The sequence below is a fragment of the Skermanella sp. TT6 genome (assembly GCF_016653635.2).
Lineage (GTDB): Bacteria > Pseudomonadota > Alphaproteobacteria > Azospirillales > Azospirillaceae > Skermanella > Skermanella cutis.
The window spans coordinates 4,661,203-4,716,670 of the sequence record NZ_CP067420.1 but is presented as its reverse complement, the minus strand read 5'-3'; the positions used below and the strand labels follow the sequence as shown (position 1 = coordinate 4,716,670).

The window sequence follows — 55,468 nt, the reverse complement described above, 5'->3', positions numbered from 1 at the left end:
GTCCGACAGGGTGCGGATGAAGCGCAGCCATTCCCGCCGGTAGTCGTACGTGAAGCTGAAGAAGTTGCGCGCGATCGCCATGCGGGCGCGGGCGCGCAACTCGCCCGACAGCAGCAGCACCGCCAGGACCATGACCGCGCCCATGAAGAACAGCATCTGGACCAGCGGCCCCAGGGTCATGCTGGTCTCGCGCAGCAGGTAGCCGATCGCCGCCACGCCCAGCAGGTAGACGCCGCTGCCGACCAGCGCCGTGGTGTGCAGCACCGTCTCGCGCGAGATCGTGACGTCGAACGACAGGGTCCGGATGCGCGCCGCCGACACCAGCAGGAACGGCACCGCCAGCACCTGGACCAGGGGCCGGGCGGCCAGCGCCAGGGGATCGGTCCGGCCCAGCAGCAGCGCCCCGCTGTGCAGGAACAGGTCGAAGGCGAACAGGCCGCCCAGGCCGATCAGCAGATGCTTGAAAGTCCAGCGGGCGCTGTCGCGGGTGAACAGGAACAGGTTCTCCACCATCAGCAGCCCCAGCACCGCAAGCGCCAGCCCGGCCACCAGCGAGATGTCGGCGAAACCGCCGGCCGGCAGGGGAACCGCCGCGTCGGCGAGGGCGAGCGCCGTCACCGCGCCGGCGATGGCGGCGAGAGGGTTCCGCCAGAACCCGGCGGCGGGACCGTGGGTCACCTCGCGCAACACCACCAGGAGGAACAGCAGCCAGCCGGCCGAGCGGAGCACCAGAAGCGATTCCGGGACGGCCGGGGGCAGGGCGGCGATCCGCGCGAAGGCTTCCGCGCCCGCCCACGCCGCGGTCAGGACGGCGGCGGCGATCAGCGCCACGCCGTGGGCCCCGCCTCGGCGGTTCCGCCGCCAGGTCCCGGCCAGCAGAGCCGTCAGGATCAGATATGTGAGCGCCGCGACCCCGTGGGTCGCCGCACCGATCATCGTCTGGTCGAGCTGCATTCTCTGTCCGCACTGTGCGTGGGGACAGTAGCGCCGGGGACGGCCCGCGTCTGCGGGGCCAATCGGCTAATCCCAATGTGTCAGCCCCTTTGACACCGCCTCCGCCGGATCGGCCGGGATCGCGCGTTTCCGGTCAGGGACTTGGCGGCGCCATCGTCGGGATTCCTTACGGTCGCCGTCGGTCAGGGCCGCCGGCGGGGAAGCGGGGAGAGCGCCCGGAACAGGGCTTCGGGGTCGATCGGCTTGGCGATCTTGCCGTAGCCGGCCAGCTCGATCTCGCGTTCCCGCACGGCGCCGTCGTCCCCGGACAGGATGAAGCCGCGCAGGGGCGCCTTCGGGGGGTGGCCCCGGCCGCCGATCAGCGTGTGCATGGTGAAGATGCCGCCGGCTCCGCCGGACTGCCCGCCCAGCCGGAAGTCGGCGACGATCGCGTCGGGCGGCAAGGACGCGCCGGCCAGGAGACTTTCCGCCTCCGCCGCCGTCCGCGCGGTTTCGACCGTCCCGCCCCATTCCTCCACCAGCAACCGGATCGCGTTGGCGGCGGCCGCTTCCTCGGTCAGGACCAGAAGCCTCAGTCCGTCGAGCGGCCGTGCCGCGGCCGTGCCGCCGCCCGGCGTCGGCGAGGCCGCGCGATGGCTCAGCGGCAGGGAGATGGTGAAGCAGGAGCCGCGGCCGGGGGTGGTCGAGACTTCCACCGTGTGTCCGAGCCGCTCCGCCAGGCGCTTCACCACCGGCAGGCCGAGCCCGAAGCCGCCGGGGTAGGAGCGGACGCTCTGGGAACTGCGGAAGAAATCCTGCCAGATCAGCCCCAGCTCCTCCGCGGCGATGCCGCGGCCGGTGTCCAGCACCTGGATACGGAGCCAGTCGCCCCGGCGGCGGCATCCGACCACGACGCGGCCCTCGGCCGTGTAGCGGAGCGCGTTGCAGACCAGGTTCTTCAGCATGGTGTCGAGCAGCGCCGGATCGGTCCGCACGGTGGCGGAGCTGGGGTGGAGCGTGAAGCCCAATCCCTTGCGCTCGGCCATCGGGCTGAACCCGTTCGCCAGCGTCACCAGCGAGGCGTTGACGGGATGGTCGGTGAGGTTGAGCTGGACCTGCCCCGAATCCACCTGGTCGAAATAGAGCTGACCGTCGACCACCGTCTGCATGGACTGGATCGCCCGGCCCATGGCGGCCAGCAGATCCTGGGAGATCGGGTCGTGCAGGCGCTTGGCGAGGGAATTCGACAGGAAGGACAGAGCGCTCAGCGGTCGCCGCAGGTCGTGGTCGGCCGAGGCGACCATCCGGGTGCGCACGCGCGCCATGATCTCCGACGGCTTCTCGCTTCCGTGGAACAGGGCCGCGGAGTCCGCCGGGACGACGGTGTTGATTCCGTGCCAGTTGAGGATCTCGCCGTCACCGCCGGTCAGCGGTTGCGCCTGCACGACGAAGACGGGCGCCGAGCCGTCGGCCGCCAGCAGCCGGACCTCGGCGGTCAGCGGGGTGCCGGACCGGCAGGACTCCCGCCAGTCCGCCAGGAAGCCCGGCAGGTCGTCGGGATGGACGAGCCGCTGCCAGCCGTCGCCGAGCATGTCCGGGGCGGAGCGGCCGGCGAAGCGGCGCCAAGCGCCGTTGACATAATCCAGGCTGCCGTCCGGACGCGCGATCCAGAGATGCGTCGACTGCTGGCCGACTGCGGCGTTCCGGGGCAGGTCCGGCTTGTCAACGTTCATGGCATCCAACCAATGTCCTGTCGGGTACTATCCCGCCCGCGGCATCGTCTTCCGGGCGCTGAGCTCCGCCTCGTGCTCGATCATCCAGAGGGCGCCCTGGATGCGGTTCTTCACGTTCATCTTGCGGAAAGCGTTGTTGATATGAAGGCGGACCGTTATGTCCGCAATTCCCAGCGTCCGTGCGATCTGCTTGTTGCTGTAGCCCAGCTTGACGTACTGCATGACCTCCAGCTCCTTCGCGGTCAGGGCGCGGCGGCGTTCGGCCAGGCCGGGGTCCAGGTCATGCGGGGTCTTCTCGATCAGGAGGTCGGCGAGTTGGGCGGGGAAGACCTTCTCGCCCAGGATCACCAGCATCAGCGATTCGAACAGCGCGTCGTGGGAAATCGACTTGACCAGATAGCCCATCGCCCCGGCCTCGAAGCTGGCGCCCAGGCTATCCAGGGAGAGGCGCTCGGCCAGGATGACGATCGGCTTGGTCGGCGCGGCGGCCTTGAGCGCCGCGATGCCCGCTCCCGCCTGATCCGCGGCGGCGCCGCTCAGGATGACCATGTCGCATCCGGACAGCCCCCGGTGGTCTCCGATCGCCTCCGCAACGCCGGCATGGGACGCCGTGACGGTGAAGGCGCCGGCCGGAGCGATGGCGGCCAGCAGCGATCGATAGGAATCACTGGCGTCGATATGCAGGAGTTTGATCATCGCGCTTCCATTCTTCTTATGCCGATCGTTCGCATCCGGTCCGCCCGATCCCTTCGGAGCGGGACCGGATCCAGGGTCGCCGGCTGCTGCCCAGGCTATAACGGTTCGAAGCCCCGGTTAAGTCAGCCGATGCGCCTAAGCTGCACACGGACGAGACCGCGCCGGATCACGTGCCACCATAGCCCGGAGTCCGGGCCGCCATTCCGATCAAATTGTTTTAATCCGCAAGATCGGGAAGTGGCCGGCCGGGGAGCGTTCAGGCCAGCATGCCGTCGGCGGTGCCCGTGATGAAGACGGCCAGGACCATGTCGAGCAGGACCACCCCGGCCGCGGCGCCGCCGCTGATATCGAGGGTCGTCCGGGCGATGAACCACTGGTAGATCAGCACCAGCAGCGTCACGATCAGTACCATTCCCTCGCCCAGGCTTCCCGGCACCAGGCCGGAATCCGAGACGGCGACGACCGGCAGGTAGACGCCCATCTGGATCACCGAAGACCAGTTGTAGGCGCTCAGGAAGTCGAAATACCGGCTGGAGCGGTCGAGCAGCCCGCTGATGTGGAACATGGCGAGCGGGAAGGCGCTCCAGCTTATGACATAGGCCAGGCCTTCCACCGTGATGAAGCGCAGGAGCGATACCTGGGGCAGCACGTCCCACAGGCGCAGCGCGACCAGCACGGCATAGGCCGGCAGGACGATCAGGGCGGCGTAGAAGGACCGCAGGGCGCCTTCCGGCGTGCGGTCGAGATAGCTGAGGCCGGTCTTGTCGAGCAGGGCCAGCCGATAGGCCCCGAAGATCGAATAGACCGCTTCCCGTGCCGTCAGCGTCATGCCGCGCCGCCTTCCTTGGCCGGGGAAGGGGCGGGGGCGAAGAAACCGTCGATGACGGCTTCGTAGATGCCGGTCAGTCGTTCCACGTCGTCGACGGCGACATGCTCGTCCACCTTGTGCATGGTCTGCCCGACGATCCCGAACTCGACCACCGGGCAGTGCGACTTGATGAACCGGGCGTCGGACGTGCCGCCGGTGGTGCTCAGTTCCGGCCGGTGGCCGGTCACCCGCTCGACCGCATCCGCGACCAGGTCGCTCAGGCGGCCGGGCGGCGTCAGGAAGCTCTCGCCGCTGACCCGGAATCTCAGCTCGTAATCGCCGCCGACGGCGTCGCAGGTCCGCCTGATCCAGTCCTTCAGCCCATCCGACGTATGCTCGTCGTTGAACCGGATATTGAAGCTGGCCGAGCCCCTGGCCGGGATCACATTGTCCGCCGGATTGCCGACGTCGATCGTGGTGATCGCCAGGGTGGAAGGCTGGAAATGGGCGTTGCCCCGGTCGAGCGGCTCCGCCGTCAGGGCCGCCAGCATCCGCACCAGGCGGGGCAGGGGATTGTCGGCCAGATGGGGATAGGCGACGTGGCCCTGGGTTCCGTACACGGTCAGGTAGCCGGTGATGCTGCCGCGCCGGCCGACCTTGATCATCTCGCCCAGGTAGTTGGGATTGGTCGGCTCGCCGACGATGCAGGCGTCCAGCACCTCGCCCCGGTCGGCCAGCCAGTCCAGCACCTTGCGGGTGCCGTTGACGGCGGGGCCTTCCTCGTCCCCGGTGATCAGCAGGCTGATCGAGCCGGGCGGCGGACCCGCGCGGCGGAGCCGCCGGGCGACCGCCGCCGCGAAGGCGGCGACGGCGGCCTTCATGTCGGAGGCGCCCCGGCCGTAGAGCCTGCCGTCGACGATCGCGCCGGCGAATGGATCGGCGGCCCAGGCGGCGGGGTCGCCCGGCGGCACCACGTCGGTATGGCCGGCGAAGCAGAGGTTCGGACCCCTGGTGCCGAGGCGGGCGTACAGGTTGTCGACCGGGGCCGTCCCCTCCTCCTCGAAGCGGAGGCGGTGGCAGACGAAGCCCAGCGGCTCCAGCGCGTCCCGCAGGACGTCGAGCGCGCCGGCGTCGGCCGGCGTGACGCTGGGGCAGCGCACCAGCGCCTGGGTCAGGGCAACAGGGTCCAACGCTGCCGGGGCGGCGGTCATCAGGCGCGCAGCAGTTCGTTGATCGAGGTCTTGGAGCGGGTCCGCTCGTCCACCTGCTTCACGATGACGGCGCAGTAGAGGCTGGGGCCGGGGCTGCCGTCGGGCAGCGGCTTGCCCGGCATGGTGCCGGAGACGACGACCGAATAGGCCGGAACGCGGCCGTACAGGATCTCGCCGGTCTCGCGGTTGACGATCCGGGTCGAGGCGCCGAGATAGACGCCCATCGACAGCACGGAGCCGGTCTCGACCCGTACGCCTTCCGCGACTTCCGAGCGGGCGCCGATGAAGCAGTTGTCCTCGATGATCACGGGATCGGCCTGGAGGGGCTCCAGAACGCCGCCGATGCCAGCACCGCCCGAGATGTGGCAGTTCTTGCCGATCTGCGCGCAGGAGCCGACGGTCGCCCAGGTGTCCACCATGGTGCCGCTGTCCACGTAGGCGCCGATATTGACGAAGCTCGGCATCAGCACGACGCCCGGCGCGATATAGGCGGACCGCCGCACCACGCAGTTGGGCACCGCACGGAACCCGGCGGCGCGGAACCGCCGGTCGTCCCAGCCGGCGAACTTGGACGGCACCTTGTCGAACCAGGAGGAAGCTCCCAGCGCCGGATCCACCGGCCCGCCGGGGATCGGCGTCATGTCGTTGAGGCGGAACGACAGCAGCACCGCCTTCTTCAGCCACTGGTTGACCTGCCAGCCGCCGCCGTCCCCGGAACGCTCCGCCACCCGGAAGCGACCCTCGTCCAGGCCCGCCAGGGCGGTCTCGACCGCGTCGCGGACGGCGCCCCCGGTGCCGGTGTTCAGCTGGTCGCGGTTTTCCCAGGCGGCCTCGATGGCGGTCTGCAGGTCGGTCGTGTCGGCGGAGGTCATGGCAGGGGTCGATCCGGCTCTATATCAGGGAAACCGGAACATGGTTCACCGGCAAAGCCGCTGTCAACTGCCGACCGCAGTCGCGTCCGGAGACCCGTCCGGCCGCGTCAGGCCGACCAGCCATTCGATCAGGTCGTCCACCGCATGATGGATGTGGTCGCCGTGCCCGACGCCGCCGCGGTCGGGGCGGGCGAAGTCGGCCTCCGTCCGGACCCAGACGGTGGTCATGCCGAGCGCCGCGGCCGGAACCAGGTTGCGCGCGATGTCCTCGACCATGCAGGCGCGCCGGGGTTCGATGCCGTGCCGCTCGACCAGCTCGCCGTAAGGGCGGGGATCGGGCTTCGGCACGTAGCCCGCCGCGACGATGTCGTAGATCACGTCGAAGTGCCGCGCGATGCCGAGGCGGGCCAGCACGTTGTCGGCGTGCCGGCAGGACCCGTTGGTATAGACGATCTTGCGGCCGGGCAGCCGTTCCAGCGCCTGGTCGAGCTCGGGGCTGGGGATCACGGGCGTCACGTCGATGTCGTGGACATAGTCCATGAACTCGATCGGATCGACGTCATGCTCCGTCATCAGGCCGCGCAGCGTCGTGCCGTAGTCGCGGAAGAACTGCTTCTGCCGGCGGCGCGCCTCGTCCCACGGCAGGTCGAAGCGCTCGCCGATGAACTCGGTCATGCGCTGGTCGATCTGGGCGAACAGGTTGCTGGAGGCCGGGTAGAGCGTGTTGTCCAGATCGAAGATCCAGACGTCGATGCCTGAAAGCGGCGTGGGGGAGCGGGTGTCGGTCGCGGTCATGGCGTGACAATGGGCCGGCGCGGGCGGTACGGCAAGTGGCCGCACCGCGGGGGACGCCTTTGCGCCGCCTCAATCGCGCATTATGTGATGGGACGCCCCGGGGGAATGGATCCCTCTTCGTGACGGATATGGATGGAATGAAGACTGTGGCTGCGGTGCGCAACGCGCTGCTGGGCGTGGCGATCCTCGCCGGCGCCGGCATCAGCGCGGGATATCCGGAAGGCTCTCCGGCCCAGGCGCAGGTGGCGCCGGCCCACCAGGACGCCGCCGCGGTCGGCGAGACCTTCGTCGCGGCCCGTCAGGCGCTTCTGGCGAAGGACGGCAGCGGCGTGCTGGAGCTGCTGTCGCGCGAGAGCCTCGCCCGGGTCGAGCGGACCCGCAAGGCGGCGCTGGACGGCGAGATGGCGGCCCTCGGCCCGTCGGAGAAGTTCGGAGCGCTTGGATTGCAGCACTACCTGAAGCCGGCGGAGCTGAGGCGCATGACCCCGGCCCAAATCGTCGAGTTCGGCCTGCGCAAGAACTGGCTGGGTCCCAACGTGATCACCCAGGCCGGCATGGAGAGGGTGTCGGTGCGCGGCGACCGCGCCAGCGGCACCCTGGTGGTCAACCAGCGCCCCGTCATGGTGCCGGCCGACTTCGTGCGGGAGAACGGGGAATGGCGAGTCGACCTGACCCGCGCCATGGACCTGACCGACGCCATTGTCCGCGGCACCGCCATGGCGACCAAGCGCAGCGAGGACGCCGTCGTGCGGGAAATGCTCGACCGCGCCGTCCGGAACCAGGCGCCGGCGCGCTGAGGAGGACCGGGACCCATTTCGCTCTCGCAGGTCTATTCGTTTCCGATGTAGTCATTTCTGAAGAAGCGACGAGGATCGGATAAGCGAGCTGAAAGACACCTTGCGACTTCAGCCATCCTTGAAGGCTGCTGCGGAGAAGCTGTCGGCAATGCAGGTCAGCGGGTACTTCAGGAAGCGGGCTGCCGGAGAGCGCGGCGCCTTCCTGGACTTTCTGGACGGGGCCGGCGACGAGGAGCCTTGCGAAGGTGATGTCCTGACCGATCCGGGCGAAGGAGCGTCGCGATAGAGCTGTGCCCGATCAGGTCGATCCATCTTGGACGGCCGATCCGATGCGTTGCGCCATGGGCGCAACCTACTCAGCCACCGACAGGGGGTTCCATCATCGGTCAGCGGTCGCGCATCGATCATGAGAGGGAAGGGGGAACCGGGTTCCCCCTTCGGCGGCCGGTCGGCCCCTCAGTCCCGCCCGATCATCGTTCCGGCGCCGCCTTCGGTGAAGATCTCCAGCAGCAGGGCGTGGGGCACGCGGCCGTCCAGGATGACCGAGGCGTCGACGCCCTGTTCCACCGCGGAAATGCAGGTCTCGATCTTCGGGATCATGCCGCCGGTGATGGTGCCGTCGGTCATGTAGCGCCGGGCGTCCTCCAGCATCATGCTGGGGATCAGGTTCTTCTGCTTGTCCAGCACGCCGACCACGTCGGTCAGCAGGAACAGGCGGGTGGCGCCGAGCGCGGCGGCGATGGCGCCGGCCGCCGTGTCGGCGTTGATGTTGTAGGTCTCGCCGTTGCGGCCCAGGCCGATCGGCGCGATCACCGGGATCACGTCCGACTTCTCGAAGGTCTCCAGGATCTGCGGGTTGACCTGGTACGGCTCGCCGACGAAGCCCAGGTCCAGGATCTTCTCTATGTTGCTGTCGGTGTCCCGCTGTGTCCGGCGCAGCTTGCGGGCGCTGATCAGGTGGCCGTCCTTGCCCGACAGGCCCACGGCCTTGCCGCCCTGGTTGTTGATCGCGGTGACGATCTGCTTGTTGATCGAGCCGGACAGGACCATCTCGACGATCTCGACCGTTTCCTTGTCGGTGACGCGCAGGCCGTCGACGAAGGAGCTCTTGATCTTCAGCCGCTCCAGCATGGCGCCGATCTGCGGTCCGCCGCCGTGGACCACCACGGGGTTGATGCCGACCTGCTTCAGCAGCACGACGTCGCGGGCGAACATCTCGCCGAGCGACTCGTCGCCCATCGCGTGGCCGCCGTACTTGATCACGAAGGTGCGGCCGGAATAGCGGCGCATGTAGGGAAGGGCCTCGGACAGGGTCCTGGCCTTGTTCAGCCATTCCTCGCGGGACAGCTGCGGCGGGGCGGGGGGGACGGTCGGTTCGCTCATGGCGCGGGACTCTAAGCCAATGGGGGGGTGCCTGCTAGCTGCGGTTTTGCGACAGACCGCTTTCCCGTTGCAAGTGATTCGGCCGCAACACTGCCGTGATTCCGCATCCCCGCGGCCGGAACCGGACGGAGCCGGTCAGGCCGGCAGCGCCAGGGTCGCCAGGCTGGCGCGCAGCTCCGGGATGCCTGTGCCTTCCTCGGAACTGGTCGAGGCCACCTCGGGATGGGCGGCGGGGTGCTTCCTCAGGCCGGCGACGGTCTTCTCCACGACGGCGGCCTGCTCCGCCTTCTTCACCTTGTCCATCTTGGTCAGAACGACCTGGTAGGGCACCGCGGCCTTGTCGAGCATGTCCATGATCTCGACGTCGTTCGGCTTCAGCCCATGGCGGCCGTCGATCAGCAGGCAGATCCGGCGGAGCGTGACGCGGCCCTTCAGATAGTTCTTCACCAGCCCGGTCCAGGCGGCGACCTTGGTCTTGGACTCCTTGGCATAGCCGTAGCCCGGCAGGTCGACCAGGATCATCCTGCCGCCCAGGTCGAAGAAATTGAGCTGCTGCGTGCGCCCCGGCGTGTTGGACGTGCGGGCCAGCGTCTTGCGGCCGGTCAGGGCGTTCACCAGGCTCGACTTGCCGACGTTGGACCGGCCGGCGAAGGCGATCTCCGGCAGGGTGGCCTCCGGCAGGTTGGCCTCGTCCGCGGCGCCCCAGATGAAGTTGCACTCCCTGGCGAACAGCAGCCGGCCTTCCTCCAGGCCGGACTCGGTCTGCTCGGGCATCAGGGTCGGGATGATCGGGCCGGTCATGGCGGTCGCGTTCCTTCTGCTCTCTGGCTCTGGGCCCATGTCTCTCAACGACGAACGCCGCCCGCGGTTGCCCGGGGCGGCGCTGTCGGAGCGGGGTTCCCGCGTCAGGTCACCTTGACGCCCATGCGGCGCATGATGATCCATTGCTGCAGGATCGACAGGCTGTTGTTCCAGGCCCAGTAGATCACCAGTCCGGCCGGGAAGCTGGCCAGCATGAAGGTGAACACGAAGGGCAGGGCCATGAACACCTTCGCCTGCACGGGGTCCGGCGGGGCCGGGTTCAGCTTCTGCTGCAGGTACATCGTGATGCCCATGATGATCGGCCAGACGCCCAGGTGCAGCAGGCTCGGCGGGTCCCAGGGGAACAGGCCGAACAGATTGAAGATGGTGGTCGGATCGGGGGCCGACAGGTCCTTGATCCAGCCGAAGAACGGCGCGTGCCGCATCTCGATGGTGACGAACAGCACCTTGTAGAGCGCGAAGAACACCGGGATCTGGATCAGGATCGGCAGGCAGCCGCTGACCGGATTGGCCTTCTCGCGCTTGTACAGCGCCATCATCTCCTGGCTCATCCGCTGGCGGTCGTCGCCGAAGCGCTCGCGGATCTTCGTCATCTCCGGCTGCAAGGCCTTCATCTTGCTCATGGCCTTGTAGGACTTGTTGGCCAGAGGGAAGAAGACCGCCTTGACGCAGACGGTGAACACCAGGATCGCCACGCCGAAATTGCCGAACAGCGTGCCGAAGAAATCCAGCGCGTAGAAGAACGGCTTGGTCAGGAAGTAGAACCAGCCGAAGTCGATCGCCAGGTCGAAGTTCTTGATGCCGTACTGCTCCGCGTAGGCGTCCAGCAGCCTGACCTGCTTGGCGCCGGCGAACAGGCGGTTGGTCGTCTCGGTGCTCTCGCCCGCGGCGATCGTGACCGGCTGGCCGGTGTAGTCCACCTGGTAGCGGTCCTGGCCGTTCGCCGAGGTGTGGCGCAACTGGGACCTGAACTGGCCGCCCTGGTCCGGGATCAGCGACACCAGCCAGTATTTGTCGGTGATGCCCATCCAGCCGCCGGTGGTGTCGTACTGGATGTTGCCGTCTTCCTTGACGTCGCCGTACTTGTATTCGCGCAGGGTGCCGTTGAAGACGCCCAGCGGACCCTCGTGCAGGATGTAGTAACCCAGGGTCGGCGGCGTGCCGTGGCGCGACACCAGCCCGTAAGGAACCAGGGAGACCGGCGCGCCGGTGTTGTTGCGCACCCGCTGGGTCACCGTGAACATGTAGTTCTGGTCGACCGCGAAGGTCTTCTCGAACACCAGCCCCTGGCCGTTGTCCCAGGTCAGGGTGACCGGGCGGTCGGGCGTCAGCGGATCGGCCGGCGCGGTCCACTGGGTCGAGGCGTTCGGCACCGGCTGGTTGGTCCCGGCGGCCGGCACCCAGCCGAACTCGGCGTAGTAGGGCTGGCTGGTCCCCGCGGGGGAGAGCAGCACGATCTCCGGGCTGCTGCGGTCGGGCGTGACGTGGTAGTCGGCCAGCGTCAGGTCGTCGATCCGCGCGCCGACGGTCGAGATGGTGCCGTGCAGGCGCGGCGTGTCGATCCGGACCCGCTGCCCGGTCGCCACCACCTGGGAGCGGTCCTGCGGAGCGCCCGCGGCCGGAGCCCCGGGGATCGGAACCGGCGATCCGTCGGCGGTGATGCCGTCCGGAGTGGTCGGGGCGGGCAGGCGGGCCTGCTCTTCCGCGCGCTGCTGCGCCAGTTCCGCCTTGCGCTGTTCCATGCGCGGGATTTCGTAGAAGTACTGAAATCCGAGCAGGATGACGATCGACAGCAGGATCGCCACGAGGAGGTTGCGCTGGTCAGTCATGGGTCCTGGTCAGTCCCTGCCGTGGTCGCATCTGTTATGAGTCTCGTGTTCGGTGGCCTGCCCGGTATCGGCCTGACGGGCGCTGGCGTTTCCAGCATCCGGCACCGGGTCCCAGCCTGCTCCGCCCCACGGGTTGCACCGCAGGATGCGCCAGGCGGCCATCAGGCCGCCGCGGACCGCGCCATGCTTAGATAGCGCTTCCAGCGCGTAGTTGGAACAGCTTGGTTCGAAACGGCAGTTGTTGCCCAGAACCGGGGCCAGGGTCCACTGGTAAACCCTGACCAGCGCGCGCAACAGCCATGCCGCCGGGCTCCTGCCCGCGGGGCCGGCATCCGTCGTGCCGACGCTCATCGTCCGGTCCCGCATCGGTCCGTCCCACGTTGCGCGCGCCACGCCTTCAGGCGCTTGAGGCAGGTCGTCAGGTCCTGGCGCAGGTCGCCCCATGGACGGACCAGCGTCTCGCCGCGGGCGATCAGCACGAAATCCGTGTCGGGCGCGCCGTGCTCGGCCAGGATCTCCGCCGCGAGCGCGCGGAGGCGCCGTTTCGCCCGGTTGCGGGCCACGGCGTTGCCGACCTTCTTGCTGGCCGTAAAGCCCACGCGCACGGACGCTTCGCCGGCACCGGAGTGCTGGCGGTCGTCATGGCGGCGGGCTTGCAGGATCAGGCCGGGAGCGACCCATTTGCGGCGTGCCCCGGCTACAGCGAGAAATTCCGGCCGCCGCTTGAGGCGCCCGAGCCCGGGCGCGCTCCCCTCGGGCGGCATCGGGCTTAAGCGCTGAGGCGCTTGCGGCCCTTGGACCGGCGGGCGGACAGAACCCGGCGACCACCCACGGTGGCCATACGGGCGCGAAAACCGTGCCGGCGCTTGCGCACGATCTTACTCGGCTGGTACGTGCGTTTCACGACACACACTCCGTTCAAACTGGTGACTGGAAAAACGAAGGACGGTGTATAGGGGCAGGGACCGCGCGAGTCAATCCAAGTTCGTCACCGCCACTTGCCGGTCAGGAGCGGCTCGATCGGATGCCTGCCCTTGGCGAGGCGGAGCCGGGTGAAGATGTCGGCCGATCCTTCGGACTCGTCCTCCGGGTCCAGCGCGACGCCGAGATCGCGCTTCACGTCCCGCCCGGCACCGATCAGGATGAACTCGGCCCCGGCATGGTCGAGCAGGCGCGTATCCTCGGCCGCGAAGCGGCGGCCGCGGAATTCCTCCTGGAGCTTCTCGGGATAGTCCGCCTCCCGCTCCCCGTCCAGCCCGGCACCGGCCGGCGAGCCCTTCTCCGGGTTCTTGACCGAGAGCGCGAAGCTGCCCTCGGGGAGGATGTTCAGCTCCCGCTGGACCGGGCCGGGCTTCTCCGGAAGCTCCAGGGCATAGGCCAGATGCAGGGAATGGCCGGTCCTGGCCAGGACGTACACCCCTTCGCCGGCCGGGCGTGCGGCGGGACGTACGCGCTCGCCCCGGGTCTTCGTCCGGTGGCGCTGCTCGTCCAGCCCGGACGTGATCTCCTTCGCGCTCCGCGCGACCAGATCGACGAAGCCCCAGTTGCGCTCGTGGTCCTCCACGTCCGGCAGCCGCTTGCGGCCGACGGTCATCAGCCGGAACCGCGACGCCCCGTCGGGGCGGAGGACGATATGGAAGCGTTCCACGTCCGCGATCCCGCCGGCGCCCTCCTCCGGTTCGCCCTCGGCACGGACCTTGGGGCGGTACAGGAAGTAGATGTCGCCGCTCTCGACGATTTCGGCGTGCCTGCGGCTCTTTCCCTCGGCCATGACGTTGATCCCCGGTGCCGTGTGTCATCACAAGATCAACCGTCCCGGTGCCCCATCCTCTCGGGGCAACCTCTCGGGGCAACCTCGCGGATCAACCTCACGGGCGGCCTCACGGCAAGGTGACTGGCCGGTGAGCATCGCCCGATGATAACTCTCGGAAGCACCCCGCCGATGGAGAGGAAGACGCCCATGGCCGCCGCCGAACCGATGTCCGAGCCTTCCAACCTGAGGCGCTTCCTGCCGCTGGCGGTGCTGGCCGCGGGATTGGTCGCCTTCTTCGCCCTCGGGCTCCACCGGTACCTGAACTTCTCGACCCTCGGGGAGCACCGGGAAACCCTGCTCGACCTGGTCGCGCGCCATCCCCTGGTGGCGCCCCTGGCCTTCATCGGGGCATATGCGGCGGCGGTGGCCTTCTCGATCCCGGGCGCCGCGGTGCTGACCATCGCGGGCGGGTTCCTGTTCGGTACCCTGGCGGGCGGCGTCTACGTGGTCACCGGCGCCACGCTCGGCGCGATCGGCGTGTTCCTCGCCGCGCGGACCGCCCTGGGCAGCGGGCTGCGCCGCCGGGCCGGGCCGTGGATGGAAAGGCTTGAAGCGGGGTTCCGCGAGAACGCGCTCAGCTACCTGCTGGTCCTCCGGCTGGTGCCGCTGTTCCCGTTCTGGCTGGTCAACCTGGTGCCGGCGTTCCTGGGCGTGCCGCTCGGCACCTACGCGCTCGGCACCTTCCTCGGGATCATTCCCGGCAGCTTCGTCTACGCCTCGGTCGGCAACGGCGTGGGAGCCGTGTTCGACGCGGGCGGAACGCCGGACCTGTCGATCATCCTCGATCCGGAGATCCTGCTGCCGATCGCCGGGCTCTCGCTGCTGGCGCTGGTGCCTGTCATCTACAAGAAGTTCAAGGGGAATAGCGCCCATGGCTGAGGTCAGGACGGACATATGCGTGATCGGCGCCGGATCCGGCGGGCTTTCGGTCGCGGCCGGCGCGGTCCAGATGGGCGCCTCCACGGTCCTTATCGAGCGCGGCGCCATGGGCGGGGACTGCCTCAACTATGGCTGCGTGCCGTCCAAGTCGCTTCTGGCCGCAGCGCGGGCGGCCGACGCGGTCCGCCATGCCGGCCGTTTCGGGGTGAACGGCCACGAGCCGGAGATCGACTTCGCACGGGTCCACGACCATGTCCACGGCGTGATCGCCGCCATAGCGCCCAACGATTCCGTGCAGCGGTTCGAGGGATTGGGGGTTCGGGTGATCCGGGCCGAGGCCCGCTTCACCGGCCCGGACGCGGTGGAGGCCGGCGGCACCACGGTCCGTGCCCGCCGCTTCGTGCTGGCGACGGGATCGCGCGCGGCGACGCCGCCGATCCCCGGCCTGGACGGGGTTCCGTACCTGACCAACGAGACGATCTTCGAGCGCAAGGCGGCGCCCGACCACCTGATCGTGATCGGCGGCGGGCCGATCGGGATGGAAATGGCCCAGGCCCACCGCCGGCTGGGCGTCCGGGTCACCGTGCTCCAGAAGGACACGATCCTGCCCAAGGACGATCCCGACCTGGTCGCCGTGGTGCGCGACCGGATCAGGGCCGAGGGGGTCGATCTGCGCGAGGGGGCGGAGATCGCCCGCGTCCAGCGCCACGGCAACGGCATCGCCGTCGTGCTGGCCGACGGCGGCCGGATCGAGGGTTCCGACCTGCTGGTGGCCGCCGGGCGGCAGGCCAACGTGGACGGCCTGGGGCTCGAGCTGGCCGGGATCGAGTACACGCCCCGGGGGGTGAAGACCGACGCCCGGCTGCGCACCACCAACCGCCGGGTCCATGCCGTCGGCGACGTGGCGGGCGGGCCGCAGTTCACCCATATCGCCGGCTACCATGCCGGGATCGTGATCCGGAACGCGCTGTTCCGGCTGCCCGCCAAGGTGGACTACTCGGCGCTGCCCTGGGTCACCTACACCGAGCCGGAGCTGGCCCATGTCGGCATGACCGAGGCGCAGGCGCGCCAATCCCATGGCGACGTGCGCGTGCTGACCTGGGGTTTCGAGGAGAACGACCGCGCCCAGGCCGAGCGGGACACCGAGGGCAAGGTCAAGGTCCTGACCCTGCCCAACGGCCGGATCCTCGGCGCCTCCATCGTGGGGGCGCATGCCGGCGAGCTGATCCAGGTCTGGTGCCTGGCGATCTCGCAGAAGCTCAAGATCGGCGCCGTCGCGTCCATGATCGCGCCGTACCCGACCCTGGGGGAGGCGGGGAAGCGGGCGGCGGGCAGCTTCTACACGCCCAAGCTGTTCAGCGGCCGGACCCGCGGCCTGGTCCGCTTCCTCGGCCGGTTCGGCTGAAACTTTCCGCCCCACGGGTTCAACAAGCCGGCTTTTTAAGTATAAGGTGTCCGTCCCCAACGGAACGGATACGCCGCCGGCCATGATCCTTCGCAAGTTCGCCACCAGCCTGTCGGCCAAGCTGCTGGTCATGACCATCCTGTTCGTCATGCTGGCGGAGGTGCTGATCTTCGCGCCGTCGGTCGCCCGCTTCCGGCAGACCTGGCTGGAGCAGCGCATGGCGGCCGGCCATCTCGCGGCCCTGACGATCGAGGCGGCGCCCGACCAGATGGTCACCGAGGAGCTGGAGACCAAGCTGCTCGCCCATGTCGGCGCCTATTCGGTCGATCTCGAACTGCCGGACGAACGCATCTACATGCTGAGCACGACGCCCACGCCGCCGGTTGCCCAGGCCTACGACCTGCGGCGCGCCATGTGGTTCGACATGATCGTGGACGCCGTGGCCCTGCTGGTCCGCCGGGAGGACAGGGTGATCCGGGTCTTCGGCGCCTCCCCGAAGGACGGCAGGGCCGAAGTCGAGCTGATCCTGGACGAGGCGCCGCTCCGCGCCGAGATGATCGACTTCGCCGAGCGCATCCTGGCCCTGTCGGTGCTGATCTCCCTGATCACCGCCGGCCTGGTGTTCCTCAGCCTGAACGGCCTGATGGTCCGGCCGATGCAGCGGATCACCGCCAGCATGATGGCCTTCCGCCGCGATCCCGAGGACCTGTCGGCGACCCTGCCGCCGACCGGCCGGGCCGACGAGATCGGCATGGCCCAGCGCGAACTGATCGACATGCAGGCGAGCCTGCGCGCGGCGCTGCGCCAGAGGGAGCGGCTGGCGGCGCTCGGCACGGCGGTCACGAAGATCAACCACGACCTCCGCAACATCCTGTCCACCGCCGCCCTGGTCTCCGAACGGCTGGCGGTCAGCGAGGATCCGGAGGTCCGCCGGGTCACGCCGCGCCTGATGCAGGCGATCGACCGGGCGGTCGAGCTGTGCAGCCAGACCCTGGCCTATTCGCGCGACGGCACGCTGCCGCTCAGGCGCGCGGCCGTGCCGCTGGCCGAAATGGTCGAGGAGGTCGGGGCCGAGCTGGCGCCGGCCGCCGGGGCCGGCGTCGCCCTGGTCAACCGCGTGCCGCGGGAGCTGAGGGTCCAGGCCGACCGCGAGCAGCTTTCCCGCGCGCTGGCCAACCTGGCCCGGAACGCGCTGGAGGCCGGCGCCACCGAGGTCACGGTCGCGGCGGCGCCGCCGGCGGGCGACGACGGGCGGCTAGCATTGACGGTCAGCGACAACGGGCCGGGCCTGGCGCCCCGCGCCCGGGAGAACCTGTTCCAGCCCTTCGCCGGCTCCGCCCGCGCCGGCGGCACGGGCCTGGGCCTGGCGATCGCGCGCGAGGTCGCCCGCGCCCATGGCGGTGACATCCGCCTGGCCGGAAGCGATTCCCGCGGCACCTGCTTCGTGCTGGAACTCCCGATGGCCGGCAGCCCGTCGTCCTAGAGATGTGCCCGATCAGGTTGAACCGCTCCGCTCCTCGCAGCCGGCCGGTCCATTCGCCGCACTGTGTTGCGCCATGGGCGCAACCTACGGCTCGATGCAGGGCGGAGCTGATGCGGGCCGACGATCGTAGTTGCGCCCATGGCGCAACGAACCGGATCAGCTGTCTCGGGCGGACCGACTTGATCGGGTACAGCTCCAGGATCTAAGGATCGATTGCGACGATCGCGCCGTTTCCCTATTAGAGATGCGGAATCATCGACGGTGGCGGTGAGCCGCCTTGCGGAACGGAGGAGAGTACGGTGGACAAGATCGGCACATGGGTGACCAACGGCATCGTCGGCGTGATCGGCCTGATCGGGCTGTTCGTGGCGTCGCGCGCAGCGGATCACACGTTCTATTACATGGGGCTGGTCGTTTTCGTGGTGGCCGTCGGCGTGATCTTCTTCTCGATCCGCCGGGCCTTCGACCAGGCCGGCGCGCGCCCCCGGGGACCGGGCGATACCGCGGCACACGAGAACTGAGAGCTGACGTCGAAAACGGAAAGGCGCGGCGCCCAAGGGGCGCCGCGCCTTTTTCCTGACCCGAAGGGCCCGTCAGCGATCAAGAGTTGATCGTGATGGAGCCGATCGAAGTGTTGTCGCTGACGTCGCCGCCCAGGGCGCCCGCGGCGGCCGAGGTGGAGCCGGCATCGCCGCCGAAGCCCGACGCGGTGCCCGAGCTCGAGCCGTTGCCGTAGCCGCCGAAGGCCGAGGCGGAGCCCAGGCCGGCACCGCCGACGCCCATGGAACCCGAGGTGGAGTGACCGAACGCGTCGCCGCCCGACTTGCCGCTCTGCTCAACGCCGACATTGGTGCTCATGATTTTCTCCGCTGATCGAAGGTCTGTTCCATTTCGCCGTCGGCACCATCGCCGTCCGCCGATGCTTTCCCTATCAGCAAGCTCCGTGCCACTTTCGAAAGAGTTATGAAAGGCGCGCAGCCGGCGGGTTCCTGTCGGCTCACGAGCATGCCGGCAGCGATCCGGAGCCGTCCCGCCGTCGAGTTTGCTGGAACCCGTCCAGTAATTTTGGACTACCCAATCCGTATGGCGGGAACCGGCGGCCATGAAACGTCTTCCCGGGGAGGGGAACATGCGCGGGGGATCGATGACCGATGCGATGGAGTGGAAGATCAACCGCGAGTACGCCGTCGCGACGGGGCGTGCGTTCGGCGGGGCGATCATCTTTTCCCTGCCGCTCATGATGACCATGGAGATGTGGTGGCTCGGCTTCTACATGCCGAGGTCGCGCCTGATCCTGTTCCTGGCGCTGACCGTCCCGCTGCTCTCCGTCCTCGCCTATTACGCCGGATTCGAGAAGGGCGCCGGTCCCCGGGACTTCGTCCTGGACGCCTTCGCGGCGCTCGCGGTCGGATTCGTCGCGTCCGCCGCGATCCTGCTGGTGCTGGCGGTGCTGGAGACCGGCATGTCGGCCGACGAGATCGCCGGCAAGATCGTGCTCCAGGCCATTCCCGGCGCCATCGGCGCCATGCTCGCGCGCAGCCAGCTGGGGCAGCGCGACGCCGGGGGAGAGGAGGAGAGCCGGCGCGACACCTATGGCGGCGAGCTGTTCCTGGCGGGCGTGGGAGCGATGTTCATGGCGTTCAACGTGGCGCCCACGGACGAGATCGTCCTGATCGCCCTCATGATGACGGAATGGCACGCGATCGCGCTGGTCGCCGGCTCGCTCCTGATGATGCACGGCTTCGTCTACGCCGTCGGATTCCGCGGGACCGCGGAACCGCGCGAAGGGTCGGCGGCGCGGGAGTTCGTGCGGCTGACCGCCGTGGCCTACGTGCTGTCGCTGCTGATCAGCCTGTACGTGCTGTGGACCTTCGGCCGCACCGACGGCCTGGGCTTGGAGGAACTGGTGAAGACCGTGCTCGTCCTCGGGTTCCCGGCCGCCATCGGCGCCGCCGCCGCGCGGCTGATCCTGTGAGGGGGGCCGGCATGGCGGAGAAGCCGCGGACACCCGCGCTGGAATGGCTGCTGGGAGGCATCGGCCTCCTGCTGGTGGCGGGCACCATGGCGTTCCTGGCCTGGTCCGGGATCGTCCAGGGCGACCGGCCGCCGGACGTGCGGGTCGAGGTCGAGGAGATCCAGCGCCAGAACAACGGCTGGCGGGTCGCCGTCCTGGCCCGCAACGAAGGGGGAGAGGCCGCGGCCGAAGTGCTGATCCGGGGGCGGCTGGCGGACCCCCGGGGGACCGTCGAGGAGAGCGAGCTGCGCCTGGATTTCCTGCCCGCCAGTTCCGAGCGCCGGGGCGGCCTGTTCTTCACCCGCGACCCGGCGGGTTTCGACCTGACGGTGCGCCCCGTCGGCTATGCCGAACCGTGAGGCCGGCGTTCCCGGCTATCCCACCAGCGCAATGTAGCTGAGCAGCGGTTCCCAGTCGGCGCGGTAGTCGCCGACGCGCTTGCCCTTGAGGTCGAACAGGCTGAGACCCGTGGCGGCGGTGTCGGGATAGAGCTGGGTGTCGCGGATCCGGGTCACGACCTTGTGGCCGACGCCGTCCAGGAACTCGTCCAGCCGGTCGGCCGACTTGGTCCGGGCGCGCAGGCGGTTGCCGACCACCGCCACCGCCTTCTTGTTCTTCGCGATCGGCTTCAGCTCTTCCAGCTTGTCCAGGAAGCGCCGGGTCGCCTGCTCGTCGAAGGCGCTGGGCAGCACCGGCAGCACGATCACGTCGGCCAGCTTGACCAGTTCCTCGATCTGCCTGGTCTTGAGCGCGGCCGGCGCGTCGATCACCAGCCGTCCGGAGCCCTTGGGCGGCGTGGCCAGGTCCTTGCTCCAGTCCAGCCCGGTCAGGGGGGCCGCGTCGGCCGGACGGCGGTCCACCCAGCCCAGGCTGGATTTCTGACGGTCCACGTCCGCCAGCAGGGTGTTCTGGCCGGCCGTCGCGAAGGCGGCCGCCAGATGGGTTGCGATCGTGGTCTTGCCGCAACCGCCCTTTATGTTGGCGACGAGGACTGTGAGCATGGTGGCGGCGATCCTACCCTAGCCGTTGGAAGCCTTCGACCAGAAAGGCTTCGCCGCGGCGAAATTCTCCCAGTCCTGGACCAGCCTCGGCTCGATCTGCGCGACGCCGCGGGCGTGCCAGCCGATCACCATGCCGCCGCCGATGCGCCACAGGCCGGGGCCGCCGACCTGATCGGCCGCCAGCCGCCCCATCAGGGCCTCCGCGGTGGCGACGTCGTTCAGGTGGCCCAGGTCGTCCTGCAGGGCTGCCAGCCGGCGAAGATACTTCGCCGTGGCCTTGTCGCCGTAGAGCGACCGGAAGAACTCCGCGGCGTAGCGCAGCTTCTTCAGGGAGATGCGCAGCTCGTGCCGCTGCTCGGCGCGCAGGTGGGCGAAGCCGGCGCCGCGCCGGCGCGCCTGCTTGTGCCGCTTGGCGAGCAGCCCGTCGGCGAGGTCGGTGACCGGGGCGAACAGCCGGGCCGCCTCCTCCGACAGCGGCTGCTGGCGCCAGGAGCGCGCCTCCAGCCAGCTTCCCAGCTTGAGCAGCAGGGTGGTGTAGCGGGTCGACAGGATGGCCGCCCGCGCGCGTTCATAGGCCCGCTCCCGGCTCGCCAGGGCGGCTTCCCGCAGCGCGGTCAGGGGGCCGCCCCGGGCGGATTCCTCGTCCAGCGCGCCTTCGACCGGGGCCAGCAGGTCGGCCAGGAAGACGTCCCAGTCCCGCGCGTTGCCGAGCTCGCCGGCCAGCCACTTCACCTCGGCGGCCAGCCAGCCGTACTGGTCCGCCGGCACCAGGCTGCGGAACAGCCCCAGGGCGGAGCGCAGGCGCCGCAGCGCCACCCGCATCTGGTGGACGCCCTCGGGGTCGGCGCCCTTGAGCGCCGACGCCTCGTTCAGCACCACGTGGCTCAGGCAGTTGCGCATGATCGAGGCCAGCGCCTGCTCGGCGGTATGGTCCGGGGTCAGCAGCAGCTTCCGGGCCTTCACCGCCGATTCGGCCTCGCCCGCGGCCAGGGCGTAGCCGCGCTCCGCCTTGGTGCGGGTCTCGATCCGCAGCGGCGCCACGGCCGACAACTCCAGCGCCAGGTCGAACAGGGCCTGGGGGTCGCCGCCCTTCAGCTCAAGCTCCAGCTCCGCCAGGGGCATGACCTCCCCGCCGGACGTCCGGATCTCGCCCTGGTCGATGGCGACCTCGATCACGGTCTCGGGGCCGCGGCCCGCGGCGCCGTTCAGCATCCGGACCTGCCGCTTGACGTGGCTGGCGAAGACCGGCCGCAGGTCGGCCTGGGTGATCGGGCCGAGCAGGCGCAACGGCTCCTCGTCCGTCACGGCGGCGAGGTCGGGTTCCGCGGTCGGCACCGCGCATTCCCATTCGCCCCGGCTGAACACGCCGCCGGCATGCTCGTTGGCGGCCTTGATGGTCTGGACGAAGCTGCGTCCCTGCTTGCGTACCCGCAGCGTCACGTCGCGGCCGCGCAGGCGCAGGTCCTCGGTGTCGTAGTAGACGCTCTCGAGGTTCTTGGCGGCCGGACGGCCCGCCGATCCGGCCAGTGCCGGGGAATTGCGGAAGCGGGGCAGATGCTGCGGCTCGACCCGCAGCTTCAGCTCGATCTCCTGGCTTGCCATTCTTTCGTGTCTCTCAACCCGGGGCCAATGTCAGCCCCCGAGATTTGTCATGAAACTGAAAACATTGGCAAACTTTATAGGAGACAGGCCATATACAAACAATATGTAATATTACTGTCATAAAACGGTAATAAAACCGCTTCCGCCGTCCAGACGACGATGGCGGAATGCTGGTGTCGCCGGTCCGCCGCCGCCGCTTTCACCGTTTGCGCAATACCACCACCTTGGACATGAACGCCAGAGTCGTTTCGACGATTTCGAGACCGGCTTCCGAGAACAGGGAGCCGATGTCCTGGCGGACATAGTCGTCGTAGTAGGGTTCGTAGAAGGCCAGCGGGAACAGGTCCAGCAGGCCGTCATAGTCGGGCCGGTCGCCTTTCTGAAGGGTCTCGACGAAGACCAGGATGCCGTCCCGCTTCAGCACCCGGGCCATCTCGGCCGCGGCGGCGGCCCGCACCTTGCGGGGCAGTTCGTGGAACAGGTAGATGCAGGTGACCGCGTCGAAGCTTTCGTCCGGGGCCGGTATGCCCTCGGCCGCGGCCTGGACGAACCGGGTGCGCGACCAGGGGCTGAGCAGCCGCCGGGCCTGGCGCAGGTAGTTCGGGCTCAGGTCCAGCGCGGTGACGTCCAGCCTGGGGTAGTTGTCCTTCACGAAGGTCAGGAAGCGGCCCGTGCCGCAGGCCACGTCCAGGAGCCTGCACTCGGAAACCCTGCGCTCGCGGAAGTGGAGGCGGAGGGGCACCAGCGCCTGCCGGCGCATCGCGTCCGCCGCGCCGCCGAACAGCACCTCCACCTGATGATCGTACAGTTCGGCCGAGTGGTCGCTGAGGTAGCCGTCGGTCTGGTAATGGAAGTTCTGAAGATAGTAGCGCGGCAGCTTCGACCCTTCCGCCCGCCGCTCCTCGAACACCTCGGTGGCGATCCGGTCGCGCCGCCGGCGCCGCACCTCCGGCAGGTCCTGGAAGAAGCGCACCGCGTCGCGCAGCACCTTGCGCGGCGGCTCCACCATGTCGTGGGGCATGCGGTAGTAGCCGGCGTCGATGTTGGCGAAGTCGCGGCGCATCAGCTCCCTGATGTCGGCCAGGATGGCCGCCCTGTCCGGCGTCTTCAGATCCCTGGGCAGCCGGTCCCTGGGCACGACCCGACCGTTCAGCCTGGCCGCGAGGAGATACTGCCCGAAGAACCACGAGATGCGGGCGGTCTGGCTGAGGGCGTAGGCCGCGCGTCCTGCCGGTCCGATCATGGTCGAAGCTCCGTCACCATTGGCGATCATAGGAAAGCTATGCTGGGTTTCCGGGACGCCAAGTCAAGCGGGGAGCGGACGGGCCGGGGCGGCGCCCATTTCGATACGGGTAGCCTGACATAGTCGCCGCCCCTTGCGGCCGCGGGAGATTGATTTGCCGGGCCGGTTGTGGTTGGTTCCCCCCGCGGCGACAGGCATCATGAAAATGCCACGAAGTCATCCTGCGACACCTTTGGCGATCCACTGGGCGCGCACTATCCATGAGGAATGGGACGGAACCGATGAGCGGCTTCAAAACCCTTGATGACTACCAGTTCGATGGCAAGACCGTCCTGGTCCGGGCCGACCTGAACGTCCCGATGAAGGACGGCGCGGTGTCGGACACGACGCGCATCGACCGGCTGGCTCCGACCCTGACGGAGCTGTCGAAGGCCGGCGCCAAGGTGGTCGTGCTCTCCCACTTCGGCCGGCCCAAGGGCGGCCCCGACCCGAAATACTCGCTGCAGCCCGTGGTCGACGCGGTGTCCAAGGCGGTCGGCCAGAAGGTCGCCTTCGCGCCGGACTGCGTCGGGCCGCAGGCCAAGGAGGCCCTCGCCAAGCTCCATGGCGGGTCGATCATCGTGATGGAGAACCTCCGCTTCCATCCGGAGGAGGAGAAGAACGATCCCGGCTTCGCGAAGCAGCTCGCCGAGCTGGGCGACATCTACGTCAACGACGCCTTCTCCGCGGCCCACCGCGCCCACGCCTCGACCGAGGCGCTGGCCCGCCTGCTGCCCAATGCCGCAGGCCGCCTGATGGAGGCCGAGCTGAAGGCCCTGTCCCTGGCGCTGGAGAACCCCGAGCGTCCGGTCGCCGCCGTGGTCGGCGGCGCCAAGATCTCCACCAAGCTGGACCTGCTGGGCAACCTGGTGCGCCGGGTCAACCTGCTGGCGCTGGGCGGCGGCATGGCCAACACCTTCCTCTATGCCCGCGGCACCGCGGTCGGCGCCTCCCTGTGCGAGAAGGACATGGCCGAGCAGGCGCGCGAGATCATGGCGATCGCCGAGCAGGCCGGGTGCGAGATCCTGCTGCCGCGCGACGCCATCGTCGCGAAGGAGTTCAAGGCCGGCGCCGAGAGCCAGGTGGTGGCGATCGACCAGGTGCCCGCCGATTCCATGATCCTGGACGTCGGCCCGGCCACGGTCGAGTACGTGACCCTGAAGCTGCAGGGCTGCCGCACGGTGGTCTGGAACGGCCCCCTGGGCGCGTTCGAGACCCGTCCGTTCGACGCCGGGACCAATGCCGTGGCCGGCAGCGTCGCGGCGCTGACCAAGGCCGGGCGGGTGCTGAGCGTGGCCGGCGGCGGCGACACCGTGGCTGCCCTGGCCGCGGCCGGCGTCGAGGATGCCTTCACCTATGTCTCGGCCGCCGGCGGCGCCTTCCTGGAATGGCTGGAAGGCAAGGACCTGCCGGGCGTCGCGGCGCTCAAGGGCTGAGGCCGGGAAGGTCGGAGTCCGGGAGCGTCAGCTCCCGTACCGCTTCGTCCATTGCCGCTCGATCCGCACCATCCACGAGGGGTGCGGTTCGAGTTGCGGCGTGCCCAGCTCCCCGTCCGACAGGGTCGCCACGCCCCGGGGCAGGGCGTCGAATCGCCGGCGGTCCTCCGGATCCAGCCGGTCCGGGTCCAGCACCGTGAAGTCGCCCCACACGGCGGGATCCTGCTTGCGGATCTGGGCTTCCGGCGACAGCAGGAAATCGGCGACCACCATGGCGGCCTCCGGCGCGTTCGCGTTGTAGGGGATCGCCACGAAATGGGTGTTGCCGATCGTCCCGCGCTCCAGCACGAAGGTCCGGACCGAGGGCGGCAGCAGGCCGCCGGCGATGTCGCGGGACGCCTCGCCGGGATGGAAGCTCAAGGCCATGGCGACCTCGCCGTCGGCCAGCATCTGCTTCAGCGCCGGGCCGGTCGCCGGGAAGGTCCGGCCGCCCCGCGCCAGGTTGGGGTGCAGCCGGTCCAGGAACGACCAGAGCGGCTCGGTCACCCGGTCGAAATCGCCGTCGTCGGCCGGCCGCTGGAGCCGCGCCGGGTCGGGGGTCACCTCCACCAGCATCTGCTTCAGGAAGGTGCTGCCGATGAAGTCCGGCGGGCTCGGATAGGTGAAGCGGCCGGGGTTCCGCTCCGTCCAGTCGAGCAGGGCGGCGGCGCTGCGCGGCGGATCGGCGACCTCTTCGGACTCATGGACGAAGACGAATTGGGCCATGCCCCAGGGCGCCTCCAGCCCCTCGGTCGGGATCGTGAAGTCGACGGTGGTGGTCGGCTTGCCCACCGTGTCGATCAGGGCGGCGTTGGGCAGCCGGTCCACGAAGGGGCCGTACAGCAGCCCGTTCTCCTTCATGGCCGCGAAGTTCTCGCCGTTGATCCAGACCAGGTCTACCGAGCCGCCCCGGTCCTTGCCGGCCGCCTTCTCGGCCAGCACGCGGGACACGACGTCGGCGGTGTCGGTCACCTTGACGTGGCGCAGGTCGATGCCGAAGCGTTCGCGCACCCGGCCGCCGACCCAGCCGATATAGTCGTTGATCCGGGGATCGCCCGCCCAGGCGTTCCAGAACACGGTCTTGCCGCGCGCGGCCGCCAGGGTCGCGTCCCAGCCGGATGTCGGGGACGTCGGCGCCTGGGCGGCTGCCGGCACGGCACCCAGAAGAAGCCCCGCCGCCAGGACGGCGGCGGCGAGCGGGGGGAGGCGAAGCGGCGATGGCACGGCTCTTGGATCTCCTGTTGGGGGCTCAGCCCGGGAGCGGGAGCAGGTCGGTCAGGGGATTGGCGGTCAGCCACTCCGACCGGACGGCCGCGATGGTGACCGGGTCCAGGTAATCGGCCACCCGGCCGGCGACATGGTCCACCAGGGCCGCGTCGCTGAGGTCGGCCGACCAGTCCTCGGCGCTCTCGGCCCGATCCTTGGCGTCCTTGGCCGCGGCCCGCGACTCGACCCGCCACTTGGCGCACCAGGTCACCGACCACAGCCACATCACCCGCCGCAGCGGCAGCAGCCAGGGACGGCAGGACTCCGCGAGGGTGGCCTCCACCTGATCCAGCCACAGCCCGTAGGCGGCGGCGATGTCGGCGGTGCCCAGGACGGCGTGGCAGGAGACGTCCCAGGTGGTCGAGGTGTAGAGCGTGGCATGCGCCAGGTCGAACCCGGCGGCGCCGTAGCGCGCCTTCTCCAGGTCGACCAGGACGGCCGTACCGGAACCGGCGATCAGGAAGTTGCCGGGATGGGCGTCGAACGAGATCAGGGTGACCGGGGGCCTTCCGCTCCGGCGCGCGAAGGTCCCGGCCCAGGCGAGTTCCTCCTCCACGGCGGCCCGGGCCTCGGGGTGGAGGCCGGCGGCGTCGAGATGCCGCGCCTGTGCCGTCACCTCGCGCAGCGTGGCGCCGACCGGGTCGACCTGGTCCCGCAGGGGGCGGCGGGCAGCCGGAGGCGGCACCGGAAGTCCGTGGATCGACGCCAGGGCGCGGACGATCGCGGGCAGGTCGGCCGGCAGGACAGGGGGCCGGCCGACGATCTCGTCGACCACCAGCGCGCCCATCGGCACCGTCGCCTCCGGCAGCATCACGGCGTGCAGGCCCGGCACGTGGCCGCCCGGGCCCGCCCGTTCGAAGCAGGCCGCCTGGTAGGTCAGGTTGGATGCCGCGGACAGGCCGAGCTGGCTCTGCCTGGGCACCCTGAGCAGGACGCCGTGGCCGGCCACGCGCACATGGTCGTGCGCCAGCCCGGTGGTCGGCAGGGGCGTCAGGTCCTCGGGACGGACATCCCCGAATCCGGACAGGCGGATCAGCCGCCGGTGCAGGGCCTGGAGCAGGGGCGTCGAAATCATGTGAAACAGTATGGCCGGTCCGGGGAGACCGCGATAGGGCCCGAACCTTCACATCGGCGTGAACGCCCGGCTTCCCCGCCGCGCCTCCAGCGGCGCCAGGCCGCCGGATCGTCGACATCCTCCAGCAGGGCCAGCGGCGCTCCCGCCTCGCCGGGGCGCAGGTTGGCGAGCGTATCGGACAGGGCATGCGCGCCGGACCAGCGGACGCCCGCGAAGACGTCGCGCGGCTCGGCCGGCCGGCGGCGCGCGCCGACCAGCCAGTAGCCGCCGTCCGCCGCCGGCCCGAACACGAAGGCGTGGTTCCCCAGGGCACGGAAAGCGGCGGCGGCATGGTCCGGCCGGATCGCCGGGATGTCGCTCCCGATCACCACCACCGGGCCCGGGGGCAGGCCGACCGGCGGCCGGCGCATGGGACGGCGCATCCGGTCGCCCAGCCCGCCGCCGCCCTGCGGGAGCGGGCGTACCCGCTTCGGCAGCCCCGGCGGCAGCCGGGCGCGGTCGGGCGTCAAGGCCAGCCAGACGGTCCAGCGGGGATCCCGGGCGAGCCGGCGCAGCAGGGCGGCGAGGGCGGTGCGCTGGAAATGCACGGCCGCGACCGGACCGACATGGGCGGCCAGGCGCCGCTTGCCGCGCCCGAGGCGGGCCTCCCGCGCGAACACCACGAGGTGCCGCGCCGTCGGGGCGGGACCGAGGGTCATCGCGGGCTCACCCGTAAAGCCGGCGGACGGCGCTTGGCGGCAGGCCGGCCAGATAGAGCGCGAGGCAGCCGAGGTTGCGCAGCGGCCGAAGGACATAGCCGCCGCGCCGGTAGCGCTCCGCCGAGGTGGTGACGGCGAAGGGAAGGGGGACCAGCCGGCGCCGGCCGATCCGGCGCACGAGGGCGACATCCTCCATCAGGGGGATGGCGGGAAAGCCGCCGGCCGCCCGGTACAGGTCGCGGTGGACCAGCAGGCCCTGGTCGCCGTAGGGCAGGCCGAGGCGGCGGCACCGCCAGCCGACCAGCCGCTCGATCCGGCGGGCCGGCGCCGCGCCGTCGTCCAGCGCGAATCGCCCGTAGCCGGCGCGGGCACGGTTCTCCGCCGCCGCCGTGAAGCGCGCGGCTTCGTCCGCCCAGGACGGGTCGGGCACGCTGTCGGCATGGAGGAAGAACAGCCATTCCGCCGTTCCGTCCGCCAGCAGCGCCGCCGCGCCGGCTGCCAACTGGGAGCCCCGCCCGCGCGGCGCCCGGATCATCCGCGCGCCGTGCCGCAGGGCCGTGCCGGGAGTGCCGTCCGTCGAGCCTCCGTCGGACACCAGGATCGGCCATCCCGCCGCCGCCGCGGCCGGGCCGATCGCTTCCAGCGTCCGGACCAGGCCGCCGGGCCCTCCGGCGTTCAGCGTGGGAATGACGATGCCGAGGGCGGACAGGGATGTCTCCTGCGGGTCCGGGGGCGGGGAGGCGTCCGGCTCCAGTCTAGCATCGTTCCGTCCGGCATCAATCGATCCGCGGCAGCCGGATCTCGACCTCCGTGCCGCGCAGCGGCCGGGGCGATGCGTCCGGCGTCGCGGCGGACGCGAAGCGTATCCGGGCGCCGACCTGCCGCGCCAGGGTCCGGACCAGCAGCAGGCCCAGGCCGCGGCGCGACGCGGTGCGGCTTTCGTCCAGGCCGATCCCGTCGTCGCGGACGCGGATGATACTCACCCGGGGCTCCCCGGTGACGGTGATCTCGACGGTGCCGTTCGGGCCGCTCCCGGCGTCGCCGGGCGGGTAGGCGTGGGTCAGCGCGTTGGCGACCAGTTCGGCGACGATCAGGGCAAGCTGCCCAGCGACCTTCAGCGGAACCAGCCCGGTGCCGCCGGTCACCTGCACCGCTATGCCGGGCGAGGGCTCCAGCTCCGCCGCCATCCTGTCGCACACCGTCGCGATGAGCGGCCCGATCGGCATGTCGGCGGTGCTGCTGTCGTCGAACACGAGGCCGTGGACCAGGCTCATGGTCTGGATACGCCCGAAGCTCTTCCGCACCTCGCGGGCGCTCGGCTCCTCCAGCCGGGATGCCTGCAGGTTGAGCAGGCTGGAGATGACCTGGAGGTTGTTGCGGGTCTGGTGGTGGATCTCGTGGATCAGGGCGTCGCGGTCGGCGAGCGCCGCCTTCAGGGCTGCGGTGCGCCGGTCGACCTGCCGTTCCAGCGTCTCGTTCAGGTCGCGCAGCCGGGCGTTGCTTTCCGCCAGCTCCCGCGACGACTGGTCGAGTTCCTCCAGCGCCACGCGGAATTCCTCCTCGGCCGTGTCGGCCTCGACCCGGCTGGCCAGCAGCTGCCGCTCCAGCGAACGCCGGAAAATCCTCTCGTCATCGACCCGCTGCCGCACTTCCACGAGCGTCCGCTCGGTCCGGCGCAGCTGTCCGGTCACGGCGTCGAGCCGCGCCTCCAGGGTGGCGCAAACCTGGGCGTACAGGGTAGTCTGCTCGCGCAGTTCCTCGGCTTCCAGCTGCAACTGCTCGCGCTCGATTCCCGAGATCGCCAGATCGCGCCGCAGGTCGTCGATCAGGCGGCGCATCGCCTCGGGTGCCTCCTCCGGATGCCGTGAATGCGCTTCCTTCCTGGGAGAGCGGGACATGCTCAGCTCCGAACGCCGGCAGGAAGGCAAGCGGCAAGGGGAGCGCCCGGCACCGAGGCCGGCCGCCTCAAAGGATCTCCTGGACCTCCGCCTCCACCGCGGGCTCGATCGTCACGCCTTCGCGGCCGCGCCGCGAGGTCCAGACCGGCGACGCCTTGGAACCCGGCAGCTTCAACAGGACGGCCGCCGGTTTCTTGCGGCCCGAGACCTGCTCCGCCGCGTCGATCGCGTCGGCGGTCGCGTCGTGCTGGCTGAGATAGGGACCGTGACTTTCGGTTCCGTTGTCCACGTACCATTTGCCGATCCGTGTCGTTACGAAGAATTCGTTGGTACCCATAATCGTCCCCATCCTGCATGAAGCCATAGGGAGTGAACATCCCGCGGGACTTGTCGTGACCGACGGCGCTTGGGATATGTCGCCCGAGAGGAAAACTCTTTGCGTTTCGAGACCCGGGCATCTGACCATTGGCGGAATCATAGGTCCAAGGGCCTGCAGTCATCGGAAGTCCTTTCTTCGCGGTCTCACGCCTGGACCGCATGGCCATGACCTTCGCGGGGATAAACACATCGGCGCGGAGATGATCACGGCGAGGGAGCGGCCACCGAAGGAAATCGCGGGCGGGGCGGGCCTGCCCCCGGCGCGCGGGTCCCGCCGAGGCCGCCGCATCGCGGCTACCGCATCGCAGCGTTTAACAATTGATCCAGATCAGTCCCATTACGCGAAGCTTCCGGTACGATCCCGCGACTAAAAGCAGAGCTTCATTTCTGACATGGTGCTCGGACAATTCGAGGGGACCCCGGATGCAGCGAGAATTAACAACAAAAATAAGGAACAACCCCAAATTCGAAGAGCTGACCCGGAAGCGTGCAGCTTATGGTTGGCTCCTGTCGATCGTGATGCTGGTAATCTACTACGGCTTCATCCTCCTGGTGGCCTTCGCTCCCAAGGCCCTGGGCACGCCCGTCTTCGGCGTCATCACCATCGGCATTCCGCTCGGCGCGCTGATCATCGTCTCGGCCTTCGTCCTGACCGGTATCTATGTCCGTCGCGCCAACTCCGAGTTCGACGAACTGAACCGGCAGATCATCGAGGACCTGAAATAATGAAGCGCGTCATCGCAGCATTCGCGGCGGCATCGACCGTCGCCGCGGCCGCCCTGGCCATTCCGGACCCGGCGTTCGCCGCCGACGCGATCAGCGGCGCCGTCCAGAAGTCGGCGACCAACTGGACCGCCATCGTCATGTTCCTGGCCTTCGTGGCGGGAACGCTGGGGATCACCTACTGGGCCGCGTCCAAGACCAAGTCGGCCAAGGACTTCTACGCCGCCGGCGGCGGCATCACCGGTTTCCAGAACGGCCTGGCGATCGCCGGCGACTACATGTCTGCCGCCTCGTTCCTGGGCATCTCGGCGCTGGTCTACACCTCGGGCTTCGACGGGCTGATCTACTCGATCGGCTTCCTGGTCGGCTGGCCGATCATCCTGTTCCTGATCGCGGAGCAGCTGCGCAACCTCGGCAAGTACACCTTCGCCGACGTCGCCTCCTACCGCCTGCGGCAGACCCCCATCCGCACCCTCGCGGCCTCCGGCTCCCTGGTCGTCGTGGCGCTCTACCTGATCGCCCAGATGGTCGGCGCCGGCAAGCTCATCCAGCTCCTGTTCGGGCTCCAGTACAATTACGCCGTCATCCTGGTCGGCGTCCTGATGATCATGTACGTCACCTTCGGCGGCATGCTCGCCACCACCTGGGTGCAGATCATCAAGGCCGTCCTGCTGCTGTCCGGCGCCTCCTTCATGGCGCTGATGGTGCTGGTCAACTATAACTTCAACTTCGGCGCGCTGTTCCAGGCCGCGGTGGACGTCCACCCCAAGGGAATCGCGATCATGGAGCCGGGCACCCTGGTCAAGGACCCGGTGTCGGCGATCTCGCTGGGCATCGCGCTGATGTTCGGCACCGCAGGATTGCCGCACATCCTGATGCGCTTCTTCACCGTCGCCGACGCCAAGGAGGCCCGCAAGTCGGTCTTCTACGCCACCGGCTTCATCGGCTACTTCTACATCCTGACCTTCATCATCGGCTTCGGCGCCGTCGTCCTGCTGATGAAGGACCCGAACTACTTCAAGCTGGGCGCCGACGGCATCTCCTACGACAAGCTGAAGGACATGATCGGCGGCACCAACATGGCGGCGATCCACCTGTCCAAGGCGGTCGGCGGCGACCTGTTCCTCGGCTTCATCTCGGCCGTCGCCTTCGCCACCATCCTGGCGGTGGTGTCGGGCCTGACCCTGGCGGGCGCGTCCGCCGTGTCGCACGACCTCTACGCCTCGGTGTTCCGCCGCGGCCGGGTCAACGAGGTGCAGGAGATCCGGGTGTCGAAGATCTCGACCGTGGTCCTCGGCATCCTCGCCATGGTGCTCGGCATCGCCTTCGAGCAGCAGAACATCGCCTTCATGGTGGGCCTCGCCTTCGCCATCGCCGCCTCGGCCAACTTCCCGATCATCGTCATGTCGATGTTCTGGAGCAAGCTGACGACCCAGGGCGCCCTGGTCGGCGGCTTCCTGGGCCTGATCAGCGCCACCGTGATGGTGATCCTCGGGCCGACCGTCTGGGAAAGCGTCCTGGGCAACGCCAAGGGCAGCGCGCCCTTCGGCTACGACAACCCCGCGATCTTCTCGGTCACCCTGGCCTTCGTCGGAACCTGGTTCTTCTCGATCATCGACAAGAGCCAGAACGCCGCCGACGAGGCCGCCGCCTACGAGGCGCAGTACATCCGCTCCCAGACCGGTCTGGGCGCCGAGGGTGCTTCGTCCCACTGAGTGCCGGCGCCCAGCGCCCCGGCAGGATGCGCCATGGTGTCGCGGGGGAGCGCTCCCCCGCGACTATGGCTCTCGCCAAGACGCCCCAAGGCTGCCAACCTTGGGGCGTTTTTCTTGGGCTCCGGTTTCCCCGACCTCCAACGCCGAAGGTGCTCCGACGTGTTCGAAGCCTTCAGTTTCACGATCGCGCCGTTCGACCGCCTGACGCCCGCGGAGCGGGACCAGGTCATGGCGGCCTCGGACATCGCCGTCTGGCCCAAGGGCGCCACCGTCCTGCGCGGGGAGGAGGCGTCCGGCCACCTGCACATCGTGCTCAAGGGCCTGGTGCAGGAGCTGAGCGGGACCGAGGTGCTGGCCGCCTACGGTCCGGGCGAGAGCTTCGACGTCAAGGCGCTGCTGGGATCGCCCGGCGCCGGCACCTTCGTCGCGCGCGAGGACACCGTCTGCCAGCTCCTGCCGCAGGAGAGCTTCCTCGACCTGACCCGGACCAATCCCCGGTTCGGGGTCTGGTTCCACCAGGAGATGATCGACCGGCTGCGCGACCTGGCCGTGCGCCAAGCCAACCGCGAGATGACCTCGTTCATGATGGCCCGCATCCGGCAGGCCTATATCCATCCCGCCGCCTATGTGGGCGCCGACTGCAGCGCCCGCGACGCCGTCGCGGCCATGAAGGCGACCCGATCGACCTCGCTGCTGGTCAGGGGGGAGCCGGGCGCCGACGGCGCGCCGGGACGCGTCGGCATCCTGAGCGACCGCGACCTGCGCGACGCGGTTATCCTGGACGGGGCGCCCGTGACCTCGCCGGTCGGGCCGCTCGCCAGCTATTCGATGATCTCGCTCGACATCGACGATTTCCTGTTCAATGCCCTGGTGGTGATGACCAAGCACGGCATCCGCCGCGTCGTGGTGACCGAGGGGGAGGCGATCGTCGGCATCCTGGAGCAGGTCGACCTGCTGGGCTTCCTGTCCAACAACTCCCACATCGTGGCGATCCGGGTCGAGCGGGCCTCCGACCTGGCGGACCTTCGGGCCGCCTCGGCCGAGATCCCGACGCTGATCCAGGCCCTGCACGGCAACGGCGTCAAGATCCGGTTCATCGCCGAGATGGTCACGGCGCTCAACCGCCGGATCTTCGCCAAGCTGTTCGAGCTCCTGGCCCCGCCCGACCTGCTGGCCAACTCCTGCCTGATCGTGATGGGCAGCGAGGGGCGCGGCGAGCAGATCCTGAAGACCGACCAGGACAACGGCCTGATCCTGCGCGACGGCTACGCCTGTCCGGACCTGGAGTCGATCACGGCGGAATTCTCCCGCTCGCTGATCGAGTTCGGCTATCCCCAGTGCCCCGGCGGCATCATGGTCAACACGCCGGAATGGACCCGGCCGCTGGCCGGGTACCGGGCGGCGATCCATGGCTGGGTCTACCATCCCGACGAGGCGGCCCAGCTCAACCTGGCGATCTTCTACGACGCGGCGCCGGTGGCCGGCGACGCCACGCTGCTCGACCAGGCGCGCGACTACCTGATCGAGACGCTGTCCGCCAACGACATGTTCTTTTCCCATTTCGCGCGGCCGACCCTCAGCTTCGACACGCCGATCGGCCTGTTCTCCCATCTCAAGGGGGAAGAGCTCGACATCAAGAAGGGCGGGATCTTCCCGCTGGTCCACGGCGTGCGCAGCCTGGCGCTGGAGAAGCGCCTGCAGGAGCGCAACACGATCGACCGGATCCGGGCGCTCCAGGATCTGGGCGTGTTCGACGCGACCATGGCGACCGAGCTGACCGAGGCCCTGCTGGCGATGCTGGAGCTGCGCCTCAAGCTGCGGCTGGCGGCCGGCGATATCGGCACCCAGACCGACAATTTCATCCGGCCGGACCAGCTGAACCGCCTGGAGCGGGACCTGTTGAAGGACTCGCTGTCGATCGTCAAGCGCTTCAAGGAATTCATCACCTATCATTTCCATCTGAAGATGTTCTGATCATGCTGTCGGACCTGCGCAAGTCGCTCAACCGCCGTTACCTGACCGACCCCGCCTACGCCTTCCTGTTCGACGAGGACGGCAGCGGCGAGTCGGTCGCCCTGGCCGTGGGAGCCAGCTCGTTCGACGCGGAGAATGCCGATCTGCTGGAGGTCGTGGCGATCCCGATCCGCGGCAACCGGCTTCTGGCCAGCCGCCGGCTCCATCTGAGGACCGGCCCGTCGGCGCCGGACGCCGCCTCCCGGGACCAGGAGCGGGCGGCGCTCGACCTGCTGCGATTCGTCGGGGCGCGGCCGCTGGTGGGATACTACCTGACCTTCGCGGTGGCGCTGATCGACCGGCTGGTCAAGCCGCGCATCGGGGTCCAGGTCCCCAACCCGATGATCGAGGTGTCGAGCCTCTATTACGACCATCACCGGCCCACCGCCGGCCGCCCGGAGCCGGATCTCCGGTTCGACGCGATCCTGCGCCACCTCGACCTGCCGGAGCGCGGAACCCCCGGCCCGCTGGCCGACGCCGTCTCGTCCGGCCTCATATATCTGACATTGCGCCCGCCTGCCGCGTGATGCCGCAGCCCGGCGCATGCCGGGCGGGCGGCGTTGCCAAGCTTCGGTGCTTGGGATTGAATATGCCTCCAGGCCGTCAACCCGAGGGGCAGATGATCGCACGGGCGTTCCGGATACTGCGTCTCATGCTCCTGTCGTGCCTCCCCGCCGTGCCGCTGCCGGCAGCGGCGCTGGACCTGGTCAACATCGTGCTGGCGCCGCTCCCTCCCTTCATCCTCGAAGGGGCGGCTCCCGACCACCCGCAGGGGATCGTCACCGAGGTGCTGTCCGAGGCCTTCCGGCGGGACGGCCGAACCCCGAGATACGCCTACATGCCGGCCGCCCGCGCCGAACACACCGTGCGCAACGGGCGGGCTTTCGCCACCGTCGTCCGCGGCGGCTCCGGCGGCGGTTCGGCGGACTTCGTGCTGTCCGACAGCCTGCTGGAGGCATCGGTCAGCGCCTTCGTCGGGACCGGCTATTCCGGCCCGCCGCTCGACAGCTTCCGGGCGATCGCCATCCGCCAGTCCGGCGGTTTGGCCGACGGTCCGGAACCGGGAGGCGGCGCGGAGCGGCCGCGGCTGCGGGTCATTACCATCCACGGCGACCCGGTGCAGGGCAGCCTCGTCGCCGCCGGGGTCCATATCGAGGACGTCGCGAGCAGCGCCGCAGCCCTGACCCTGGTGCTCCGGGGACAGGGCAGGGTCGTCCTGGTGACCTTCGCCGAGCCTCTCCTGCTGGCCGCCCAGGAAAGCGGCGCCGCCCGGTCCGCCTTCCTCGAGTTCCCGATCGAGCAGGCCGAGTTCCGCCTCGCGATCGCCCGCAGCCGGCCGGGCGCCGCCGGTCTGGTCGAGCGCTTCAACGAGGCGCTGGCCTCGATGCGCGACGACGGCTCGATCCGGGCGATCCAAGCCCGCCATATCGGTTTCCGGCCGGCCACCGACTGAACTCGCCTCGGCGTCGGCATACCCCATCCGATTTCGCCATCATCGCAACGAAATCGGCCCTGGCGGGTTTTTGGCTCGACAAGGATACACCCTGCCGGGTGGCTTGCCGTGGCCGCCCGCGCTAACGTCGCGGTTTCCCGAAATCATGGATCAAGCGAACGGATGATGATCGACCGTATCTTCGGCCGGTCGGTGCTCGGCCTTCTGACGGTCCTGCCCCTGCTGGCCCTGCTGCTGTGCGGCACGCCCGCCTCCGCCCAGGTTCCCTCCGCGGCCCTGCCGGGGGCCGCCCCCGCGGCGCCCGCCGCCGAGCCGGAAGATCCCGCCAGGCAGATCCAGGATCTGCTGGCCACACTGGAGGATCCCGCCGCCCGCGAGCGGCTGACCGCCCAGCTCCGCACCCTGCTGCAGGCGCAGCGGCAGACCGAACGGCAGGAGATCGAGCCGCCCAGCTCGCGGGTGCTCGAATTCATGTCGGAGCGGGTCGGGCGCCTCAGCCGGCAGATGATCGCCATCGGGGCCGTCTTCGCCGACCTGCCGGACACGGTGGAGTGGCTCCAGGGGCAGGCGACCGACGAGATGCGCCGCGACCGCTGGATCCAGGTCGGGCTCCAGCTCGTGCTGGCGGTCGGCGTCGGGTTCCTGGCCGGCGCCGCCATGTCGCGCCTGCTCCGCCGCGCGCGGCAGTCGATCGAGAGCCGGCGGAACGAGCGGATCCTGGCCCGCCTGCCGCTGGTGATCCTGCGCACCGTCATCGAGCTGGTGCCGATCGGCGTCTTCGCCGTCGCCGGCTACGGCACCCTCTCCGTCACCGACCCGCCGCTGGTGGTGCGGCTGGTCGCCCTGATCGTGATCAACGCGACCATCCTGATCCAGCTGATCCTGGCGCTGACCCGCGGCGTGCTGGCACCGACCGCGCCGAACCTGCGGATGCTCCCCATCGGCGACGAATCGGCCCATTACGGCTATATCTGGGCCCGGCGCCTCGCCTACACCGGGGTGTACGGCTATTTCATCTCGGAGGCGGCCTATATGCTGGGCCTGCCCAGCGGCTCCTACGAGGCGCTGCTGAAGCTGGTCGGGCTGGTGATCACCGGCATGCTGGTGATCCTGATCCTGCAGAACCGCCGCGACGTGGCCGAATGGCTGCGCGGCCGCCCGCTGGGCGGCGGGAGCAACGGCACCGTGGAGGCCCAGGAGATCGCGGCCGGCAACCGCAGCGGGGCCTTCCGTGCGGCCCGGCGCCGGCTGGCCGACGTCTGGCACATCCTGGCGATCCTGTACCTGGTGGTGATCTACGGGATCTGGGCGCTCAGCGTCCAGGACGGGTTCGAGTTCATGCTGCGTGCCACCGGCCTGTCGATCCTGGTGCTGATCGCGGCGCGCATCGTCGTGAACCTGATCGACGCCCTGATCCGCCGCGGCTTCTCGATCTCGCCCGAGGTCAAGCTGCAGTTCCCGCACCTGGAGGAGCGCGCGAACCGGTACCTGCCGATCCTCCAGCGGGTGATCAAGGCGGTGGTCTGGTTCTTCGCCCTGCTGGCCCTGCTCAACGCCTGGGGCGTCGACAGCTTCGCCTGGCTGGAGTCGCCGATCGGGCAGCGCATCAGCTCGGCCGTCGTCTCGATCGGGGTCGTCCTGATCCTCGCCGCGATCACCTGGGAGGTCACCAGCAACCTGATCGAGCACTACCTGACCGGAACCGACCGCTACGGCACCCGGATCGAACGCAGCGCCCGGGTCCGAACCCTGCTGCCGCTGCTCCGCAACGCCGTCATGGTGGTCCTGATCACCGTGGTCGCCCTGGTCGCCCTGTCGGAGATCGGCGTCAACATCGCGCCGCTGCTGGCCGGTGCCGGCGTCATCGGCCTGGCGATCGGCTTCGGTTCCCAGACGCTGGTCAAGGACGTCATCACCGGCCTGTTCATCCTATTCGAGGACACCATCTCGGTCGGCGACGTGGTGGACGTGGGCGGCGGGCACAGCGGCCTTGTCGAGGCGATCACGATCCGCACGATCAAGCTGCGCGACCAGGCCGGCGGCGTCCACTCGATCCCGTTCAGCCAGGTCAACTCGGTGCTGAACCTGACCAAGGACTTCTCCTACTACGTCATGGACATCGGCATCGGCTACGGCGAGGACACGGACCGGGTGATCGGGGTGATCAAGGACCTGGGCGCGGAGCTGCAGGCGACGCCGCAGTTCGGCCGGCTGATCCTGGAGCCGATCGAGATCCTGGGCGTGGACGCCTTCCGCGACAATGCCGTCATCATCAAGGCCCGGATCAAGACGCGGCCGATCCAGCAATGGACGGTCGGGCGCGAGTTCAACCGCCGCATGAAGCGCCGGTTCGACGAGCTGGGCATCGAGATCCCGTTCCCGCAGCGGACCATCCATATCCGGAACGACGGCCAGCCGCCCCTGGCGGCGGAGCTGCCCGCTCCGGCCGGATCTCCGCCGCAGGCGCTCCGGGCCGGGCGGGGTGGCTGAGGATCGTGCGTTCCGGAGCGGCATATCCCGCTGGGTAAAGGAGAGGTGGATAAACTCTCCGCATGCGGGTAATCCTTGTGGCCGTCGATCACCGCCGTCGGCGTCCATGCCCGCGGCCGCTCATCGGAGTTGCGGGATATGCGCGTCAGTCAGCTTGCCTGGACGCCGGGGCAGGGGTGGGAGGACATGCGGCCTTCCGACGACCTGTCCCGGGCGGACTTCGTCCTCTACTTCTTCGGACCCGGCGTCCCCGACCTGGCGGCCCGGCTCGCCGAGCTCCAGGCACGGTTTCCCGGAGCCCCCCTGGTCGGATGCTCGACCGGCGGCGAGATCATCGGGGAGGAGGTGTTCGATGGTTCCCTCGTCGCCTCCGCGGTCTCGTTCGACACCACTCCGGTGCGGATCGCCAAGGTGGAGATAGGGGACGACGAGTCGCGCGCCGTCGGCCGGCGCCTCGCCGCCGAACTGCCCGGCGACGGCCTGCGCGCCCTGTTCATCCTGTCCGACGGCACGCGGATCAACGGCAGCGACCTGATCCGCGGGCTGCAGGAGATCCTGGGCGCCGACGTCACGATCACCGGCGGCCTTGCCGGCGACGGCGCGGACTTCAAGGTGACCCATGTCGGCGCGGGGGACCAGCCGCGCCCCGGGCGGGTCGCCGCCATCGGCCTGTACGGCGACGCCGTCACGGTCGGCCACGGCAGCTACGGCGGCTGGCAGCCCTTCGGGCCGGAACGCCGGATCACCGGCTCCGCCGGGAACGTGCTCCACACCCTGGACAACCAGCCGGCGCTCGACCTCTACAAGCGCTATCTCGGCGACCTGGTGCCGGAGCTTCCCGGTTCGGCGCTGCTGTTCCCGCTGCGCATCGTCAGGCCCGACGGCGGCGAGGTGGTCCGCACCGTGGTCGGGACCGACGACGCGACGAACGCCATGGTCTTCGCGGGCGACGTGCCCGAGGGCAGCGTCGCCCAGCTGATGCGGGCCAGCTTCGAGAAGCTGATCGACGGCGCCGGCGAGGCCGCCGGCATGGCCGCAGCACCCCAGGGGACCCATCTGGCGATCCTGGTGTCCTGCATCGGCCGCAAGCTGGTGCTCGGCCAGCGGGTCGCGGAGGAGGTGGAGAGCGCCGCGGAGATCCTGGGCGGAGGGGCGCGCACCCTCGGCTTCTACTCCTATGGCGAGATCTCGCCCCACGCCCGCACCGGCGCCTGCGAGCTGCACAACCAGACCATGACGATCACCACCATCGGCGAAAGATGAGCCTGCACCGGCTGCTGGAGCGCCAGCTCAGGCGGGCGGCACGCGGGCGGCCCGACGGGCAGCCCGACATGGCGGCCCTTCTGGAAATGGTCGATGCCGCCTATACGGAGGCGGACCAGGAGCGTGCCCGGATCGAGCGCAGCACCCGCCTGATGGAGGAGGAGCTGGAGGCCGTCAACCGCCGAATCCGCGCGGAGGGGGAGGCGGTCGCCCGCACCATCCTGGACAATGTCGGGGAGGGCATCGTCACCGCCGACGACCGGGGCGCGATCGAGAGCGTCAACCGGGCGATCGAGACCATGTTCGGCTACGCCGAGCACGAGCTGCGAGGCCGGAACCTGTCCCTGCTGATGGCGCCGGCCGACGCCGCCCCCCACGACGGCCAGATCGCGGCCTACCGCGAGACCGGCAGGGCGCGGATCATCGGCCGCCAGCGGGAGGCGGTGGCCAGGCGGCGGTCCGGCGAGATCTTCCCGATCGAGCTGGCGGTGGCCGAGATCAAGCTGGCGGAAGGCCGCAAGTTCATCGGCGTGATCCGGGACATCACGCTCCGCAAGGAGGCCGAGCGCGAGATCCGGGAGAGCGAACGCAGCTTCCGCCATTTCGCCGCCTCGGCCTCGGACTGGTTCTGGGAAATGGGCGCCGACCTGCGTTTCACCCGTTTCCTCGGCAACTTCGAGGCGGTGCTGGGTCCCGACGCCGGACTGTCGGTCGGCCGCACCCTGGGAGAGCTGATGGCGGTGGATGCGGGCCGGCTCGCCGACCTGGAGGCGCGCCGGGCGTTCCGCGGGCTGACCGGCACGTTCCGCGACGCCGGCGGCACGCCCCGGACGATCAGCATCAGCGGCACTCCGCTGTTCGACGACGGCGGCGACTTCGCCGGATACCGCGGCACCGCGACCGACATCACCGCCTCGGTCGAGGCGGAGCAGCGGGTGACCGAGGCCGAGGCCAAGCTGGCTGCCGCCATCGCGAGCATCTCGGAAGGGCTGGTGCTGTACGATGCCGACGACCGGCTGGTGCTGTGCAACCAGGAATATCGAAGGATGTTCGGGACGATCGCCGACCGGCTGCGGCCCGGGCTGCCCTTCGCCGAGGCGCTGGAAGCCGCGGCGGCCAGCGGCCACTATGCCGGCCTTCCCCCGGAGCGGACCGCCGAATGGCTGGAAAGCCGGTCGCGCGCCCATCGCCGGGCCGACGGCATGCCGTTCCTGCATCACTTCGCCAACGGCGTCTCGATCGAGAGCACCGAGCGGCGCACGCCCGACGGCGGCACCGTCGGCATCTACGTGGACGTGACCGAGCGCCGCCGCATCGCGCGCGAGCTGGTCGAGGCCAAGGACAGGGCGGAAGCCGCCGACCATGCCAAGTCGGAGTTCCTGGCCGCCATGAGCCACGAGATCCGGACCCCGATGAACGGGGTGATCGGCATGACCGGCCTGCTGCTGGACACCGCCCTGACCGGCGACCAGCGCTACTACGCGGAAACCATCCGCGAGAGCGGCGAGGCGCTGCTCGCCATCATCAACGACATCCTGGATTTCTCCAAGATCGAGGCCGGCCACCTGGAACTGGAGGAGGCCGAGTTCTCCATCCTGGACGAGGCGGAGGCGGTGGTCGAGCTGCTGGCCCCGCGGGCCCTGTCCAAGGGCATCGAGATCGTCAGCTTCGTGCCGCCCCGGCTGCACAGGCTGGTGCGCGGCGATCCCGGCCGGCTGCGCCAGATCCTGCTGAACCTGGTCGGCAACGCGGTCAAGTTCACCGAGAAGGGGGTCGTCTCGCTCCAGGTCATCGACCTCGCGGGACCCGGCCCCGAATCCGGCGACCACGGTGCCGGCGAGGTCGCCGGGGTGCGCTTCGTGGTGGACGACACCGGCATCGGCATTCCGCCGGAGGCCATGGGGCGCCTGTTCCGCCATTTCTCGCAGGTCGATTCGACCACGTCACGGCGCTACGGCGGCACCGGGCTGGGGCTGGTGATCTCGAAGCGGCTGGTCGACCTGATGGGCGGCACGATCGGCGTGGAAAGCACCGTCGGCCGGGGTTCCACCTTCTGGTTCGAGCTGCCGCTGCCGCGCACCGGGCTGGTTCCCGCCGCCCGGCAGGCCGACTGGTCGGTGCTGGCCGGCCGGCGGGTGCTGATCGTGGACGACACCGCGGTCAACCGGGACGTCATGGCGCGCCAGCTGGCTCCCTGGGGCGTGGACACCCGCACCGCCGTCTCGGCCGCCGACGGGCTGATGATCCTGCGCCAGGCCAGCCGCGCCGGCCAGCCGCTCGACGCCGTCCTGCTCGACCACAACATGCCGGAGATGTCCGGCATCGACCTGCTGGCGATCCTGCGCGCCGATCCCAGGTTGCGCGACCTCAAGGTCATCCTGTGCTCCTCGTCGGGAGTCGGCAGCCTGAAGGACGAGCTGGTCGGCGTCGTGGTGGACGGACTGCTGCACAAGCCGCTGCGCCACGCCACCCTGCTGACCCGGCTCGCCGAGCTGCTGGGCGGCGCCGCGCCGGACGGGCCCGACCCGGCGGCGGCCCCGGCCGAAACGGCGGCGCCGGCCCGGCGGCTGCGCATCCTGGTGGCGGAGGACAACCAGGTGAACCAGCAGGTCGCGACCGGTCTGATCACCCGGCTGGGGCACCGGGTCGACATCGCCGCCAACGGCCGCGAGGCGGTCGAGGCGATCTGCAACCTGCCCTATGATCTGGTCCTGATGGACGTCCAGATGCCGGAAATGGACGGGTACGAGGCGACGGCGGCGATCCGCAGGCTGAAGGGCGGCCGGGCCGAGGTGCCGATCATCGCCATGACCGCCAACGCGATGGAGGGCGACCCCCAGAAATGCCTGGCGGCCGGCATGGACGACTACCTGCCCAAGCCGGTGGACCGGCGCAAGCTGGCCAACGCCATCGGCTACTGGGGGCACCGGCGCGGCGGAGGCGCGAAGCCTTCCCCCGCGCCGCTCCCGGCCCAGGGTCCGGTTCAGGCTCCCGCCGTGACCGCCGCCGGCCCCGAAACCGCGATCCTGGTGGTCGAGGACGACCCGATCAGCCGGCGCATCCTGGCCGGCCTGCTGAAGGAGGAGGGACGGCGCATCGACGTGGCGGTCAACGGGCGGGAGGCCGTGGAGGCGGCGTCGCGCCGGCCCTACCACGCGATCCTGATGGACATCCAGATGCCGGAGATGGACGGTTTCGCCGCGACCCGCGCGATCCGCGCCCTCCCGCCGCCGGCGGGCTCCGCCCCGGTGATCGCCATGACCGCGGATGCCGACCTGCTCCAGGGGGAGGAGTGGCGCGCCTGCGGCATGGTCGATTTCGTGACCAAGCCGATGAATCGCAAGCTGGTCAACGAGAAGCTGGAGCGCTGGGCGGCGCGCGCCGCCCCCGCTTCCGAACCCGGTCGCGCGCCGGACGCCGCGCCCGCCCCGGACGATCTGGTGGATGCGGAACGCCTGGCCGACTTGGCCGACGCGATGGGCTGGGACACGGTCGCCGACCTGATCGACCTGTTCCTGGAAGCGGGGCGGGAGGCCGCGTCCGGCATCCGGGCGGCACTGGCGAGGGGTGACCTCGCCGCCGCGGGAAAGGAGGCGCATACCCTCAAGGGATCGTCGAGCAATGTCGGCGCGGTCACCGTGCAGGCGATCGCCCACCACCTGCTCGACGTCTGCCACGCGGGCGACGCGGCGACGGCTTCCGCCCTGGCGGAGCGCATCGACGGGGCGCTCGCCGCGGCGGAAGAGCCGCTCCGGCGGGCCGTCCGCATCACCGACAATCCGCATTACTGATGGTTTCTCCCAAGGATCAGTTGACACCAGGGCCTCCCCGGTCTTCAAGGAGCGGAGTTGAAGACGGGAGGAAACCAAATGAAGTCAACGAACAAGACCCTGTCCAGGGTGCTTGCCGGGGCGCTGGCGACGGGCGCGCTGGCGCTGTCCGCCGGGCAGGCCTGCGCGCAGGTCTCGGGCGACACGGTCAGGATCGGCGTGCTGAACGACCAGTCCGGCCTCTACGCCGATTTCGGCGGGCGCGGCTCGGTGATCGCGGCCCAGATGGCGGTCGAGGATTTCGGCGGCAAGGTGCTGGGCAAGCCGATCGAGGTCCTGTCCGCCGACCACCAGAACAAGCCCGACATCGGCTCCAACATCGCGCGCCAGTGGTTCGACCGCGAGAATGTCGACGCCATCGCCGACCTGACCACCTCGTCGGTGGCGCTGGCGGTCCAGGAGATCGGCAAGCAGACCGGCCGGGTCACGCTGACCTCGGGAGCGGCGACCTCGCGCCTGACCGGCGACGCCTGCTCGCCGACCGGCTTCCACTGGGCCTACGACACCGTTGCGCTGGCCAACGGCACCGGCAAGGCGGTGGTCCAGGAGGGCGGCAAGACCTGGTACTTCCTGACCGCCGACTACGCCTTCGGCTACGCGCTGGAGAAGGATGTCGGGGAGGTCGTCAAGGCGGCCGGCGGCGAGGTGCTGGGTGCCGTCCGGCACCCGCTGAACACGGCCGATTTCTCCTCCTTCCTGCTCCAGGCGCAGGGCTCGGGCGCGCAGGTGGTGGGACTCGCCAACGCCGGCACCGACACCACCACGTCGATCAAGCAGGCGGCGGAGTTCGGCATCGTCCAGGGCGGGCAGCAGCTGGCCGGCCTGCTGCTGGTGCTCAGCGACGTCCATTCCCTCGGGCTGGAGACGGCCCAGGGCCTCGTGCTGACGACGGGCTTCTACTGGGACATGGACGACGAGGCGCGGGCCTGGTCGCAGCGCTACTTCGAACGCATGAACCGCATGCCCAACATGGTCCAGGCGGGCGTCTATTCCTCGGTGATGCATTATCTCAAGGCGATCGACGCGGCCGGCACCGACGAGGGCAAGGTGGTCGCGGCCAAGATGAAGGAACTGCCGATCAAGGACATGTTCGCCCGCAACGGGGATGTCCGCGAGGACGGCCGGATGGTCCACGACATGTACCTGGCGCGGGTCAAGGCTCCGTCGGACAGCAAGAAGCCGTGGGACTATTACGAGATCGTGCGGACCATCCCCGGCGAAGAAGCCTATCTGCCGCTGGCCCAGAGCCAATGCCCGCTGGTGAAGAAATAGGGCCGGGCGCTTCCGACAACGCTCACCGGGGCCGCCCGCCGGCCAGCAGCCACAGCAGGACGAGCGCCGCCCCGGCGAGGAACAGCAGGACATAGAGCCTGACGGGCGCGCGGACCCGCTCCGGGCGCCCGGACTTCGAGGGTCGGGACTTCGCGGGCCGGGCCTTCCGGACGGGCGGCGGCGCGTGGCGGCGGGGATCGTGCAGGCTGACCAGGGTCCAGTCGTACACCTCGCCGCGCGCGTCGGGATCGGCGCGCAGGCGGATCAGCCGCAGGAACGACCGGGGCGCCGCCCTGACCGCCGCGGCGAACGCCGCCGACCCCTCGGCCTGGCTGCCGTGGACCGTCACCGTCTCCCATTTCCCGCCCGAGGCCCGCTGCACCACGAAGCGGTCGCTGTCGGCCCTCGCATCGATCATGAGGGCGACTCTGCGACAAGTTGACGCGGCCATGAGCCCGATATGGAAAACATGGACGTTCGGGCGCCTACTTAAGGGGTAGGACGGCGTCGGCCAGCAGGGCCGGACAAATGAACCAAGAACATGGAGCCGCCCGATCTCTGGGAAATAGCAACACGGGACCGCCTGCGGTTGACCGTAACCGGCATCAGTTGCCGCCGACCAATCGCCTCTCCCGCCGATCCATGGGAGGCACCAGTGCTGACGCTCAACGACTGTATCGCATTCAGCGACCTGTTACCCGAAGAGATCGAGGAGATCTCCCGCCACGAGCGGCTGGGGTTCGTGGTCGCCCTGGCCAAAGGCCATTCCCTGCTGGACCGCCCCTGGGGGCCGCCGGCGATCCGGCAGATGATGCGCGACAATCTGGTCCGCGCGATGCGCCGGGGCGACGCCGCAAGCTGCGCTCCGACGATGGAGGTCTATCACCGCTTCCAGGTCCGTCATCCCGGCGGGATCGACCGGCGCCGCACCGCCTGACCCGTTCCCGCGCCTTCATGCCCGCAGCGGCGGGAACAGCTTGGCGACCGCCGCTTCCAGCTCGGCCACCGTCGTTTCCGCGAGGCGGCGGTCCGGCTGGCCGGCCAGGTCCAGCAGGCGCTCGATCGTGTGGGCATGCAGGTGCAGGATGTCGAGGGAGCGGGAATCCGCCGGATCGATCCGGTCACGGATCGCCGCCAGCGACGACCAGACCCGCTGGACGAGCGGATGGCTCAGCCCGACGCTCTGGCGGATCTGGTCCATGGTGTCGATCAGGACGGCGGCCAGGCGCCCCGGGTCGCCGCTCTTCAGCAGGCCGTCCCGGACGATCTCCAGCCGGCTCCGGTCTGCCGCCACCAGGTCGATCCGCTTGGCGCGCATGCGGGTGAACAGGGTCCGGGACAGCGGCGACGGCCGCACCAGCCCCGGCGGCATGCCGGCCGCCGCTGCCAGCGGCGCCGGGTCGATCAGGAAGGCGTCCCCCGCCGAGTCCAGGTCGGCGCTGGGCGGCTGGCCCCGTCCCTCGGGCGCCTTGCCGGCCGCGGGGGATTTCGCCGCCCCGTCGGTGCCGGCCTGGGTGCGGCGGCGGTCGGGACCGAAGAAGCGCCGGGTCAGCACGTAGCAGCGCGACCGGTGGACAGCCGCCTCCAGCCGGGCGGCAAGCGCCTTGCGCGACACCGGCTTCGCCAGGAAGGCCGTGACCCCGGCGTCGCGCGCCCGCTCGACCAGCTGGTGGTTGCTGTGACTGGTCAGCATGATCACCGGCATCAGCGGGTTGGGGCTGTCGGGATGGTTGCGCACCAGCCGGGTCAGGGCGATGCCCGACACCTCCGGCATCTCCCAGTCGGAAATCAGGATGTCGGGAGCGGAGCGCTGGATCTGCACGAACGCCTCCGCCCCGTTGGCGCATTCCGCGAAGTCCCGGACGCCGAGCGACCGCAGCAGTCCCCGCAGGACGAGGCGGGTGCCGCGGTCGTCCTCCGCCACGACCACGCGGATGTCGGCCGGCATTTCTGTGGCGGCGGCGCCATCGAGGGTCATGGATCCCCCGCGGGCTATGGACATCGTGCCGGCAGCTCCGTCATCAAATCCGTCGTCGGTCGACCGCCGGACCGCGTCCGGCACGGACGCCGGGACCTCCGGTCGCCGCACCCCTTACGATAGAACTTATCGGTTGCCGCGCAATAATAAAATCCACATAAAAATAGATGATTTCCTATTCTTCCGTCCGAATGGCCTCGGGATCCTCCGCGTCCACCACCTTCCGGGCGATCTGGTAACCGAAACCCGCACGCCCCAGCGCGGCCATGTCCTTCTCCCGGTGCTCCTCGCGGCCGGTGCGGCGGAACGGGCCGAGACGCCGCCGGCGGGCCAGCGCGACCGCCGCCGCAAGCTCGGTATCGCCGGGGGTTTCCTCGTCGACACTTTCCAGGGCCGCCGCGATCTCGTCGCCGCCGACGCCTTTCAGCGACAGCTTCTCGCGGATCGCCCGCGTCGAGGTGCCGCGCCGGTGCAGGCTGGCCGCCTTGGCTTCGGCATAGGCCTTGTCGTCCAGCAGGCCGCTGCGCTGGTAGCGTTCGATCAGCGCCTCGACCAGGGCGGCGCCCTCGGCCCGGTCGGTGCCGTGGGCGCGCGCGGACCGCTCCACCTTGCCCATCAGGACGCGGCGCAGGTTGGCCGACGAACTGGCGAAACGCTGGAGATAATAGAGCGCCGCGTTCTCCAGGTACTGGGCGGTGACCGGCTTCTGCTGCCGCCGGCCCGGCGGGTTGGGGCCTGGGATGGAAGGCATGATCGATGCTCCTGTCGCTGTCAGCGGTCCGGGAGGTGGAGCCGGATCGTCCGAGAGACATATGTCTAAAATGCAATGGGAAACCGAAAGGATTACTCTACTTTAAAAAGGAGAGATTTTTAGAATTCTACTCCTCTAATTGCAGTTGGCCTGGTCATGGATCATCGGACGGCGGAACTACTTCCGGCTTTCGCCCTCTTGTTCGGCGGCTTGGTCGTCAGCGGGATCCTGACCCTGTCGCCCAGGCCCGGCCATGCCGTGATGGTCGTGTTCGATCCCCGGACCGCCGTCACCGACGCCATCGCGCTTGTGTCCGAGGCCGGCTGGCTGCCGGTCGCGGCGCCCCGACCCTTCATCATCATCGCGCGCCCGGATGCCCTGGATCACCCCCGGCACCCGACCGATGCTTATCTGCTCCTGGACGCGCGCGCAATGTCCGGGTGCCTGTCAGTGGATTCCTCCTCGAAATGAACGGTTTGATGCATCAGCGCCGGAACATGGCGCTGTTCTCCGTCGCCCTGTTGTGGTCGCATGTCCCCCTGATCCTCGCCCTGGGATGGCTGTCGCCCGGCGGCGACACGGTCGGGGCCGTCTCCCTGGCAGGCATCGCCGCGCTGTGCGCCAGCCTCGCCGTCTGGCGGGATCCCGCCGGCCTGTCGGCCCGCGGCGTCGTCGCGATCGCGTTGGTGATGGTGGTGTCCGCCCTGGTCTACGACATGCGCGACTCCGCCTGGCAGATCGATCTGCACATGTACTACTTCGCCGCCCTGGCGATCCTGGCCGGTTTCGCCTGCCCGGCGACCGTCCTGCTGGGGGCAGGCGCCACCGCCGCCCATCATCTGGTCCTCAACTTCGCGATGCCGGCCGCGGTGTTTCCCGGCGGCGGCGACTTCTGGCGCGTCGTTCTCCATGCCGTGATCGTCGTCCTGGAAACCGGCGTCCTGGTCTGGTTGGTCTCCTGGCTCGGCCAGGCGCTTCAGCGGTCGGAGACGGCGCTCGACGAGGTTCGCCGCGCCCAGGCCGAGAACGAGCGGCTGGCCGCCGGCCGGGAGGAGGAGCGCCAGGCCGCCGAACGCCGCCGGCGCGACGACATGATGGCCCTGGCCGCCGCCTTCGAGCAGGGCGTGGGCAGCGTTTCGGCCAGCATCCGCAAGGTGTCCGAGCAGGTCCGGCACGAGGCCGGGGCGCTGGCCCGGACCGCCGACGAGACCCGCACCGGCGCCGGAGCATCAGCGGCATCGGCGGAGGAGGTGTCGGCCGGCGTGCGGGGCGTCGCCACGGCCAGCGACGAGTTGACCGCCTCGATCTCCGAGATCGGCCGCCAGATCGCGAGCGCGTCGCGCATGACCGACGATGCGAGCCAGCAGGCCCGTTCCGTGGCCGCCGCCGTCGAGGCGCTGTCCCGCGGCGCCGATCAGGTCGGGGACGTAGTCCAGCTGATCCAGGCGATCGCGTCGCAGACCAACCTGCTGGCGCTCAACGCCACCATCGAGGCGGCACGGGCCGGGGAGGCCGGCCGGGGCTTCGCCATCGTCGCGGCAGAGGTCAAGGGTCTCGCCGGCCAGACGGAGAACGCGACCGTGGAGATCACCGCCCGCATCGGCGAGATCCAGCAAGCGACCCAGGCGGCCGTCGAAGCCATCGGCCGGATCACCGGCGCGGTGTCCTCCATCGACGAGGTGACCTCGACCATCGCCTCCGCCGTGGAGGAGCAGAGCGCCGCCACCCGCGAGATCGCCGCCACGGCCCAACTGGTCGCCTCCGGCGTCGCCGCCGCCGCCGAGGGCATCCAGGGCGTCGGCCGCGCCGCCGATCATACCGGCGGCGGGGCCGGACGGGTGCGCAGCTTCGCCAACGACCTGATGACCGAGGTCGAGGGGCTGGACGGGCAGGTCTCCGACTTCATCCGCCAGCTCCGGGCTTGAGGCGTCCGCAGGGTGGGACGGCGGCGGGTACCGCGGCGGCGGGCGGTGCGGCGATGCCGCCCACCAGCCATTCGCTCTCGGCAATTGTGCCATGCGCCCGCTTCACATTAGGGTGCGCGCACTTAGCTGAAGGGCATCATGAGCACCCATCTCCCGCCACTGCCGCGCGATATCGGCACCGTCAACTGGATCGGCCTCTGGACCCTGTACCAACGGGAGGTGCATCGGTTCATCAAGGTCTATACCCAGACGATCGCGGCCCCGGTCGTCACGACCCTGCTGTTCTACGCCGTCTTCGCGCTGGCGCTGGGCGGCGTCGTGCGGATGGCGGGCAGCGTGCCGTTCCTGGTCTTCCTGGGCCCGGGCCTGATCGTCATGGCCATGGCGCAGAACGCCTTCGCCAACACCTCCTCCTCGGTGGTGATATCGAAGGTCCAGGGCAACATCGTGGACGTGCTGATGCCGCCGCTGTCCCCGCTGGAAATGGCGGTGGCCTTCGTCGGCGGCGGCATCACCCGCGGGTTGCTGGTCGGCGTCGTGACCGGAGCGGCGATCTGGTCCTTCGTGCCGCTGGGTTTCCACGCGCCGGGCTTCATCCTGTTCCACGGCGTGATGGCCTCCATGATGCTGGCCCAGCTCGGCATGATCGGCGGCATCTGGTCGGAGAAGTTCGACCATATCGCGGCCTTCACCAATTTCGTGGTGACGCCGCTGACCTTCCTGTCCGGCACCTTCTATTCGGTCGACCGGCTGCCCCCGGCCTTCTGGTGGCTGGCGCACTTCAATCCGTTCTTCTACATGATCGACGGGTTCCGCTACGGCTTCATCGGCCAGTCCGACGGCACCCTGGCGATCGGCGTCGCGGTCATGCTGGGCATCAACGCCGCCCTGGCTGTCCTGCTGCTGCGGATGCTGTCCACCGGATACAAGCTGAAGGCGTGACGGTGCCATGTCGGGTTTCCAGGGGCCGCGGCCCCGCGCGATCGGGCGCATCCATTGGATGGGTGCGCGGACGCTGTTCCGCCGCGAGCTGGGCCGCTACCTGAAGGAGGCGCTGGAGACGGTCCTGGCGCCCGCCTTCCAGACCCTGGTCTATTTCATCGTCCTGGTCTTCGCCCTGGGGCCGGAGCGCGGCACGGAAGAGGGCGACGCGCTGCTGTCCTTCGCGGTGCCGGGCCTGATCCTGATGGCGGTGCTGTTCCGCTCGGCCGAAACCACGGCGTTCAGCCTGCTGTTCGACCGGATGGAGGGCATCATCAGCGACATCCTGATGGCCCCGCTGGGTGCCGCGGAGATGACGGCGGCTTACGCCCTGGCCGGCGCGCTGAGCGGCCTCGTCACCGGGACGGTGGTGCTGGCCGGCACCCTGCTGGTCTGGCCGATGCCCGTCGCCGCCCCCTGGGCGGTCATCGCCTTCGCGGCATTGGGTGCCCTGATGATGTCGCTGGCCGGCGTGCTGATCGGGCTGTGGTGCGAGAAGTGGGACCATTTGGCGGCGGCCTTCGTCTTCGTCCTGGTGCCGCTGACCTTCCTGTCCGGCGTCTTCGTCCCGGCCGACGCCCTGCCGGAGCCGTTCCCGGCCCTCATCCAGGCCAACCCCATCTTCCACGCGATCTCGGGATTCCGCTACGGCTTCCTGGGCGGAGCGGAGGCGTCCCCCCTGACGTCGCTGGCGGTGGTCGCCGGAACGGCGGCGGCGCTGTGGGGCGCGTGCGGCGTGCTGATCAGCCGGGGGTGGAAGCTGCGGCCGTGAGGCGGGTGAAGCCGCCTCACGGACCGATGCCGAATCCTCAATAGTCCTTGCCGAACTGCGGGTCGTAGGGACCGGAGGGAATGCCGCGGCCCGCCGCGTAGAAGGCGACGCCGTTGGCTTGGCTGGCCAGGGGCAGGTAGCTCGGAGCCGCCCTCTCGATGGCGGCGACGATGAGCTGGGTGACCAGGAAGGCGAGCGGATGGCCGCCCGAGTTCTGCGCCTGCGGGGAATAGGCGGTGTGGACCGCCTCCTCCCAGAGCGTTTCTCCCGTCTTGCCGCTTTTCAAGGTGTAATCGATGTCGACCGTCGTGGTGGTCGACAGAAGGATGTACTGGCTGTCCCAGCGCCGGATATTGGCGAACAGGACGGCATCGGCTCCGAACAGGGCCGCGACCTTCCGGGCGTCCGCCGAGTGGACCAGGTCGGCGTCGGCCAAGCCCTCGTCCTCCATGACCCGCTTGACCATGTGCACGGGGAAGACGTAGTAGCCTTTCTCCGCGAGCGGCACCGGCAGGGTCACCAGGAAGTTGTCCGGCGCATCGACCTGCGTGCTGGCGTTCGTCACCGGCACGATCACGATGGACCGCGGATGGTTCGCGCGGATCGCGCTGAAATCCTTCTTCTGCGGCGGCGCCGCGCATGCGGACAATCCCGCCAGGCACAGGCAAGCCAGGGCGGCCTTGAAGAGAATTCGCATGGGGATGTCGCCTTAGCTGGTGGGTAACGAAGCCGGCGTGACGCCGGTTGCGGCAGGAGGCTTGTCCTTGCCTTCACGCGCGTTCAGGACGGCTTTGTCCATCATGAGCGCCGACTCCGGCCAAGCGGATTTTTCTTTCTCGAACAGCGCTATGGCGCCGCCGCTGTCGCCGGACGAAAGCTTCAGGTAGCCAAGTTCCGCGTAGATGCCCGGAGGAACCTTCCGGGTCGGTTCGCCCGATGCGATGATGCTCTCCAGCGCCGCTTGATGGCTGGCTTGAGTGGTGGGGTTCTGCTGATAATCATAAAGGGACTTGGAATAATTTCCCCAATAATACTTCGTTGTCTGGCCGCATCCCGCGCAAATCACGGCGATGGCCAGAATCGAAAGGCGGCTGGCTTTCATATTTCAACTCACTTGGGCAGGGAGATTGTTTTGATTGCGTCTGACCCGAGATAGATCCTCTCGCTGTAAATGGCTCTGTCGTTTTCCCGGACTTCGACGGTGTGGGTGCCGGTTCCAACTTGAAGCGTACTCTTCTTTCCGTCGTAGTCGGCGGCCGGGCCGATCAGGACGCCGTTGACGAACAGCATGGCCGTGGGGGAAGCGTTGGCGAAGGCCAACTGCGGCTTTTCCTCCAGTGTCCGGACCGTCGTGTTCGGATAGGCGCAGGCGGTCAGCATCAGGGCGCCGGCCAGCGCCAATGGGCGAACTCTCATGTCTTCAACCTTCACTTTGCTTCGGCCACGAACAGGCCGCTGGTATTGCCGCCGGGGATGGTTCCGCCCGTGATGCGCGCGATCGATCCCTCGCTGGTCACGCTGTCGCCGAACGTGCTCTCCACCACGAGATCGGCGACGGGAGAGGGGGGCAGTTCCAGGTCGAAACCGCTTTGCGCGCTTTTCACCCGCTCGCCGCTCCGCATGACGGCGAGCCGGTCGCCCGGTTTCAGGCCCTGCCTGGTGCCGCCGCTGATATAGACGCGCGGTCCGTCGATCTTCAGGATATCGCTGCGCCAGGGACGTTCTTCGAGCTTCGCGACGAGACTGCTCAGCAGGTCGGAAATCGCGGCGGCGATCGCCCGGTCATTGAGGGTAGCGTCGTAGTCGGCGCGGGAGCCGAACCCCATGACGGTGCCCTGCTCGACCGCCGCCTCCCCGGTGCCGTTCGCCGAGAAGTACGCATGGCCGGTCCTGACATCGACAAGCCGCACCTCGACCTTGGCTCGGGCGACCTGGCGCTTGGTGTTGCTCAGGAAGCCCGCCTGACCTTCCGCACCGCGGCCGAACTCCGTCAGCGACCCGACGATCAGGGTGTCGGCCCCGACGGTGTTGCCGCCGCCGGACAGCGCCTGCTCGGACTTGACCGCGGCGAGATCCGGCCGTTCGAGAACGATGAAGCGCCCGGATTCGACCAGCCGCGAACTCAGCATGTCGCCGGTCTGGCGCCCAAGCGGATCCAGGTCGCCGCCCAGCAGCGCCTTGCCGTAGCGGGTCTCGTTGGTGAACCGCCCCAGGGCCACCTTCCGCTTGAAGCTCTTCACCGCGGGCGGTGCCAGCGCCGCCTGCTTCTGGGCATCCGCGACAGCGGCGGGAGCCTGGACCGCGGTCGGCGGCGTCGACGGCGTGGCGCACCCGCTCAACATCACCGTTCCGGCAAGGGTGAAGCGAAGGAGCCGGCCGAGGGAGAACCTGCCGCTTCCAGGGCGAGATGCAGAGGCGATCATTTCTGAAGCGTTTCCCGAACACGTGGATGCATTCCTTTGAATGCAAATCGGGCGCAAGATTGTCACAACGCATTTAAGGTTTTGTTACCGCGAATTTATTGTTGTTTCAGCCCCGGTCGAAGCGGGAATAGCCGGGCCGCGGCGTTCCCGCCCATGAAATCATACCCCGCCCGCCCGATTCGCCCCTGCGCCCGTTGACATGGCGTCCCCGGCTTTGGATAGTCTGCGGTCTCCCGGACGGCTGCGCCTTCCGGGAGTTCGTGCTTTCCGTACTACGCCGTTTTCCGGAGGACGGCGCTGGTGGACCGTTTGCCGGAATTGAACCCGTTGGGGGCTTACCCGTGATCCCTGTTGTCATGCCCACCTATGCCCGTGCGGATGTCGTGTTCGAGCGGGGCGAAGGGCCCTATGTCTTCGACACGACCGGCCGGCGCTACCTGGACTTCGCCAGCGGCGTCGCCGTCACCGCGCTGGGCCATGCCCATCCGCACCTGATCAAGGCCCTGACCGATCAGGCGCACAAGATCTGGCATACCTCCAACCTGTACCGCGTGGCGGGGCAGGAGAGCCTGGCGCGACGACTGGTCGATCACACCTTCGCCGACACGGTGTTCTTCACCAATTCCGGCGTCGAGGCGTGGGAATGCGCGATCAAGGTGGTGCGCAAGTACCAGTACGAGACGGGGCACCCCGAGCGCTGGCGGATCATCACCGCCGGCGGCGCCTTCCACGGGCGGACCACGACCGCCATCGCCGCGACCAAGCAGGAAAAGATGGTCAAGGGCTTCGGCCCCATGCAGGACGGCTTCGACCAGGTCGCCTTCGGCAACATGAACGAGCTGCGCGCCGCCATCACGAACGAGACCGCCGGCATCTCGATCGAGCCGGTGCAGGGCGAGGGCGGCATCCGCCCGGGGTCGCTGGACTATCTGCGCCAGCTCCGGGAGGTCTGCGACGAATACGGCCTGCTGCTGCTGTTCGACGAGATCCAGACCGGCATGGGCCGCACCGGCAAGCTGTTCGCTCATGAATGGGCCGGCATCACCCCCGACGTGATGTCGGCCGCCAAGGGCATCGGCGGCGGCTTCCCCTTGGGCGCCTGCCTCGCGACGGAGAAGGCCGCGGTCGGCATGACGCCCGGCACCCACGGCTCGACCTATGGCGGCAACCCACTCGCCACCGCGGTCGGCAACGCCGTGCTCGACGTCATGCTGGAGCCGGGCTTCCTGGAAGGCGTGGATCGCATCGCCCGCGTGCTGTGGGGCCGCCTGACCGAGCTGGTCGCCCGCCACCCCAAGGCGCTGGTGGAGGTGCGGGGCGCCGGCCTGCTGCTGGGCCTGCGGTTCGTTCCCGAGATCGTCAACGGCACCGTGGTGGACAAGCTGCGCGCCCACGGCATGCTGACGGTCGCCGCCGGCGACAATGTCGTGCGGCTGCTGCCGCCGCTGATCATCACCGAGACCCAGGTGGACGAGGCGATCGATATCCTCGACAAGGCCTGCGCGGAGCTGGCGCCATGAGCGCGCCGGCCTCCGGCGGCGCCGGCCCCCGCCACTTCCTCGACCTCGACGATTTCGACGCCACGACGCTGCGCTCCATCCTGGAGCGCGGCAAGGCGCTCAAGGCGGCCGGCGGGGGCGACAAGCCGCTGGCCGGCAAGACGCTCGCCATGATCTTCGAGAAGCCGTCCACCCGCACCCGCGTCTCCTTCGAGGTCGGCATGCGCCAGCT

At 69.4% G+C, this 55,468-nt stretch carries 55 protein-coding genes (2 of these 55 running past the window's edge); 24 read left to right on the top strand and 31 right to left on the bottom strand.

Features of this window, described 5'->3' with window-relative positions; genetic code table 11:
- The 7 genes from prsK to IGS68_RS22035 form a co-directional block, all read right to left on the bottom strand.
- Positions 1–954, bottom strand: the start of a protein-coding gene (gene prsK / locus IGS68_RS22065; protein ID WP_201073919.1) for an XrtA/PEP-CTERM system histidine kinase PrsK. Its footprint begins 1,137 nt before the window's first position; only the first 954 of its 2,091 coding nucleotides appear in the window; the start codon lies at positions 952–954; the stop codon falls past the left edge of the window.
- A gap of 182 nt (positions 955–1,136) precedes the next feature.
- Positions 1,137–2,666 (bottom strand): ATP-binding protein, encoded by a 1,530-nt coding sequence (locus IGS68_RS22060; RefSeq protein ID WP_201073917.1) that lies wholly within the window; start codon positions 2,664–2,666, stop codon positions 1,137–1,139.
- Positions 2,667–2,693: 27 nt separating this feature from the next.
- The gene (locus IGS68_RS22055; RefSeq protein WP_201073909.1) at positions 2,694–3,362 is read right to left on the bottom strand and encodes a response regulator transcription factor; all 669 of its coding nucleotides are present in this window, start codon (positions 3,360–3,362) and stop codon (positions 2,694–2,696) included.
- Positions 3,363–3,618: 256 nt separating this feature from the next.
- Positions 3,619–4,191, bottom strand: a complete 573-nt coding sequence (locus IGS68_RS22050; protein WP_201073908.1) for a hypothetical protein — start codon at positions 4,189–4,191, stop codon at positions 3,619–3,621.
- Positions 4,188–5,381, bottom strand: a complete 1,194-nt coding sequence (gene dapE / locus IGS68_RS22045; RefSeq protein WP_201073906.1) for a succinyl-diaminopimelate desuccinylase — start codon at positions 5,379–5,381, stop codon at positions 4,188–4,190. Before dapE ends, IGS68_RS22050 begins: the two co-directional genes overlap by 4 nt.
- A complete protein-coding gene (dapD, locus tag IGS68_RS22040) occupies positions 5,381–6,253 on the bottom strand; it encodes a 2,3,4,5-tetrahydropyridine-2,6-dicarboxylate N-succinyltransferase (protein WP_201073898.1) in 873 nt (290 codons plus the stop codon). The genes dapE and dapD overlap by 1 nt, the downstream gene beginning before the upstream one ends.
- 63 nt (positions 6,254–6,316) lie before the next feature.
- A complete protein-coding gene (locus IGS68_RS22035) occupies positions 6,317–7,048 on the bottom strand; it encodes a pyrimidine 5'-nucleotidase (protein ID WP_201073896.1) in 732 nt (243 codons plus the stop codon).
- A 137-nt stretch (positions 7,049–7,185) separates the two neighbouring features.
- On the opposite strand from IGS68_RS22035, the gene IGS68_RS22030 reads away from it, so the two are divergent.
- Positions 7,186–7,845 (top strand): hypothetical protein, encoded by a 660-nt coding sequence (locus IGS68_RS22030; RefSeq protein ID WP_201073894.1) that lies wholly within the window; start codon positions 7,186–7,188, stop codon positions 7,843–7,845.
- Between the two features lie 456 nt (positions 7,846–8,301).
- On the opposite strand, the gene argB is transcribed toward IGS68_RS22030, so the two are convergent.
- The 7 genes from argB to IGS68_RS21995 all read right to left on the bottom strand — a co-directional run bounded on the left by argB (position 8,302) and on the right by IGS68_RS21995 (position 13,650).
- Complete coding sequence (gene argB, locus IGS68_RS22025) at positions 8,302–9,228, bottom strand: acetylglutamate kinase (protein ID WP_201073892.1); 927 nt, start codon at positions 9,226–9,228, stop codon at positions 8,302–8,304.
- Positions 9,229–9,363: 135 nt separating this feature from the next.
- The gene (gene yihA / locus IGS68_RS22020) at positions 9,364–10,029 is read right to left on the bottom strand and encodes a ribosome biogenesis GTP-binding protein YihA/YsxC (protein ID WP_201073890.1); all 666 of its coding nucleotides are present in this window, start codon (positions 10,027–10,029) and stop codon (positions 9,364–9,366) included.
- A 104-nt stretch (positions 10,030–10,133) separates the two neighbouring features.
- Positions 10,134–11,879 carry a membrane protein insertase YidC gene (yidC, locus tag IGS68_RS22015; RefSeq protein ID WP_201073888.1) on the bottom strand — a complete coding sequence of 582 codons (1,746 nt, stop codon included), beginning with the start codon at positions 11,877–11,879 and terminating at the stop codon, positions 10,134–10,136.
- 9 nt (positions 11,880–11,888) lie between these two features.
- Entirely contained in the window at positions 11,889–12,230 is a 342-nt protein-coding gene (yidD, locus tag IGS68_RS22010) for a membrane protein insertion efficiency factor YidD (RefSeq protein WP_201073886.1), read from the bottom strand.
- Entirely contained in the window at positions 12,227–12,643 is a 417-nt protein-coding gene (gene rnpA, locus IGS68_RS22005; protein ID WP_201073884.1) for a ribonuclease P protein component, read from the bottom strand. Before rnpA ends, yidD begins: the two co-directional genes overlap by 4 nt.
- Positions 12,644–12,648: 5 nt before the next feature.
- Entirely contained in the window at positions 12,649–12,783 is a 135-nt protein-coding gene (gene rpmH / locus IGS68_RS22000) for a 50S ribosomal protein L34 (protein WP_201073882.1), read from the bottom strand.
- 84 nt (positions 12,784–12,867) lie between these two features.
- On the bottom strand, positions 12,868–13,650 hold the full coding sequence (locus IGS68_RS21995; RefSeq protein WP_201073880.1) for a hypothetical protein: 783 nt from the start codon (positions 13,648–13,650) through the stop codon (positions 12,868–12,870).
- Between the two features lie 189 nt (positions 13,651–13,839).
- Here IGS68_RS21995 and IGS68_RS21990 point away from each other — a divergent pair, with 189 nt between their 5' ends.
- The 4 genes from IGS68_RS21990 to IGS68_RS21975 all read left to right on the top strand — a co-directional run bounded on the left by IGS68_RS21990 (position 13,840) and on the right by IGS68_RS21975 (position 17,980).
- Positions 13,840–14,571, top strand: coding sequence for a TVP38/TMEM64 family protein (locus tag IGS68_RS21990; RefSeq protein WP_201073878.1), 732 nt, complete (start codon positions 13,840–13,842; stop codon positions 14,569–14,571).
- Positions 14,564–15,976 (top strand): dihydrolipoyl dehydrogenase family protein, encoded by a 1,413-nt coding sequence (locus IGS68_RS21985; RefSeq protein WP_201073876.1) that lies wholly within the window; start codon positions 14,564–14,566, stop codon positions 15,974–15,976. The genes IGS68_RS21990 and IGS68_RS21985 overlap by 8 nt, the downstream gene beginning before the upstream one ends.
- A gap of 82 nt (positions 15,977–16,058) precedes the next feature.
- Positions 16,059–17,459, top strand: a complete 1,401-nt coding sequence (locus tag IGS68_RS21980) for a sensor histidine kinase (RefSeq protein ID WP_201073875.1) — start codon at positions 16,059–16,061, stop codon at positions 17,457–17,459.
- A 299-nt stretch (positions 17,460–17,758) separates the two neighbouring features.
- On the top strand, positions 17,759–17,980 hold the full coding sequence (locus IGS68_RS21975) for a hypothetical protein (RefSeq protein WP_201073873.1): 222 nt from the start codon (positions 17,759–17,761) through the stop codon (positions 17,978–17,980).
- A gap of 79 nt (positions 17,981–18,059) precedes the next feature.
- Here the strand turns inward: IGS68_RS21975 and IGS68_RS21970 are convergent, their stop codons facing one another.
- Positions 18,060–18,317, bottom strand: a complete 258-nt coding sequence (locus IGS68_RS21970; protein ID WP_201073870.1) for a hypothetical protein — start codon at positions 18,315–18,317, stop codon at positions 18,060–18,062.
- A gap of 244 nt (positions 18,318–18,561) precedes the next feature.
- Between IGS68_RS21970 and IGS68_RS21965 the strand changes: the two genes are divergently transcribed.
- Positions 18,562–19,434 (top strand): TIGR02587 family membrane protein, encoded by an 873-nt coding sequence (locus tag IGS68_RS21965; protein WP_247881021.1) that lies wholly within the window; start codon positions 18,562–18,564, stop codon positions 19,432–19,434.
- Positions 19,435–19,445: 11 nt separating this feature from the next.
- Positions 19,446–19,832: a hypothetical protein gene (locus tag IGS68_RS21960; protein WP_201073868.1), complete on the top strand. Its 387-nt coding sequence runs from the start codon at positions 19,446–19,448 to the stop codon at positions 19,830–19,832.
- A gap of 15 nt (positions 19,833–19,847) precedes the next feature.
- Here the strand turns inward: IGS68_RS21960 and IGS68_RS21955 are convergent, their stop codons facing one another.
- The 3 genes from IGS68_RS21955 to IGS68_RS21945 all read right to left on the bottom strand — a co-directional run bounded on the left by IGS68_RS21955 (position 19,848) and on the right by IGS68_RS21945 (position 23,319).
- Positions 19,848–20,474 carry a ParA family protein gene (locus IGS68_RS21955; RefSeq protein WP_201073866.1) on the bottom strand — a complete coding sequence of 209 codons (627 nt, stop codon included), beginning with the start codon at positions 20,472–20,474 and terminating at the stop codon, positions 19,848–19,850.
- Between the two features lie 18 nt (positions 20,475–20,492).
- Positions 20,493–22,076: a CYTH and CHAD domain-containing protein gene (locus tag IGS68_RS21950; protein ID WP_201073863.1), complete on the bottom strand. Its 1,584-nt coding sequence runs from the start codon at positions 22,074–22,076 to the stop codon at positions 20,493–20,495.
- A 199-nt stretch (positions 22,077–22,275) separates the two neighbouring features.
- Positions 22,276–23,319, bottom strand: a complete 1,044-nt coding sequence (locus IGS68_RS21945) for a class I SAM-dependent methyltransferase (protein ID WP_201073861.1) — start codon at positions 23,317–23,319, stop codon at positions 22,276–22,278.
- A 281-nt stretch (positions 23,320–23,600) separates the two neighbouring features.
- On the opposite strand from IGS68_RS21945, the gene IGS68_RS21940 reads away from it, so the two are divergent.
- Entirely contained in the window at positions 23,601–24,794 is a 1,194-nt protein-coding gene (locus IGS68_RS21940) for a phosphoglycerate kinase (RefSeq protein WP_201073859.1), read from the top strand.
- Between the two features lie 27 nt (positions 24,795–24,821).
- Here the strand turns inward: IGS68_RS21940 and IGS68_RS21935 are convergent, their stop codons facing one another.
- The 6 genes from IGS68_RS21935 to IGS68_RS21910 form a co-directional block, all read right to left on the bottom strand.
- Positions 24,822–26,057 (bottom strand): ABC transporter substrate-binding protein, encoded by a 1,236-nt coding sequence (locus IGS68_RS21935; RefSeq protein ID WP_247881020.1) that lies wholly within the window; start codon positions 26,055–26,057, stop codon positions 24,822–24,824.
- Positions 26,058–26,082: 25 nt separating this feature from the next.
- Positions 26,083–27,174, bottom strand: coding sequence for a phosphotransferase family protein (locus tag IGS68_RS21930; RefSeq protein ID WP_201073857.1), 1,092 nt, complete (start codon positions 27,172–27,174; stop codon positions 26,083–26,085).
- Positions 27,171–27,872 carry a TIGR04282 family arsenosugar biosynthesis glycosyltransferase gene (locus IGS68_RS21925; RefSeq protein WP_201073855.1) on the bottom strand — a complete coding sequence of 234 codons (702 nt, stop codon included), beginning with the start codon at positions 27,870–27,872 and terminating at the stop codon, positions 27,171–27,173. The genes IGS68_RS21930 and IGS68_RS21925 overlap by 4 nt, the downstream gene beginning before the upstream one ends.
- A gap of 7 nt (positions 27,873–27,879) precedes the next feature.
- Positions 27,880–28,560, bottom strand: a complete 681-nt coding sequence (locus IGS68_RS21920; protein ID WP_256445784.1) for a glycosyltransferase — start codon at positions 28,558–28,560, stop codon at positions 27,880–27,882.
- Positions 28,561–28,648: 88 nt separating this feature from the next.
- Positions 28,649–29,770 carry a sensor histidine kinase gene (locus tag IGS68_RS21915; RefSeq protein WP_201073853.1) on the bottom strand — a complete coding sequence of 374 codons (1,122 nt, stop codon included), beginning with the start codon at positions 29,768–29,770 and terminating at the stop codon, positions 28,649–28,651.
- Positions 29,771–29,837: 67 nt separating this feature from the next.
- Positions 29,838–30,107 carry a hypothetical protein gene (locus IGS68_RS21910; RefSeq protein WP_201073851.1) on the bottom strand — a complete coding sequence of 90 codons (270 nt, stop codon included), beginning with the start codon at positions 30,105–30,107 and terminating at the stop codon, positions 29,838–29,840.
- A gap of 464 nt (positions 30,108–30,571) precedes the next feature.
- On the opposite strand from IGS68_RS21910, the gene IGS68_RS21905 reads away from it, so the two are divergent.
- The 9 genes from IGS68_RS21905 (at position 30,572) to IGS68_RS21865 (ending at position 44,907) form a co-directional block, all read left to right on the top strand.
- On the top strand, positions 30,572–30,874 hold the full coding sequence (locus IGS68_RS21905) for a DUF485 domain-containing protein (RefSeq protein ID WP_201073849.1): 303 nt from the start codon (positions 30,572–30,574) through the stop codon (positions 30,872–30,874).
- Positions 30,874–32,586 (top strand): cation acetate symporter, encoded by a 1,713-nt coding sequence (locus tag IGS68_RS21900; protein WP_201073847.1) that lies wholly within the window; start codon positions 30,874–30,876, stop codon positions 32,584–32,586. Before IGS68_RS21905 ends, IGS68_RS21900 begins: the two co-directional genes overlap by 1 nt.
- Before the next feature lie 159 nt (positions 32,587–32,745).
- Positions 32,746–34,560, top strand: a complete 1,815-nt coding sequence (locus IGS68_RS21895) for a putative nucleotidyltransferase substrate binding domain-containing protein (RefSeq protein WP_247881019.1) — start codon at positions 32,746–32,748, stop codon at positions 34,558–34,560.
- A gap of 2 nt (positions 34,561–34,562) precedes the next feature.
- Positions 34,563–35,126 (top strand): 3'-5' exonuclease family protein, encoded by a 564-nt coding sequence (locus IGS68_RS21890; protein ID WP_201073843.1) that lies wholly within the window; start codon positions 34,563–34,565, stop codon positions 35,124–35,126.
- 125 nt (positions 35,127–35,251) lie between these two features.
- On the top strand, positions 35,252–36,052 hold the full coding sequence (locus IGS68_RS21885; RefSeq protein ID WP_201073840.1) for a substrate-binding periplasmic protein: 801 nt from the start codon (positions 35,252–35,254) through the stop codon (positions 36,050–36,052).
- Positions 36,053–36,214: 162 nt separating this feature from the next.
- Positions 36,215–38,542: a mechanosensitive ion channel domain-containing protein gene (locus IGS68_RS21880; protein WP_247881018.1), complete on the top strand. Its 2,328-nt coding sequence runs from the start codon at positions 36,215–36,217 to the stop codon at positions 38,540–38,542.
- A gap of 138 nt (positions 38,543–38,680) precedes the next feature.
- The gene (locus IGS68_RS21875; RefSeq protein ID WP_201073838.1) at positions 38,681–39,805 is read left to right on the top strand and encodes an FIST signal transduction protein; all 1,125 of its coding nucleotides are present in this window, start codon (positions 38,681–38,683) and stop codon (positions 39,803–39,805) included.
- On the top strand, positions 39,802–43,596 hold the full coding sequence (locus tag IGS68_RS21870) for a response regulator (protein ID WP_201073836.1): 3,795 nt from the start codon (positions 39,802–39,804) through the stop codon (positions 43,594–43,596). Before IGS68_RS21875 ends, IGS68_RS21870 begins: the two co-directional genes overlap by 4 nt.
- A 78-nt stretch (positions 43,597–43,674) precedes the next feature.
- Positions 43,675–44,907, top strand: a complete 1,233-nt coding sequence (locus IGS68_RS21865) for an ABC transporter substrate-binding protein (protein ID WP_201073835.1) — start codon at positions 43,675–43,677, stop codon at positions 44,905–44,907.
- A gap of 22 nt (positions 44,908–44,929) precedes the next feature.
- Here IGS68_RS21865 and IGS68_RS21860 read toward each other — a convergent pair whose 3' ends face one another.
- Complete coding sequence (locus IGS68_RS21860) at positions 44,930–45,325, bottom strand: hypothetical protein (RefSeq protein WP_201073833.1); 396 nt, start codon at positions 45,323–45,325, stop codon at positions 44,930–44,932.
- 237 nt (positions 45,326–45,562) lie between these two features.
- On the opposite strand from IGS68_RS21860, the gene IGS68_RS21855 reads away from it, so the two are divergent.
- Positions 45,563–45,844, top strand: coding sequence for a hypothetical protein (locus IGS68_RS21855; protein WP_201073831.1), 282 nt, complete (start codon positions 45,563–45,565; stop codon positions 45,842–45,844).
- Between the two features lie 15 nt (positions 45,845–45,859).
- Here IGS68_RS21855 and IGS68_RS21850 read toward each other — a convergent pair whose 3' ends face one another.
- On the bottom strand, positions 45,860–46,909 hold the full coding sequence (locus IGS68_RS21850; RefSeq protein ID WP_201073829.1) for a response regulator: 1,050 nt from the start codon (positions 46,907–46,909) through the stop codon (positions 45,860–45,862).
- Positions 46,910–47,060: 151 nt separating this feature from the next.
- Positions 47,061–47,636: a regulatory protein RecX gene (locus IGS68_RS21845; protein ID WP_201073827.1), complete on the bottom strand. Its 576-nt coding sequence runs from the start codon at positions 47,634–47,636 to the stop codon at positions 47,061–47,063.
- Positions 47,637–47,792: 156 nt separating this feature from the next.
- Between IGS68_RS21845 and IGS68_RS21840 the strand changes: the two genes are divergently transcribed.
- The 4 genes from IGS68_RS21840 (at position 47,793) to IGS68_RS21825 (ending at position 51,314) form a co-directional block, all read left to right on the top strand.
- Complete coding sequence (locus IGS68_RS21840) at positions 47,793–48,107, top strand: hypothetical protein (RefSeq protein WP_201073825.1); 315 nt, start codon at positions 47,793–47,795, stop codon at positions 48,105–48,107.
- On the top strand, positions 48,104–49,561 hold the full coding sequence (locus IGS68_RS21835; protein ID WP_201073823.1) for a methyl-accepting chemotaxis protein: 1,458 nt from the start codon (positions 48,104–48,106) through the stop codon (positions 49,559–49,561). The genes IGS68_RS21840 and IGS68_RS21835 overlap by 4 nt, the downstream gene beginning before the upstream one ends.
- A gap of 138 nt (positions 49,562–49,699) precedes the next feature.
- On the top strand, positions 49,700–50,503 hold the full coding sequence (locus tag IGS68_RS21830) for an ABC transporter permease (RefSeq protein WP_201073822.1): 804 nt from the start codon (positions 49,700–49,702) through the stop codon (positions 50,501–50,503).
- Between the two features lie 7 nt (positions 50,504–50,510).
- The gene (locus tag IGS68_RS21825; RefSeq protein ID WP_201073820.1) at positions 50,511–51,314 is read left to right on the top strand and encodes an ABC transporter permease; all 804 of its coding nucleotides are present in this window, start codon (positions 50,511–50,513) and stop codon (positions 51,312–51,314) included.
- Positions 51,315–51,351: 37 nt separating this feature from the next.
- Here the strand turns inward: IGS68_RS21825 and IGS68_RS21820 are convergent, their stop codons facing one another.
- Genes IGS68_RS21820 through IGS68_RS21805 form a run of 4 tightly spaced genes read right to left on the bottom strand, consistent with a single transcriptional unit; the run spans position 51,352 to position 53,737 of the window.
- A complete protein-coding gene (locus IGS68_RS21820; RefSeq protein WP_201073818.1) occupies positions 51,352–52,011 on the bottom strand; it encodes a DUF799 domain-containing protein in 660 nt (219 codons plus the stop codon).
- 12 nt (positions 52,012–52,023) lie between these two features.
- A complete protein-coding gene (locus tag IGS68_RS21815; RefSeq protein ID WP_201073816.1) occupies positions 52,024–52,416 on the bottom strand; it encodes a DUF4810 domain-containing protein in 393 nt (130 codons plus the stop codon).
- Between the two features lie 8 nt (positions 52,417–52,424).
- Positions 52,425–52,715 (bottom strand): DUF4397 domain-containing protein, encoded by a 291-nt coding sequence (locus tag IGS68_RS21810; RefSeq protein WP_201073814.1) that lies wholly within the window; start codon positions 52,713–52,715, stop codon positions 52,425–52,427.
- Positions 52,716–52,741: 26 nt separating this feature from the next.
- Entirely contained in the window at positions 52,742–53,737 is a 996-nt protein-coding gene (locus tag IGS68_RS21805) for a CsgG/HfaB family protein (protein WP_247881017.1), read from the bottom strand.
- Positions 53,738–54,093: 356 nt separating this feature from the next.
- On the opposite strand from IGS68_RS21805, the gene IGS68_RS21800 reads away from it, so the two are divergent.
- On the top strand, positions 54,094–55,257 hold the full coding sequence (locus tag IGS68_RS21800; protein WP_247881016.1) for an aspartate aminotransferase family protein: 1,164 nt from the start codon (positions 54,094–54,096) through the stop codon (positions 55,255–55,257).
- Positions 55,254–55,468 carry the 5' end (the start) of an ornithine carbamoyltransferase gene (gene argF / locus IGS68_RS21795; RefSeq protein WP_201073810.1) on the top strand. Its footprint extends 712 nt past the window's final position, so 215 of the gene's 927 nt are visible here — the first part of the coding sequence; its start codon is at positions 55,254–55,256; its stop codon lies off the right edge, out of view. The genes IGS68_RS21800 and argF overlap by 4 nt, the downstream gene beginning before the upstream one ends.

Excerpts from the sequence above, each read along its gene's own strand:
- IGS68_RS21815 (WP_201073816.1), bottom strand. The coding sequence starts at position 52,416 with ATGAAAGCCAGCCGCCTTTCGATTCTGGCCATCGCCGTGATTTGCGCG.
- IGS68_RS22055 (WP_201073909.1), bottom strand. The coding sequence starts at position 3,362 with ATGATCAAACTCCTGCATATCGACGCCAGTGATTCCTATCGATCGCTG.
- IGS68_RS21860 (WP_201073833.1), bottom strand. The coding sequence starts at position 45,325 with ATGATCGATGCGAGGGCCGACAGCGACCGCTTCGTGGTGCAGCGGGCC.
- IGS68_RS21835 (WP_201073823.1), top strand. The coding sequence starts at position 48,104 with ATGAACGGTTTGATGCATCAGCGCCGGAACATGGCGCTGTTCTCCGTC.
- dapD (WP_201073898.1), bottom strand. The coding sequence starts at position 6,253 with ATGACCTCCGCCGACACGACCGACCTGCAGACCGCCATCGAGGCCGCC.
- IGS68_RS21845 (WP_201073827.1), bottom strand. The coding sequence starts at position 47,636 with ATGCCTTCCATCCCAGGCCCCAACCCGCCGGGCCGGCGGCAGCAGAAG.
- IGS68_RS21830 (WP_201073822.1), top strand. The coding sequence starts at position 49,700 with ATGAGCACCCATCTCCCGCCACTGCCGCGCGATATCGGCACCGTCAAC.
- IGS68_RS21950 (WP_201073863.1), bottom strand. The coding sequence starts at position 22,076 with ATGGCAAGCCAGGAGATCGAGCTGAAGCTGCGGGTCGAGCCGCAGCAT.
- IGS68_RS21865 (WP_201073835.1), top strand. The coding sequence starts at position 43,675 with ATGAAGTCAACGAACAAGACCCTGTCCAGGGTGCTTGCCGGGGCGCTG.
- IGS68_RS22030 (WP_201073894.1), top strand. The coding sequence starts at position 7,186 with ATGAAGACTGTGGCTGCGGTGCGCAACGCGCTGCTGGGCGTGGCGATC.
- IGS68_RS21990 (WP_201073878.1), top strand. The coding sequence starts at position 13,840 with ATGGCCGCCGCCGAACCGATGTCCGAGCCTTCCAACCTGAGGCGCTTC.
- IGS68_RS21940 (WP_201073859.1), top strand. The coding sequence starts at position 23,601 with ATGAGCGGCTTCAAAACCCTTGATGACTACCAGTTCGATGGCAAGACC.
- yihA (WP_201073890.1), bottom strand. The coding sequence starts at position 10,029 with ATGACCGGCCCGATCATCCCGACCCTGATGCCCGAGCAGACCGAGTCC.
- IGS68_RS21880 (WP_247881018.1), top strand. The coding sequence starts at position 36,215 with ATGATGATCGACCGTATCTTCGGCCGGTCGGTGCTCGGCCTTCTGACG.
- IGS68_RS21870 (WP_201073836.1), top strand. The coding sequence starts at position 39,802 with ATGAGCCTGCACCGGCTGCTGGAGCGCCAGCTCAGGCGGGCGGCACGC.
- IGS68_RS21800 (WP_247881016.1), top strand. The coding sequence starts at position 54,094 with ATGCCCACCTATGCCCGTGCGGATGTCGTGTTCGAGCGGGGCGAAGGG.
- IGS68_RS21995 (WP_201073880.1), bottom strand. The coding sequence starts at position 13,650 with ATGGCCGAGGGAAAGAGCCGCAGGCACGCCGAAATCGTCGAGAGCGGC.
- IGS68_RS21970 (WP_201073870.1), bottom strand. The coding sequence starts at position 18,317 with ATGAGCACCAATGTCGGCGTTGAGCAGAGCGGCAAGTCGGGCGGCGAC.
- yidC (WP_201073888.1), bottom strand. The coding sequence starts at position 11,879 with ATGACTGACCAGCGCAACCTCCTCGTGGCGATCCTGCTGTCGATCGTC.
- IGS68_RS21840 (WP_201073825.1), top strand. The coding sequence starts at position 47,793 with ATGGATCATCGGACGGCGGAACTACTTCCGGCTTTCGCCCTCTTGTTC.
- IGS68_RS21925 (WP_201073855.1), bottom strand. The coding sequence starts at position 27,872 with ATGACCCTCGGTCCCGCCCCGACGGCGCGGCACCTCGTGGTGTTCGCG.
- IGS68_RS21805 (WP_247881017.1), bottom strand. The coding sequence starts at position 53,737 with ATGATCGCCTCTGCATCTCGCCCTGGAAGCGGCAGGTTCTCCCTCGGC.
- yidD (WP_201073886.1), bottom strand. The coding sequence starts at position 12,230 with ATGAGCGTCGGCACGACGGATGCCGGCCCCGCGGGCAGGAGCCCGGCG.
- IGS68_RS21980 (WP_201073875.1), top strand. The coding sequence starts at position 16,059 with ATGATCCTTCGCAAGTTCGCCACCAGCCTGTCGGCCAAGCTGCTGGTC.
- IGS68_RS21930 (WP_201073857.1), bottom strand. The coding sequence starts at position 27,174 with ATGATTTCGACGCCCCTGCTCCAGGCCCTGCACCGGCGGCTGATCCGC.
- IGS68_RS22035 (WP_201073896.1), bottom strand. The coding sequence starts at position 7,048 with ATGACCGCGACCGACACCCGCTCCCCCACGCCGCTTTCAGGCATCGAC.
- IGS68_RS21905 (WP_201073849.1), top strand. The coding sequence starts at position 30,572 with ATGCAGCGAGAATTAACAACAAAAATAAGGAACAACCCCAAATTCGAA.
- IGS68_RS21915 (WP_201073853.1), bottom strand. The coding sequence starts at position 29,770 with ATGTCCCGCTCTCCCAGGAAGGAAGCGCATTCACGGCATCCGGAGGAG.
- IGS68_RS21820 (WP_201073818.1), bottom strand. The coding sequence starts at position 52,011 with ATGCGAATTCTCTTCAAGGCCGCCCTGGCTTGCCTGTGCCTGGCGGGA.
- argB (WP_201073892.1), bottom strand. The coding sequence starts at position 9,228 with ATGAGCGAACCGACCGTCCCCCCCGCCCCGCCGCAGCTGTCCCGCGAG.
- IGS68_RS22060 (WP_201073917.1), bottom strand. The coding sequence starts at position 2,666 with ATGAACGTTGACAAGCCGGACCTGCCCCGGAACGCCGCAGTCGGCCAG.
- IGS68_RS21900 (WP_201073847.1), top strand. The coding sequence starts at position 30,874 with ATGAAGCGCGTCATCGCAGCATTCGCGGCGGCATCGACCGTCGCCGCG.
- IGS68_RS21825 (WP_201073820.1), top strand. The coding sequence starts at position 50,511 with ATGTCGGGTTTCCAGGGGCCGCGGCCCCGCGCGATCGGGCGCATCCAT.
- IGS68_RS21850 (WP_201073829.1), bottom strand. The coding sequence starts at position 46,909 with ATGTCCATAGCCCGCGGGGGATCCATGACCCTCGATGGCGCCGCCGCC.
- IGS68_RS21960 (WP_201073868.1), top strand. The coding sequence starts at position 19,446 with ATGGCGGAGAAGCCGCGGACACCCGCGCTGGAATGGCTGCTGGGAGGC.
- IGS68_RS21955 (WP_201073866.1), bottom strand. The coding sequence starts at position 20,474 with ATGCTCACAGTCCTCGTCGCCAACATAAAGGGCGGTTGCGGCAAGACC.
- IGS68_RS22050 (WP_201073908.1), bottom strand. The coding sequence starts at position 4,191 with ATGACGCTGACGGCACGGGAAGCGGTCTATTCGATCTTCGGGGCCTAT.
- IGS68_RS21875 (WP_201073838.1), top strand. The coding sequence starts at position 38,681 with ATGCGCGTCAGTCAGCTTGCCTGGACGCCGGGGCAGGGGTGGGAGGAC.
- IGS68_RS21945 (WP_201073861.1), bottom strand. The coding sequence starts at position 23,319 with ATGATCGGACCGGCAGGACGCGCGGCCTACGCCCTCAGCCAGACCGCC.
- IGS68_RS21910 (WP_201073851.1), bottom strand. The coding sequence starts at position 30,107 with ATGGGTACCAACGAATTCTTCGTAACGACACGGATCGGCAAATGGTAC.
- IGS68_RS21885 (WP_201073840.1), top strand. The coding sequence starts at position 35,252 with ATGCTCCTGTCGTGCCTCCCCGCCGTGCCGCTGCCGGCAGCGGCGCTG.
- IGS68_RS21890 (WP_201073843.1), top strand. The coding sequence starts at position 34,563 with ATGCTGTCGGACCTGCGCAAGTCGCTCAACCGCCGTTACCTGACCGAC.
- rnpA (WP_201073884.1), bottom strand. The coding sequence starts at position 12,643 with ATGCCGCCCGAGGGGAGCGCGCCCGGGCTCGGGCGCCTCAAGCGGCGG.
- dapE (WP_201073906.1), bottom strand. The coding sequence starts at position 5,381 with ATGACCGCCGCCCCGGCAGCGTTGGACCCTGTTGCCCTGACCCAGGCG.
- IGS68_RS21985 (WP_201073876.1), top strand. The coding sequence starts at position 14,564 with ATGGCTGAGGTCAGGACGGACATATGCGTGATCGGCGCCGGATCCGGC.
- IGS68_RS21965 (WP_247881021.1), top strand. The coding sequence starts at position 18,562 with ATGAAACGTCTTCCCGGGGAGGGGAACATGCGCGGGGGATCGATGACC.